56 protein-coding genes, 2 pseudogenes and 3 riboswitches (1 of these 61 running past the window's edge) are annotated in these 57,671 nt (G+C 35.7%); of the genes and pseudogenes, 16 read left to right on the forward strand and 42 right to left on the reverse strand.

The window, feature by feature from the left end; all coding sequences use genetic code 11:
• The first annotated feature begins 269 nt into the window (after nucleotides 1-269).
• The 3 genes from CAT7_RS01555 (at nucleotide 270) to CAT7_RS01565 (ending at nucleotide 2,529) form a co-directional block, all read left to right on the forward strand.
• Complete coding sequence (locus CAT7_RS01555; protein WP_007721246.1) at nucleotides 270-773, forward strand: divergent PAP2 family protein; 504 nt, start codon at nucleotides 270-272, stop codon at nucleotides 771-773.
• 153 nt (nucleotides 774-926) lie between these two features.
• Nucleotides 927-1,919 (forward strand): NAD(P)/FAD-dependent oxidoreductase, encoded by a 993-nt coding sequence (locus tag CAT7_RS01560; RefSeq protein WP_035019329.1) that lies wholly within the window; start codon nucleotides 927-929, stop codon nucleotides 1,917-1,919.
• Nucleotides 1,920-2,022: 103 nt separating this feature from the next.
• A complete protein-coding gene (locus CAT7_RS01565) occupies nucleotides 2,023-2,529 on the forward strand; it encodes a phosphatidylglycerophosphatase A family protein (protein WP_007721250.1) in 507 nt (168 codons plus the stop codon).
• A gap of 54 nt (nucleotides 2,530-2,583) precedes the next feature.
• On the opposite strand, the pseudogene CAT7_RS01570 reads toward CAT7_RS01565, so the two are convergent.
• The 4 genes and pseudogenes from CAT7_RS01570 to CAT7_RS01585 all read right to left on the reverse strand — a co-directional run bounded on the left by CAT7_RS01570 (nucleotide 2,584) and on the right by CAT7_RS01585 (nucleotide 6,249).
• A pseudogene (locus CAT7_RS01570) lies at nucleotides 2,584-3,167 on the reverse strand (TIGR01906 family membrane protein).
• A gap of 44 nt (nucleotides 3,168-3,211) precedes the next feature.
• Nucleotides 3,212-3,976: a TIGR01457 family HAD-type hydrolase gene (locus tag CAT7_RS01575; protein WP_007721254.1), complete on the reverse strand. Its 765-nt coding sequence runs from the start codon at nucleotides 3,974-3,976 to the stop codon at nucleotides 3,212-3,214.
• 30 nt (nucleotides 3,977-4,006) lie between these two features.
• Nucleotides 4,007-4,831, reverse strand: coding sequence for a YutD family protein (locus CAT7_RS01580; RefSeq protein WP_007721256.1), 825 nt, complete (start codon nucleotides 4,829-4,831; stop codon nucleotides 4,007-4,009).
• 26 nt (nucleotides 4,832-4,857) lie between these two features.
• Nucleotides 4,858-6,249, reverse strand: a complete 1,392-nt coding sequence (locus CAT7_RS01585; protein WP_007721258.1) for a bifunctional metallophosphatase/5'-nucleotidase — start codon at nucleotides 6,247-6,249, stop codon at nucleotides 4,858-4,860.
• Between the two features lie 653 nt (nucleotides 6,250-6,902).
• Between CAT7_RS01585 and CAT7_RS01590 the strand changes: the two genes are divergently transcribed.
• The 5 genes from CAT7_RS01590 (at nucleotide 6,903) to CAT7_RS01610 (ending at nucleotide 10,291) form a co-directional block, all read left to right on the forward strand.
• Nucleotides 6,903-7,631: an amino acid ABC transporter ATP-binding protein gene (locus CAT7_RS01590; RefSeq protein ID WP_007721260.1), complete on the forward strand. Its 729-nt coding sequence runs from the start codon at nucleotides 6,903-6,905 to the stop codon at nucleotides 7,629-7,631.
• A gap of 21 nt (nucleotides 7,632-7,652) precedes the next feature.
• Nucleotides 7,653-8,453 (forward strand): transporter substrate-binding domain-containing protein, encoded by an 801-nt coding sequence (locus CAT7_RS01595; protein ID WP_007721263.1) that lies wholly within the window; start codon nucleotides 7,653-7,655, stop codon nucleotides 8,451-8,453.
• 66 nt (nucleotides 8,454-8,519) lie between these two features.
• Nucleotides 8,520-9,167, forward strand: a complete 648-nt coding sequence (locus tag CAT7_RS01600) for an amino acid ABC transporter permease (protein WP_007721264.1) — start codon at nucleotides 8,520-8,522, stop codon at nucleotides 9,165-9,167.
• Between the two features lie 43 nt (nucleotides 9,168-9,210).
• A complete protein-coding gene (locus tag CAT7_RS01605) occupies nucleotides 9,211-9,834 on the forward strand; it encodes an amino acid ABC transporter permease (RefSeq protein ID WP_029277676.1) in 624 nt (207 codons plus the stop codon).
• A 124-nt stretch (nucleotides 9,835-9,958) separates the two neighbouring features.
• Nucleotides 9,959-10,291 (forward strand): MGMT family protein, encoded by a 333-nt coding sequence (locus CAT7_RS01610; protein WP_007721268.1) that lies wholly within the window; start codon nucleotides 9,959-9,961, stop codon nucleotides 10,289-10,291.
• Nucleotides 10,292-10,650: 359 nt separating this feature from the next.
• Here the strand turns inward: CAT7_RS01610 and CAT7_RS01615 are convergent, their stop codons facing one another.
• The 7 genes and pseudogenes from CAT7_RS01615 to CAT7_RS01645 form a co-directional block, all read right to left on the reverse strand.
• Nucleotides 10,651-11,091 (reverse strand): VOC family protein, encoded by a 441-nt coding sequence (locus CAT7_RS01615; RefSeq protein ID WP_007721270.1) that lies wholly within the window; start codon nucleotides 11,089-11,091, stop codon nucleotides 10,651-10,653.
• Nucleotides 11,092-11,105: 14 nt separating this feature from the next.
• Nucleotides 11,106-11,915, reverse strand: coding sequence for an aldo/keto reductase family protein (locus CAT7_RS01620; protein WP_007721272.1), 810 nt, complete (start codon nucleotides 11,913-11,915; stop codon nucleotides 11,106-11,108).
• Nucleotides 11,916-12,133: 218 nt separating this feature from the next.
• A complete protein-coding gene (locus CAT7_RS01625) occupies nucleotides 12,134-12,718 on the reverse strand; it encodes a hypothetical protein (RefSeq protein WP_007721274.1) in 585 nt (194 codons plus the stop codon).
• A 472-nt stretch (nucleotides 12,719-13,190) separates the two neighbouring features.
• Entirely contained in the window at nucleotides 13,191-14,132 is a 942-nt protein-coding gene (locus CAT7_RS01630) for an alpha/beta hydrolase (protein WP_007721276.1), read from the reverse strand.
• 138 nt (nucleotides 14,133-14,270) lie between these two features.
• A complete protein-coding gene (locus CAT7_RS01635) occupies nucleotides 14,271-14,813 on the reverse strand; it encodes a DUF1697 domain-containing protein (protein ID WP_007721278.1) in 543 nt (180 codons plus the stop codon).
• A 55-nt stretch (nucleotides 14,814-14,868) separates the two neighbouring features.
• Nucleotides 14,869-15,789 carry an alpha/beta fold hydrolase gene (locus CAT7_RS01640; RefSeq protein WP_007721280.1) on the reverse strand — a complete coding sequence of 307 codons (921 nt, stop codon included), beginning with the start codon at nucleotides 15,787-15,789 and terminating at the stop codon, nucleotides 14,869-14,871.
• A 221-nt stretch (nucleotides 15,790-16,010) separates the two neighbouring features.
• Nucleotides 16,011-16,262: pseudogene (locus CAT7_RS01645) on the reverse strand (ABC transporter ATP-binding protein); the annotation flags it as partial.
• A gap of 3 nt (nucleotides 16,263-16,265) precedes the next feature.
• Here CAT7_RS01645 and CAT7_RS01650 point away from each other — a divergent pair.
• Nucleotides 16,266-17,120, forward strand: a complete 855-nt coding sequence (locus CAT7_RS01650; protein WP_232208100.1) for an MFS transporter — start codon at nucleotides 16,266-16,268, stop codon at nucleotides 17,118-17,120.
• Nucleotides 17,121-17,246: 126 nt separating this feature from the next.
• Here the strand turns inward: CAT7_RS01650 and CAT7_RS01655 are convergent, their stop codons facing one another.
• From CAT7_RS01655 to CAT7_RS01685, 7 genes are all read right to left on the reverse strand, one after another.
• The gene (locus tag CAT7_RS01655) at nucleotides 17,247-17,627 is read right to left on the reverse strand and encodes a DUF956 family protein (RefSeq protein ID WP_007721285.1); all 381 of its coding nucleotides are present in this window, start codon (nucleotides 17,625-17,627) and stop codon (nucleotides 17,247-17,249) included.
• Between the two features lie 146 nt (nucleotides 17,628-17,773).
• Nucleotides 17,774-18,685: a PTS system mannose/fructose/sorbose family transporter subunit IID gene (locus tag CAT7_RS01660; protein WP_007721287.1), complete on the reverse strand. Its 912-nt coding sequence runs from the start codon at nucleotides 18,683-18,685 to the stop codon at nucleotides 17,774-17,776.
• Between the two features lie 21 nt (nucleotides 18,686-18,706).
• A complete protein-coding gene (locus CAT7_RS01665; RefSeq protein ID WP_007721289.1) occupies nucleotides 18,707-19,507 on the reverse strand; it encodes a PTS mannose/fructose/sorbose transporter subunit IIC in 801 nt (266 codons plus the stop codon).
• Between the two features lie 33 nt (nucleotides 19,508-19,540).
• Nucleotides 19,541-20,530, reverse strand: coding sequence for a mannose/fructose/sorbose PTS transporter subunit IIB (locus CAT7_RS01670; protein ID WP_007721291.1), 990 nt, complete (start codon nucleotides 20,528-20,530; stop codon nucleotides 19,541-19,543).
• A 386-nt stretch (nucleotides 20,531-20,916) separates the two neighbouring features.
• A complete protein-coding gene (locus tag CAT7_RS01675; protein WP_007721293.1) occupies nucleotides 20,917-22,521 on the reverse strand; it encodes an ABC transporter permease in 1,605 nt (534 codons plus the stop codon).
• Nucleotides 22,521-23,435: an ABC transporter ATP-binding protein gene (locus CAT7_RS01680; RefSeq protein ID WP_007721295.1), complete on the reverse strand. Its 915-nt coding sequence runs from the start codon at nucleotides 23,433-23,435 to the stop codon at nucleotides 22,521-22,523. Before CAT7_RS01680 ends, CAT7_RS01675 begins: the two co-directional genes overlap by 1 nt.
• Before the next feature lie 60 nt (nucleotides 23,436-23,495).
• Nucleotides 23,496-24,662: a CapA family protein gene (locus tag CAT7_RS01685; RefSeq protein WP_007721297.1), complete on the reverse strand. Its 1,167-nt coding sequence runs from the start codon at nucleotides 24,660-24,662 to the stop codon at nucleotides 23,496-23,498.
• 222 nt (nucleotides 24,663-24,884) lie between these two features.
• Between CAT7_RS01685 and CAT7_RS01690 the strand changes: the two genes are divergently transcribed.
• The 3 genes from CAT7_RS01690 to CAT7_RS01700 all read left to right on the forward strand — a co-directional run bounded on the left by CAT7_RS01690 (nucleotide 24,885) and on the right by CAT7_RS01700 (nucleotide 27,832).
• Complete coding sequence (locus tag CAT7_RS01690; protein WP_007721299.1) at nucleotides 24,885-25,289, forward strand: hypothetical protein; 405 nt, start codon at nucleotides 24,885-24,887, stop codon at nucleotides 25,287-25,289.
• A 234-nt stretch (nucleotides 25,290-25,523) separates the two neighbouring features.
• Nucleotides 25,524-27,176, forward strand: a complete 1,653-nt coding sequence (locus tag CAT7_RS01695) for a peptide ABC transporter substrate-binding protein (RefSeq protein WP_007721301.1) — start codon at nucleotides 25,524-25,526, stop codon at nucleotides 27,174-27,176.
• A gap of 329 nt (nucleotides 27,177-27,505) precedes the next feature.
• Entirely contained in the window at nucleotides 27,506-27,832 is a 327-nt protein-coding gene (locus tag CAT7_RS01700) for a hypothetical protein (protein WP_007721303.1), read from the forward strand.
• 76 nt (nucleotides 27,833-27,908) lie between these two features.
• Here CAT7_RS01700 and CAT7_RS01705 read toward each other — a convergent pair whose 3' ends face one another.
• The 6 genes from CAT7_RS01705 to CAT7_RS01730 all read right to left on the reverse strand — a co-directional run bounded on the left by CAT7_RS01705 (nucleotide 27,909) and on the right by CAT7_RS01730 (nucleotide 32,099).
• Nucleotides 27,909-28,334: an OsmC family protein gene (locus tag CAT7_RS01705; protein WP_007721305.1), complete on the reverse strand. Its 426-nt coding sequence runs from the start codon at nucleotides 28,332-28,334 to the stop codon at nucleotides 27,909-27,911.
• On the reverse strand, nucleotides 28,331-29,098 hold the full coding sequence (locus CAT7_RS01710) for an amino acid ABC transporter ATP-binding protein (protein WP_007721306.1): 768 nt from the start codon (nucleotides 29,096-29,098) through the stop codon (nucleotides 28,331-28,333). Before CAT7_RS01710 ends, CAT7_RS01705 begins: the two co-directional genes overlap by 4 nt.
• A gap of 13 nt (nucleotides 29,099-29,111) precedes the next feature.
• Entirely contained in the window at nucleotides 29,112-29,756 is a 645-nt protein-coding gene (locus CAT7_RS01715; protein ID WP_007721307.1) for an amino acid ABC transporter permease, read from the reverse strand.
• Nucleotides 29,757-29,795: 39 nt separating this feature from the next.
• Entirely contained in the window at nucleotides 29,796-30,620 is an 825-nt protein-coding gene (locus tag CAT7_RS01720; RefSeq protein WP_007721308.1) for a substrate-binding periplasmic protein, read from the reverse strand.
• A 174-nt stretch (nucleotides 30,621-30,794) separates the two neighbouring features.
• Nucleotides 30,795-31,565 carry a class I SAM-dependent methyltransferase gene (locus tag CAT7_RS01725; RefSeq protein ID WP_007721310.1) on the reverse strand — a complete coding sequence of 257 codons (771 nt, stop codon included), beginning with the start codon at nucleotides 31,563-31,565 and terminating at the stop codon, nucleotides 30,795-30,797.
• Nucleotides 31,566-32,099: an RDD family protein gene (locus CAT7_RS01730; protein ID WP_035019331.1), complete on the reverse strand. Its 534-nt coding sequence runs from the start codon at nucleotides 32,097-32,099 to the stop codon at nucleotides 31,566-31,568.
• 232 nt (nucleotides 32,100-32,331) lie between these two features.
• Between CAT7_RS01730 and CAT7_RS01735 the strand changes: the two genes are divergently transcribed.
• Complete coding sequence (locus CAT7_RS01735; RefSeq protein WP_007721316.1) at nucleotides 32,332-32,817, forward strand: DNA-deoxyinosine glycosylase; 486 nt, start codon at nucleotides 32,332-32,334, stop codon at nucleotides 32,815-32,817.
• 189 nt (nucleotides 32,818-33,006) lie between these two features.
• On the opposite strand, the gene CAT7_RS01740 is transcribed toward CAT7_RS01735, so the two are convergent.
• The 6 genes from CAT7_RS01740 to CAT7_RS01765 form a co-directional block, all read right to left on the reverse strand.
• Nucleotides 33,007-34,785: a DUF2207 domain-containing protein gene (locus CAT7_RS01740; RefSeq protein WP_007721317.1), complete on the reverse strand. Its 1,779-nt coding sequence runs from the start codon at nucleotides 34,783-34,785 to the stop codon at nucleotides 33,007-33,009.
• A 293-nt stretch (nucleotides 34,786-35,078) separates the two neighbouring features.
• Nucleotides 35,079-35,786, reverse strand: a complete 708-nt coding sequence (locus CAT7_RS01745; RefSeq protein ID WP_007721318.1) for a DsbA family oxidoreductase — start codon at nucleotides 35,784-35,786, stop codon at nucleotides 35,079-35,081.
• Between the two features lie 213 nt (nucleotides 35,787-35,999).
• Nucleotides 36,000-36,554 (reverse strand): nucleotidyltransferase family protein, encoded by a 555-nt coding sequence (locus CAT7_RS01750; protein WP_007721319.1) that lies wholly within the window; start codon nucleotides 36,552-36,554, stop codon nucleotides 36,000-36,002.
• 399 nt (nucleotides 36,555-36,953) lie between these two features.
• The gene (locus tag CAT7_RS01755) at nucleotides 36,954-38,165 is read right to left on the reverse strand and encodes an amidohydrolase (RefSeq protein WP_007721320.1); all 1,212 of its coding nucleotides are present in this window, start codon (nucleotides 38,163-38,165) and stop codon (nucleotides 36,954-36,956) included.
• Between the two features lie 79 nt (nucleotides 38,166-38,244).
• Complete coding sequence (locus CAT7_RS01760; RefSeq protein ID WP_007721321.1) at nucleotides 38,245-39,594, reverse strand: TrkH family potassium uptake protein; 1,350 nt, start codon at nucleotides 39,592-39,594, stop codon at nucleotides 38,245-38,247.
• A 4-nt stretch (nucleotides 39,595-39,598) separates the two neighbouring features.
• Nucleotides 39,599-40,255 carry a potassium channel family protein gene (locus tag CAT7_RS01765; protein WP_007721322.1) on the reverse strand — a complete coding sequence of 219 codons (657 nt, stop codon included), beginning with the start codon at nucleotides 40,253-40,255 and terminating at the stop codon, nucleotides 39,599-39,601.
• Nucleotides 40,256-40,657: 402 nt separating this feature from the next.
• Between CAT7_RS01765 and CAT7_RS01770 the strand changes: the two genes are divergently transcribed.
• The gene (locus tag CAT7_RS01770) at nucleotides 40,658-42,100 is read left to right on the forward strand and encodes a WD40/YVTN/BNR-like repeat-containing protein (RefSeq protein ID WP_232208098.1); all 1,443 of its coding nucleotides are present in this window, start codon (nucleotides 40,658-40,660) and stop codon (nucleotides 42,098-42,100) included.
• Between the two features lie 105 nt (nucleotides 42,101-42,205).
• Here the strand turns inward: CAT7_RS01770 and CAT7_RS01775 are convergent, their stop codons facing one another.
• The 6 genes from CAT7_RS01775 to CAT7_RS01800 form a co-directional block, all read right to left on the reverse strand.
• Nucleotides 42,206-42,871, reverse strand: coding sequence for an HAD family hydrolase (locus CAT7_RS01775; RefSeq protein ID WP_007721324.1), 666 nt, complete (start codon nucleotides 42,869-42,871; stop codon nucleotides 42,206-42,208).
• 9 nt (nucleotides 42,872-42,880) lie between these two features.
• Nucleotides 42,881-43,342 carry a 6,7-dimethyl-8-ribityllumazine synthase gene (gene ribH, locus CAT7_RS01780; RefSeq protein ID WP_007721326.1) on the reverse strand — a complete coding sequence of 154 codons (462 nt, stop codon included), beginning with the start codon at nucleotides 43,340-43,342 and terminating at the stop codon, nucleotides 42,881-42,883.
• Nucleotides 43,343-43,389: 47 nt separating this feature from the next.
• Nucleotides 43,390-44,583, reverse strand: a complete 1,194-nt coding sequence (locus CAT7_RS01785) for a bifunctional 3,4-dihydroxy-2-butanone-4-phosphate synthase/GTP cyclohydrolase II (protein WP_007721328.1) — start codon at nucleotides 44,581-44,583, stop codon at nucleotides 43,390-43,392.
• 18 nt (nucleotides 44,584-44,601) lie between these two features.
• Entirely contained in the window at nucleotides 44,602-45,255 is a 654-nt protein-coding gene (locus CAT7_RS01790) for a riboflavin synthase (protein ID WP_007721339.1), read from the reverse strand.
• Nucleotides 45,256-45,282: 27 nt separating this feature from the next.
• Nucleotides 45,283-46,356, reverse strand: coding sequence for a bifunctional diaminohydroxyphosphoribosylaminopyrimidine deaminase/5-amino-6-(5-phosphoribosylamino)uracil reductase RibD (gene ribD / locus CAT7_RS01795; protein WP_029277637.1), 1,074 nt, complete (start codon nucleotides 46,354-46,356; stop codon nucleotides 45,283-45,285).
• A 142-nt stretch (nucleotides 46,357-46,498) separates the two neighbouring features.
• A riboswitch (FMN riboswitch) is annotated at nucleotides 46,499-46,614 on the reverse strand.
• Nucleotides 46,615-46,767: 153 nt separating this feature from the next.
• Nucleotides 46,768-46,882, reverse strand: a riboswitch (FMN riboswitch).
• A 154-nt stretch (nucleotides 46,883-47,036) separates the two neighbouring features.
• Nucleotides 47,037-47,151: riboswitch (FMN riboswitch) on the reverse strand.
• A gap of 155 nt (nucleotides 47,152-47,306) precedes the next feature.
• The gene (locus CAT7_RS01800) at nucleotides 47,307-48,095 is read right to left on the reverse strand and encodes an enoyl-CoA hydratase/isomerase family protein (RefSeq protein WP_007721345.1); all 789 of its coding nucleotides are present in this window, start codon (nucleotides 48,093-48,095) and stop codon (nucleotides 47,307-47,309) included.
• A 528-nt stretch (nucleotides 48,096-48,623) separates the two neighbouring features.
• Between CAT7_RS01800 and CAT7_RS01805 the strand changes: the two genes are divergently transcribed.
• On the forward strand, nucleotides 48,624-49,022 hold the full coding sequence (locus CAT7_RS01805; RefSeq protein WP_007721352.1) for a VOC family protein: 399 nt from the start codon (nucleotides 48,624-48,626) through the stop codon (nucleotides 49,020-49,022).
• Nucleotides 49,023-49,094: 72 nt separating this feature from the next.
• On the opposite strand, the gene CAT7_RS01810 is transcribed toward CAT7_RS01805, so the two are convergent.
• The 3 genes from CAT7_RS01810 to CAT7_RS01820 are packed head-to-tail and all read right to left on the reverse strand — an operon-like array spanning nucleotide 49,095 to nucleotide 51,988.
• On the reverse strand, nucleotides 49,095-49,853 hold the full coding sequence (locus tag CAT7_RS01810; protein WP_007721355.1) for an ABC transporter ATP-binding protein: 759 nt from the start codon (nucleotides 49,851-49,853) through the stop codon (nucleotides 49,095-49,097).
• 2 nt (nucleotides 49,854-49,855) lie between these two features.
• Nucleotides 49,856-50,923, reverse strand: coding sequence for a FecCD family ABC transporter permease (locus tag CAT7_RS01815; RefSeq protein ID WP_007721358.1), 1,068 nt, complete (start codon nucleotides 50,921-50,923; stop codon nucleotides 49,856-49,858).
• 24 nt (nucleotides 50,924-50,947) lie between these two features.
• Nucleotides 50,948-51,988 (reverse strand): ABC transporter substrate-binding protein, encoded by a 1,041-nt coding sequence (locus CAT7_RS01820; protein ID WP_007721361.1) that lies wholly within the window; start codon nucleotides 51,986-51,988, stop codon nucleotides 50,948-50,950.
• A gap of 660 nt (nucleotides 51,989-52,648) precedes the next feature.
• Between CAT7_RS01820 and CAT7_RS01825 the strand changes: the two genes are divergently transcribed.
• The gene (locus CAT7_RS01825) at nucleotides 52,649-53,920 is read left to right on the forward strand and encodes a DEAD/DEAH box helicase (protein ID WP_007721364.1); all 1,272 of its coding nucleotides are present in this window, start codon (nucleotides 52,649-52,651) and stop codon (nucleotides 53,918-53,920) included.
• A 323-nt stretch (nucleotides 53,921-54,243) separates the two neighbouring features.
• On the opposite strand, the gene CAT7_RS12245 is transcribed toward CAT7_RS01825, so the two are convergent.
• The 3 genes from CAT7_RS12245 to CAT7_RS01830 all read right to left on the reverse strand — a co-directional run.
• Entirely contained in the window at nucleotides 54,244-54,405 is a 162-nt protein-coding gene (locus CAT7_RS12245) for a hypothetical protein (protein WP_007721373.1), read from the reverse strand.
• Nucleotides 54,406-54,667: 262 nt separating this feature from the next.
• Nucleotides 54,668-54,802: a hypothetical protein gene (locus tag CAT7_RS12590; RefSeq protein WP_269479104.1), complete on the reverse strand. Its 135-nt coding sequence runs from the start codon at nucleotides 54,800-54,802 to the stop codon at nucleotides 54,668-54,670.
• 668 nt (nucleotides 54,803-55,470) lie between these two features.
• Nucleotides 55,471-57,671 carry the 3' portion of an Eco57I restriction-modification methylase domain-containing protein gene (locus CAT7_RS01830; RefSeq protein WP_007721374.1) on the reverse strand. It continues 1,093 nt past the right edge of the window, so only the last 2,201 of its 3,294 coding nucleotides appear in the window; the start codon falls outside the window, past its right edge — the gene reads right to left on this strand; the stop codon is at nucleotides 55,471-55,473.

The following is a 57,671-nucleotide window of genomic DNA, read 5'->3' on the forward strand; positions in this document are numbered from 1 at the left end:
ATGGTAGCAACCGTTTCGTTGCTTGCTACTTCGTTAGATAATTGTGGAAATTCAGACATTTTATCGTCCTCCTATTTTATATTTACTTCTCTATCATACCGAATTCTTACTTGTATTGCTATTTTTTTTAGTCGTTTTTATCAAGGGAATTAAAAAACAATGGCTTAGCTCTTCTTTTTTAACTTTTCCAAACACTTTTTTATCAAAGAAAAGTTCGTTTCATGGTATGATAGAAAAAGAATAGTATTTTTTTAAAAGGATGGTACACGATGCTTATTTTAACAAACTTTCCGCTTATAGCGGCTTTTACAGCTATTATATTTGCACAATTCATTAAAATCCCAGTAGCCTTTCTACTCCAAAGAAAAACAACTTGGGCATTGGCTACTTCAACGGGTGGAATGCCTAGCTCACATTCGGCTGCTGTATCTGCCCTTATTACTGCTTTAGCTTTACAATATGGTGTTGCTTCTCCTTTTGTAGCTATCGCAAGTACTTTTGGCGTTATCGTTATGTTTGATTCTATGGGTGTACGCAGACAAAGTGGCGAACAAGGTATTTTATTGAATCAATTAATCATTGATTTTCAGCTATTACGTAAAAAAGTGGTCAAGCTTTCTCATGAATCCGCAGCTCTTGTTGACGGACAAAAAGAACGGCATTTAAAAGAATACCTTGGTCATAAGCCCATTGAAGTTTTTTTTGGTATTCTTACGGGTATTCTAATCGCTTTTGTAACAAAAGCTGTATTGACTCACTTTTCACTGCTTTAATTTTCAATGCCGCGTTTATTAGTCCTTTTAGCTGTCTTGAAAGAGACTAGCATTTAAAGGACTATTTTTATTTGCATCTAAAGTTAGGTGTTTCCAAGGTGAACGACGGCAAATTATTTCAAATGAAAAATTTTGTATCATGGGAGGAATTGAATTTTGACTACTAAAGACATTTTTGACATTACGATTATCGGTGGAGGTCCTGTTGGCATGTTTGCTGCCTTTTATGGTGGTATGCGAAATGCAAAAGTTAAAATAATTGAAAGCTTGCCTCAATTAGGCGGTCAGTTAAGTATGTTGTACCCTGAAAAAGATATCTATGATATAGCGGCGCTTCCTGTCGTTAAAGGACAAGAATTGATTGACAACCTTTCCGTTCAAATCTCACGCTTTGATCCGACGATTTGTTTAGAAGAAGAAGTAATCAATGTCGTTAAAAATGATAATGGCATCTTTGAACTGACGACTACAAATTCCGTCCATTATTCAAAATCGATTATCATCACAGCTGGAAATGGCGCTTTCCAACCACGCAGATTAGAGTTAGAGCATGCGGATGACTATGAAGGAAAAACACTGCATTACTATGTTAATAACATTGAACAATTCAAAAATCGAACTGTTGCCATTTGCGGCGGTGGTGATTCTGCCGTAGACTGGGCGTTAGCTCTTGAACCCATTGCTAAGAAAGTGTACCTCATTCATAGAAGAAATAAATTCAGAGCATTGGAGCACAGTGTTTCTTTGCTAAATCAATCGAGTGTTGAAGTTATCACTCCTTATATTCCAGTTGCTCTCAAAGGAAACCACCCTCATATTAAATCTATCCAATTAAAAGAAGTCAGAGGAGAAAGTGAAAAAGAACTTGAAATTGACAATTTTTTAATTAACTACGGGTTTACCTCTTCCATTGGACCAATGAAAAATTGGGGGTTTGAGGTTAAACGAAATGAAATTCCCGTAAATACTAAAATGGAAACGACTGTTCCTGGTATTTATGCGGCCGGTGATATCTGTACTTATGAAGGGAAAATCAAATTGATTGCTACCGGATTTGGAGAAGCGCCGACTGCAATCAATAATGCTATGAGTTACATTAATCCAGATGAACGAGTACAACCTATGCACAGTACAAGTCTTTTTTAATTCAGTTTGGCCAGACGTAACGGTTTACGTGTTAATGGTTATTAGAAGTCATTTAATCTACTTTCTAGTATAATGAAGCTATACTTAAAACGGAGGGATACAAATGGTAAAAGATACCAATGAATTACATCAAAAATCATTAGAATTATTAGAACAACGTGGCGTGCAGTTAGAAGATATTGCCGAACTAGTCATGTTTTTACAACAATCGTATATTGATGACTTAACACTTGAATTGTGTTTGGAAAACGTAAAAGCTGTAATTAGAAAAAGAGAAGTGCAAAATACCATTCTTACAGGTATTCAATTGGATATCTTGGCAGAAAACAAACAATTAATGAACCCTTTGCTTGATATTATTGTTGATGATGAGGGTCTTTATGGAATTGATGAAATCATGGCTCTTTCTATTGTGAATGTCTATGGTTCAATTGGTTTTACAAACTACGGATATATTGACAAAATCAAGCCAGGTATTTTAGGCAAATTAAATAGTCATGACGATGATGAAGTACACACTTTCTTAGATGATATCGTTGGCGCTATCGCTGCTGCCGCTGCTAGTCGACTAGCACACGCTCATCCATCAAAAAGTGACATTACCAAATAATTTTATGGTTATCAAAAAAGAACGCACTGACATTTTTTTGTCAGTGCGTTCTTTTTAATTAAAAGCCTTTTTTTTAGTGTAAAAGTAGCCAAATACGATTTGAATTTCAATCAATACAAACGCTAGAATAAAACAATGCATAAAGAACGTTTCTGGCAATGCTAAAATAATGGGATCCGTAGACGGATTGAATAGCCAAGCATCATTATTAAAAAACAATTTATGAAAGGCCACAAATAATTGATCAAAACTAACAGCGATCATAAACAATACAACAAACGGAACCCCAATCCCTACTTGGAATGGGCGGACCAATTTCCAAAAAAGTTGATTTTTCTTGATGTAACGAATATAGAAAAATGATCCAATAGCAGTAACAAATGCTATGACATAGTCCAGAGTAAATAAACGTCTAACTTCGTAAAAGTGAAACAAGCCGCTTTCAGAACTCGGGAAGTTTGGAAAATTCAATTCAGCTACCCATGGAAAATTAAGGTAGTTTAGTAACACACGATAATTCTCCATCAATGTAGCTTTAGACAACCCTACATTCTCAGAAATTCCTAAGTAATCAATATCGAAACTATATAAGGAGTTAAGTTGATTGTCAGTGCAATCGAAAACGATAAAATAAACAAAAACAGGCAACTCAAGCCTATAAAATGGAGCACTTTTTCTTTCACTAGAACACCCACTCATCCAAAGAGTTCAATAGATAAGTTGGTTGTTCTTCTACAAGTTCTAAATCTTTAAGAGATGTAAAACCGGTCAATACTAACAGCGTATCCACATCATTGTTAATTCCTGCTAAAATGTCGGTTTCATAATTATCGCCTACCATAATGACCTCTTCTTTTGTTAAGCCAATCGTTTTAATCGCTTCTTCCATGATGATAGCTTCCGGTTTGCCGATAAAAGTAGGTTGAACTCTAGTAGCAGCTATCAATAATGCCACTAATGACCCTGCACCAGGAACCATTCCTTTATCACTCGGCAAATTGGTATCTTTATTGGTTGCAATAAAGCGAGCGCCTTTATGAATAGCCAAGGTAGCAGTTTCAAAGTCTTGATAGGTAACTTGTCGGTCGATTCCCACAACTACATAATCTGGATTCTCTTCATCTTCAATGAAACCTGCATTTCTCAAAGCATCTCTGATACCTGTTTCTCCTATAATATAGACCTTTTTCCCGCCACCTAATGAAGTCAGATAATCGGCTGTTGCAAGTGAACTAGTGTACACTTCTTTTTCAGACGTCTGAACACCAAAATTTTGAATCAAATTATCGGCTACTTCTTTTTGTGTTTTAGACGAATTATTGGTAACAAATAAATAGGGAATCTTATTTTCTTGCAGTCTTTTTATGAACCGTGAAGCTGCTGGAATCGGTTCTTTTCCTCGATACATTGTACCGTCTAAATCAATTAAATATCCTTTGTACTTCATTTACCTGACACAACCTTTATTCTCATTAGTTTATTTCGGAACTACTTTACGACGGATGCTGTATTGACGTTTCCCTTTAGCATCTTTTACAGTTTCTACTGTTTCTTTTGAAACTGTTTTTTCAATCGATTTTTCAATTGGTGAAATTTCTTTTTTAACAAACTCTTTTTTCGCTCTCATTCTATCCGATGATTTTTTCGTATTAAAAGTATTGGTTTGTTTTGGAACAGTATTTTTTGATTGTTCTTTTTTGACTACTTTATCATTTGTAGGACTTTTACTTTTTTGTGTTCTGCGTCTTTTGGGTTTACTAGTTGCTGTGCGTTCTTTTTTTTCATCCATTCGTTGCAAAACAAAATAAGGACATCCAAAGTTACAGTACTCATATAAATAATCCTGTAAATTTGCAATGCGTTGATCTTGTGGCACTTTACGATTACGGTTATCGTAAAAACCTTTCAATCTCAGTTGTTCAAATCCCCAGTCCGCAACAATGTAATCATATTTATTTAAGATTTCACTGTAGCGTTCGCCCAGCCGCTCTGCATCGAATGCTTCTCGGTAGTCTTTGACAATTTCAAATTTCTTACCCTCAATAGTGATTGTCGTAGCATCAATTCGTTGAACAATGGGTTCTTCAATGGGTTTAATTAATTCATCTACTTCTTTGTCGATTTCATTTGCTGTCAAACCTTCTGTATCCCGCTTCTCTTCTGTTTCAGCCACAAACGGATGTGTTTCTTTCACTCGTTTTTTCGGTCTAGGTTTAGCCGGTCTTTTTTTTGCTTGGACCGCTTTTCTAGGCTGAGTTGTTTCTTCTTTTTGTTCTTTAGTAATTTCGTTCTCACTTGTCATTGCGTTCACCTGCTTTCTTTCTCTATTCATTCGGTTGATTTATCTGCTGGATAATGCTTTTTCAGATAGAGTTCTAAAACATTTCTAATAAAATATGGAAATAACACTTCATTTTTCCCTTTGATTTCAATAGTAGGAAAAAATGGAATAAACATAAAATGATCTACTGTAGCAAACGTATACTGCTTATCGGGTTCTATTGGTTTATCTAACCAACAGACTTCACCGGTCATTTTATCATAAGTTACTCCATTGTAACAGATTTCGCCAAAAATTTGACCTCTAAATCCAATTCCTTTGATTGGGAAATTTCTCAAAAACAAGCGATTTTTTTCCATTTCATAAATCATACGAATCAGATCTTCTCCATTTAAGGTACACCTCAAGATCCGCATCGGATGTGGCAAAATTTCGTGCAGTGCATCTTTCGTAACTGTACCTTCAATTAACGGCTGCATAAACAAACCTGCGTTTAAAATCGCTGCATCAGTATGCGCGTATTCTTTTAGAGCTTCTAATCCTAGCGTAACAAGTTCTGAACTGCCTTGCCAGCTCACAGAAAAAGTATCTGGAACAGTAGCGATAATCTGTTCCATTAACAATTGATGCCCTTTTTTCTCATAGCTTTCAATCACTAACCTTTCATTTTTAGGAGCTTGCATGGTTGCCGTTTCTTTAACTGTTGCCTTAGCTGTTTTAATTTTATTTCCGTCAATTTCTAATTCAATATGGCCAACATATTGCCCATACTTTCCAGCTGCAGCGAGCAGCGTATTTCTTATTATTTCTCCATTTGGTAATAAATGATGCGTATGCGATCCGATAATAATCGAAATCATCGGATACATCTCCGCTATGCGCTTATCTTCACCAATTCCTAGATGAGACAGTAATATAATGGAATCGACCAAAGGAGACAACAGTTCTAGCATATCTCCTATCACTTCATCTGGGTTTTTCACATTCCACCCAATCGGTTTATAACTAGTGGGAAAAGGAGCCGTCAATCCAAATAGACCGATTTTATGACCCGTTTTAGTTTGAACGATATGAAATAATTTTGCCCATTCTGGTGGGTACCCTGTCTTATCATCATATAAGTTTGAAATTACAACAGGGAAATTGGCTTCATCGTATAAATGGTTCAATTGTTTTTTTGAGCTTCCAATTCCTTCGTTGTTTCCAATCGTAACCGCATCATACTCTACTTCATTTAGTAAGAGGATGTTGGCTTTTCCATCAGTAGCTTCCGTCAAAGGATGGACTCGATCACAGGCGTCTCCAATATCAAATAAAAATACTGTTTCATTTTCTTGTTCCAATCGCTTAGACTCTTCACGCAAATAAGCAGAAATTCTCGGCCAATTTTCAAAGTGAGAATGAATATCGTTTGTATGATAAATGTGGACACGTTCCATTTGCTTCATCCTTTATTTCAGAAATTTAGACTACTTTTATTATACCAATCTTCAAAAAAAATATCTTGTGTATTGATGAAGAAACACTCACTGATTCAAATTAACTCCAAATAGTCACAGACAATTTCTTATTCAACTTGAAAAAAATCGAATTCATTTGCAAAGAACCTTCTTTAATGATAAAATTTTCGAGTTGCCACATGTTAAAAACTTTCGCATAAAAGATTGGCTATCTTCCTATCCGTTGATTTTATCAAGAAAGTAAAGTCATCTATCTTTACTTTTCCAAAGAAATTCTTCATAATTATGAAGACATCTATCATTCATTGCCATTTCCATAACCCTAGTGTCATTTGTTTCATTTTACAACTGGATATCTTTAGATATTGGCTAATTTATAGTGTGTTCATCCATTCTATCTAACTCAATTATCTAAAGAAAGAATACTGAATCTTTTCAAATAAGAACAGGTGCTTTACAAAAAATAGAATATTCTATCTACCTACTGTAAGTATTAGAAAATTCTTTATTTGTTCTAAGCTTTTTTTTATTGTTCAAAATTTTATTCCTATATAAAGAGCGTGTAAGAGGTCTACTCCTTTCATCGTTCTTAATCTACCAACTTAAACATAGAAAACAAGGAGTGTGTCTAAATGATTGAATTTAAAAATGTTGAAAAGTACTATGGTGAGTTTCATGCTTTAAAAAACATCAACCTTACCTTTGAACAAGGTAAAGTGGTGGTAGTAATCGGTCCTTCTGGTTCTGGTAAAAGTACCATGCTACGTTGTATCAATGGTTTAGAAGAAATCTCTGAAGGAGAACTATTGATCAAAGACCAAAATATTCATGATAAAAATACGAATATCAACGAAATTCGTAAAAACGTTGGAATGGTATTTCAACATTTTAATCTTTATCCGCATAAAACCGTTTTAGAAAATATTATGTTGGCACCGATGAAAGTATTGAAACAATCTAAAGAAGAAGCTCAGAAAAATGCTGAGAAATTTTTAGAAAAAGTGAACATGCTAGATAAGAAAGATGCTTTCCCTTCTAATTTATCAGGTGGACAACAGCAGCGTATCGCTATTGCTAGAGGCTTAGCTATGGATCCGAGCGTTTTACTGTTTGATGAGCCAACCAGTGCCCTAGATCCTGAAACAATTGAAGATGTACTAGATGTCATGAAAAAACTAGCTAAAGAAGGCATGACAATGATTGTTGTTACCCATGAAATGGGATTTGCACGTGAAGTTGCTGACCGGGTTATTTTTATGGCAGACGGAGAAGTCCTTGAAGACCGCGAAACCGTTTCGTTCTTTGAAAATCCCAAAGATGAACGAGCAAAACAATTCTTAAGCAAGATTATTAACCATTAATTTTATAGGAGGACTTTACAGATGAAAAAATCAAACAAGCCATCACTTTTTCTTCTCTTACTCCTACCGGTCTTTTTTCTTGCTGCCTGTGGTTCTCAAAGTGCAGCAACAGTAGACATAACCGAACGTATAGAAGAAAACCCGACCATTACGTGGGGTGTAAAAGTAGATACTAATCTTTTTGGTCTCTATGATATCAAATCTGGTGAGATTAGAGGTTTTGATATCGATATTGCTAAAGCTATCACTGAAGAAATAACTGGAGACGAAGCTAACGCTGAATTCGTTGAAGTAACGTCGAAAACTCGTATTCCACTATTAAAAAACGGAAATATTGACGCTATTATTGCGACTATGACGATTACTGAAGAAAGAAAAGAACAAGTAAACTTTTCTGATATCTATTTTGATGCAGGACAAGCTTTATTGGTTCCAAATGATAGTTCTATTCAGAGTCTAGAGGATTTATCGGCCGATACAACAGTTCTAGCGGTTAAGGGCTCCACTTCTGCACAAAATATTCGTGAGTTGTCCCCTGATACAAATGTATTAGAATTAGAGAATTATTCTGAAGCATTTACTGCCTTACAATCAGGTCAAGGTGATGCCGTTACGACTGATAATGCCATTTTATTAGGAATTATTGCAGATAACCCAGGCTACCGATTAGCCGGTGGAAATTTCACTCAAGAACCTTATGGTATTGCTATTAATAAAGGTCAAGATGACTTTTTAACCGAAGTTAACGAAGCTTTAACTACACTCAAATCCAATGGCGTATACGACGAAATCTACGCTAAGTGGATTCCTGAAATGAAGTAAGACGATTACAACTTCACCTATAAGCAGTGAGTTTACTGCTAAGAAATAAAGAAGCGAGGTGCACCTATGCTAACGATCTTAACAACCTATCCTGATGTATTAATTGATGGGTTTCTAAATACACTGTATTCAAGTATTATTGCCTTATTTTTCAGTTTAATCATTGGTACTTTGATGGCCATTTTACAATTATCTAAAAACAAATGGATTAGCGGTTTGGCAAATGCTTATGTCGAGTTCTTCAAAAACATTCCGCTTTTAATCATTGTAATGTTCTTTTACGTAGTCGTTCCGTTATACTGGTTCTCTATTAATGGCTTTACAGCTGGTACAATCGGATTAACCATTTACACTTCTGCTTTTATTGCAGAAACGGTTCGTGCTGGAATTATGGGCGTGCCTAAAGGACAAACAGAAGCTGGACTTTCAACTGGTCTAACACAAAATGAAACCATGCGTTATATTGTATTGCCTCAAGCCTTTAAAATTGTGATTCCACCGCTTGGAAACCAATTTATCAATTTAGTTAAAAACTCTTCCGTTCTAGCAATGGTTACCGGGCTTGATTTAATGTACCAAGGCGATTTAATTGCCAGTGAGACGTTTAATACATTTGATACGTATATCTTAATCGGGTTAATTTACCTCATCATTACATTACCTTTGACTTACTTGATGAGTTATATTGAACGCCGCTTAAATGTAACATCTTAAAAGGAGGAGAAATTATTTGACTATTATAGAAGCTTTTTCGTGGATGAATATCCGCTTCTTACTGGATGGACTTCTCGTAACAGTAGAAGTCGCTTTACTTTCAATCGTCTTTAGTTTCATTATTGGGGCCATTTTAGGTTTGCTTCGGTATATGAAAATTCCCGTTTTTTCAAAAATCATCGGGGCTATTGTTGATTTAATACGAAATTTACCTTTGCTGTTAATTATCTTTTTTACTTATTTCGCCTTACCACAGATTGGTATCCGATTTGACATCTTTTGGTCAGCAGTAGCTGCATTGACTATTTTTGAATCTGCTATGCTTTCAGAAATCATTCGTGCTGGCTTAAACTCTGTTCCTTCTGGTCAAATGGAAGCTGGACGTTCTACTGGATTGTCGTACCTTCAAACGCTTTGGTTTATTCTTATTCCACAAGCCTTTAAAGCTATGGTTCCTCCAATCGTCAGCCAACTGATTTCTTTGATAAAAGATACTTCATTGGCAACCATTATCTCTTTACCAGAGTTAACTCATAATGCTCGAATCATTTATGGGCAAAATACCACTTATGTGATTCCAATGTTTATTGCTTTAGCATTCTTCTACTTTATTATTTGTTACGCTTTATCAAAAGTTGCTAAACGCTTTGAAACAAAATTAGCTTAACTAACAGAATAAAAGAAAGCCGCTCACTAAGAATATTTTTAGTGAACGGCTATTTTTTTGTTTTCTTTTCAGTTACGATAGAATAAAGTTAACTAATTAAAATAAAAATTGAAAGGACTTTACTATGACTCCCTTTACTGAACGTACCATTCAAGTCATCCAATCAATTCCAAGCGGAAAAGTCATGACTTACGGACAAATTGCTGCACTTGCTGGAAATCCACGTGGAGCAAGACAAGTCGTCCGTACCTTGCATACCATGAGTGGGAATTATAACTTGCCTTGGCACCGTGTTATAAACACTAAAGGTGAAGTAGCCATCAAAGATGCTGAAGGTGCCTTTACTCAAAAAGACCGTTTATTATCAGAAGGCATTATCTTGACTACTTCCGGAAAAATTGATCTATCGGTCTATCGTTATCATCCAGTAGTAGATTGGATCGTTGAAGAACTTTAAAAATAATACTTTTACGAGCAGACTAAACTAGTTATGCACATTTTTAACTACTTTCTGTTGATAGTGTATCTAACTGTCCAATTCATCCACAATATCTTCAATTCAAGAGATAAATGTTCGTTTATCCACAAAAAAAGTTTAACTTATCCACAATTTTTTTATGAACTAGTGCTTTTCGGTGTATAAACTCGTATAAATAGTTTTAAATTCTCATTTTTGTCCGTTATTATTTCTAATATCAATAGTTATACATGGTTATCAACAGGTTGTCTCTCTCGTTTAATTTTAGCGTTTTTTAGTGATTCTTTGTCAATTCATAGGTATGTTGCAAAAGAAATTTCTTATGGAATAGGTAGATTTTAGGCTTCTTCCATAATCAGCATCTCATTATCATCAAATTTCCAACTAGAACTATACGCAACTTCCCAATAATAACCATCTATATCTTGGAAGTAACCGCTGTACCCACCCCAACTAACTCTCACCGGTTCTTTTACAATTTTCCCGCCATTTTGTCTTACAAGAGCAATTGTATCATCTACTTCTTTTTCTGATTTCAGATTACAAGCTAATGTGATTCCGTTAAATCCTCTTTCTTGAACCAGTGGTGGAGCCGATTCATTAATATCTTTAGCTAGTTCTTCAATTGGAAACAACTCAAGTTTACTGCCTTGATTATTGAAAAAAACAATAGCTGGCGCATTTGATTCCTCAAACGTTTCAAAGCCAATGCTTTTATAAAAATTTAACGCAGCTTTGATATCCTTTACTCCAAGACAAATTAAATTAATGCGATTCATTTTAAGGTCTCCTTTTATAATGATTCAATCATAAATTGATCTTCTTTTGTTAGCTCAAAATCAAATAATTCTAAATTGGAAATTTGATGATCTTTGTTGTGAGACTTGGGGATAACTACCACACCTCTTTGAATTTGATACCGCAATAAAACTTGTCCCCAATTTTTCCCATAATTTTCAGCAATTTTAGCTAATTTAGCTCTTTGTTCTGGAGTAACTTTACTTAAGGGACCCCAAGCTTCTGGCACAATATCATTTTTAAGCATATAATCAATCATTTCATGATTCCATGTATGTGGATTCGATTGAATTTGGTTGACTGCGGGTTTAATACGAGCAAAGTTATGCACAGCTTCCAACATTTCAATAGTAAAATTAGAAACACCTATCGACTTGATTTTACCATTATCCACAAAAGATTCTAGAACTTCCCAAGTATATTTTAACTTTTCTTCATCATCAATTGGCTGGTGAATCAAATACAAATCAATATAATCCGTTTTTAAATTTTCTAAACTTTTCAATACCGTTTGTTCAACGGCTTTTCTTGAACCAATATAAGCATCATCTGATGGAATTTTTGTAGTGATATAAAATTCTTCACGGGGAATACCACTTTCAAAAATGGTTTTGCCAACACCAGATTCATTTTGATAAGAAATTGCTGTATCAATGAGGCGGTAGCCTTCCTGTATCGCTGATTTTAACGCACTAAAGTCTCCGTTCAACTTTCCTCTATATTGATTGCCTTCTTTGCCATAAGTGTTCGTACCTGTTCCGAGAAGTGGTATTTTTAATCCATTTGCTAATAAGGTCGTTTGCATTGGCTTTATTCCTCCTTATGATGATTTAGTTAATGTAATAGTAAGGGTTCTCATTATTATCTGTCAACTAACGACTATTTTTGGAATTGCAAATATCGAATTTAACGACTAAAAGATAGCTGAATAAAGACAAAAAAAACGTTCAATGCAGCTTTACAATGAACGCTTTTTTGTTGCTGAAAAGTTATCTCAGCTTTATATTAAATGAATCTAGTTGATTATTTTGCTACAGTTGTTTCGCCAGTAACAGTACCAGCGTCTAATACTGCAGAATCCATTAATTCTTGAGAATCAAATGTTACATTTCCTTCAACTTTTGAATCAGCTAGTTGGAATCCTTCAGCTTTAACTACAACATCTCCAACAAATGTTCCATTTTGGATTTTGAAGTTAGGTGATTCAACAATCATTTTTGGTGCTTCTAAAGTGAATTCTGCTGTAACGTTGCGATCTTCATCTTGTGAATACAATGCTAATTTGCGGTAAATATCTCCGCTTTCGTCGTTTTTATCATAGAACGTTCCAGATACAATAATATCTTCTGGTACAACTACGTCATCTGTGATTGCATAGATCCAAGTACCATCTGCACTAAGTCCTGCTACTACGTCTGCTGGGTCATTGCTGATTGATGCTGTTGTAACTACTTCTGTACTTTCTGCAACTGAAGAAGCCACCTCTGAACTTGCTACAGATGAAGAAGCTTTATCTGCTGTATCTTCGTTATTGCCACAACCTGCTAAAATAATAAGTGATGCACAAACTCCTAAAAACAAACCTCTTTTTTTATTTAATTTAACCATTATATTCCTTACCTCCATTTTTTTAATACGTTTCCAAAGCTATCAATACAATTTTCTAATAAAAATTTACACGTATTAATAACTTATACATAGTGTACAACGTCTTTGTGAATTATTCAACTTGTTTCGCTTAAAAAAACAAGTTTTTTTTAATTTGTGACAATTTTTTGTATAATTCAGTATTTTTTCCATTATTCAAGTGTTCTGCTTGCCATAGTCTTACCGTTTTATGATAACAATGACCTTATCCTCTTATCTTGCTATCAAGTAATTCGGTTGCTTTAACTTTTCCATTTTCGAACTAATGGGTATGCATCCATCTTCAGTCCGTTATTTTAGTTGCTCATTCATATAATATCCTTCTATGCCACTCTTCCTTGTGAATTAGTTTCAATTTCTCCATCCTGTAGTTAACTCATCAAAAAAAAACTAAAGATAATAACTATTACTTTTAGGTTTTAATCTTATTTATCTATGAAATGTACTCCGACACAAAATCCTGAACTTTTTTCTTATAGTCTTCTTTATTCTGTTCATACGATTCTGCATGATCAGCATTCGGTGCGATATAGAGTTCTTTAGGCGATGGATTCGCTTCATACACATCGTATACCATCTCTGTTGGTACAAATGTGTCTTTTTCACCATGAATAAACAACATAGGAACATTGTTATTTTTAATTTGCTCTACTGTATCAGCTTCTCCAAACCAGTAATCCGAACGGATCTTTGTTACTAAACTGGTTACAGGAATTAGAGGAAATGCTGGCAAGTCGTACATATCTTTTAATTGATAGGCCAACTCTCCATTTAAAGAACTGTATCCACAATCTTCCACGATTACCTTAACATTAGCTGGCAATTCTTCTCCACTGACATTCATAACCGTAGCTCCGCCCATACTAATCCCAAATAAAGCCAATTCAGCATCTGTACCGACCTTATCAATCATCAATTGAATCCACTGTAAGTAATCATTCCGTTCATGCCAACCAAAGCCGATATAATTGCCTTCACTTGTTCCGTGTCCTCGGGCATCGGGTACAAGTACATTGAATCCCATATCATGATACATTTTAACATACTGTGCCATTTGCTCTAAGTTTCCTGCATAGCCATGGGCCAATATAGCTACCTTTTTAGCATCAGAATCGCCTTTGATATAAATTCCAGAAAGTTTTAATCCATCTTCAGATTCAATTGATACATCTTCACGCTCTATCTTATCGTACCATTTCTTTTCTTCCAGCCATGGATCTTTTGGATCATAAACTCCGTCTACATCAGCTGCTTCAATAAAATCCTTTTGGTTGATTGCCACAGCTACATCATAGAAATAATTTCCTGCGAAACCCAAACCAAACACAACTAAAATGACTAAAACTCCCAAACCTATCCATAATTTTCTTTTCATTTAATCACACTCCACTTTTTTGTTGATTGAATCTTAAACCATTCAGTTTATTTTACCCATTTCTTCTATCAAATTGTACATCAAAGACAAAAAATAAAAGGCATACATTATTCGAACTGTTATACTCAAAATTGCTTATTAATCTTCCAAATAACTAAGTAGTTTAATAGTTGTATTTCGATTCCTGATGGTTACCTTTTTATAGAATAATTGACGGGCCAACTTCGAATAATACGTCTTATTGTAATTATTTTTAAAAACAGAGGACCAAAAGATAGCATGTTTTCCTATATAGACTTTTTCATAATTAGTATCAATAGCCGATAATAGTTCGACAATTTCTTTCTTATTTGCTGAAGGCAACAAAAATAAGGCATTGTGTTTGTAATCTGCATCTTTTCCCCACCATGTTGGTATACCCGCTAATTCCATTTTGTATTTCTCACCAGAAATAACCATGACATCAATTTGAAAAGCAAAATAGTTCATTAAAATTTTTTGACATTTTACCAGAACATCTTGTTCCGTTCCTTCTGCACTATCAACAATCAAATTGCCACTGTTAATATAAGTTCTGACATTTGTAAAACCATCCTTAATCAAATAGTGCGTTAACTCACTCATTGAAACGCTATTTTTACCTCCTACATTGACCCCTCGCAATAAAATAATAAATTCCATACAAAAACTCCCTTATTGATTGAATGGTTATTGCTGTTAAAAAGAACTGTTTTATTTATGGCCTATCCCATAAAAAGCTCGCAACAAGCTCATCAACTTGAGTATTTTCATGTAGTTGACTATGAGAAGCTTGTGATCCAGTAACGATTTCCTCACTATAATTCATTTCATTTATTTGCATTAAGTGCCCTATGGATAATCCACTTCTAAGAGAAACAGTTCCATCTCCATCTGACCCATCTTGCACATCTCCAACGATATTCAACAATGGTGTCTCTTTGGGATACTGCTGGATGCCAGCAGCAAAATCACTATATCGTTGACTGATGATTAGTGGACCATCCTGCTTTAAGGCATCAAACGACTGCTCTTCATTACCGGTTACAAAATCATTGAATGGCGCACCGATTGCAACAAATCGATTCACTATCGGCAGTGAATCTTCCTCTCCATATGTGACTAGATAGCGAAAACTGCTCACTCCACCCATTGAATGACCGACTAGATTCACCTCTTCAATCTGATACGTTTGTTTTAAGTAGACTAAAGTAGCCTTAATCCAATCTGCTTGATTCCATTCGTTATTTTTGTTGTCTGAAAATAGTACCTGAACCAATGGATTAGTTGATTGGTCATCCCAAGTACCGGTATCTGAAACACTCCCATTCGGCTGAACCGTTACGGTTAAAATCTTTTTCCCCCAACCATTTGTTTCAAAACGAGACAGCATTCCACTAAAACTTCCTTCCGTTCCACCATAACCATGGATAAAGAGTGTTGGAATGGCCGTTTGATTTGTCGTTAATGGATCCGTTACGCCACTGCTGGAAGTACTAGGTTCACTAGAACTATTTGACTTCAATTCACTAGTTGGATCACTTTCTTTAACCGTTCTAGCTGTCTTTTCATTTCCACATCCTACACTTACTAAACTAAGCACTAGGAATAGGAAAGAAAAAAAGAACATCTTTTTCATACCACTTTACTCCTCACTATTTTTTACTATACTACCAAAAAACTCTAATTTCCTTGAATTGTTCCTATTTTATTATTTCTATAATGTATCAAGATTAAAATCTTTCTTCATTATAATTCTTATCGTTTCCTTTTACTATTACCAATCATTGCAAAAAAAATAAACCCCTACTATTTCCATAGAACAGTAGGGGTTTATTTTTCACTCTCTTAGAAAGTCAATTAGTTATCCAGCTCAACCTGATATTTTTCAATTTCCGGTTGGTTTGCCCATACGAAATGTCCCTCTTTTATTTCTACAAAAGAAGGCTTTTCTACAGAATAATCGTGGGTGGATTCATCATAAACAATCAACACTTTTTCTTTTTCTATTTGAGGATCTGGTATAGGTACTGCAGACAACAGAGATTGAGTATAAGGATGTATCGGATTGGTAAATAACTCTTCTGCTTCTGCCAATTCCACAATTACTCCATAATCGTTAGTGTCACTCTTTCAACTCTCGGTTTTGGATTTGTATTATTTGGATTTAGCAGTGCGGGTAGTCGTGGTTGGGATGATACACTAGTTTTAGCAACGATTGTTATAGGTATTGTATCACTCGTATTATTCTCAGTGCGTCAATTACGTTCAAGTGATCCATTTTTAAATCTACGCGTTTTTAACAATAAAATCTTTACCATGACATCTTTTATCAACATTATTGTAACGATGATGTTATATGCTGATATGATTTTGTTGCCTATGTATTTACAAACAGGACGCGGATTTTCTGCAGTTGATTCAGGATTGCTATTACTGCCTGGAGCACTTGTTAATGCTGTTTTATCTCCAATTGTCGGAAAATTATATGACCGCTACGGCGCGAAACCCTTATTCATTATTGGTTTGATTTTTGTTATTCCTTCTATGTGGGTCGTTACTAGTTTAACAGCCGCAACAACCTTTACTTTCTTGATGATTCGTACAATTTTCTTGCGTATCGGTTTAAGTTTTATCACAATGCCATTGAGCACTGCTGGTTTAAACGCCTTACCAATTGATCTTATTAATCACGGTACAGCTGTTAACAACACTGTTCGTCAAATTGCAGGAGCAGTTGGAACGGCTGTTGTTATAACTATCTACTCTTCAAAAGCAGCCCTTTATGCAGGTGATTTAGCAGCTCAAGGTATCACAGAAAACATCAAGTCTTTAACGTCCATTTTTGCTGCAAGTAAAGCCTATTACTTCATGACGATTCTAGCTATTCTTGCAATGGTATTGACATTCTTAACACCATTAAAGAAACCTACACCAGTCATTGAACAAATTGAAGAATTTGAGCAGTAATAAACTTTCAGATTTATAAGTGTAATCAATAAAAAAGTGCTTCTAGTTGAATACACTAGAAGCACTTTTTTACTGTATTAATTTTGATAACCCTAATCAGAATTTAAAAAATAATGACCATAAAAGTTATTTTCTTTTCTTTCTACCCATCGATTTGAAAGCACGTTTCATAACATCCATAAAACTTAGGGATTGAACCATATGACTTGGATCTACGTATTCTCTTATAGCTCTAAGAACTTTCTTAGGATTCTTAGAAGAAAAAGTAAACGTACCAGATTTCTTCGTTTCAATCGCGTACCGTGGAATCCATTTTCCTTTGAACATGACAGAAGCAATCACATTTTCTACTTCTTCCCAAGGAATTTGAATGTATTTACGAGCATCACGTGCATTGAAAAACTCAAATCCATTATCACCAATCATAATTTTCCCGTAATCTGTTAGGCCCGTAAAAGCGGTAGCGTCAATTACCAGGTCCACCTTTGTATTAATTGATTCAACCATTTTATCCGCTCCATCTCTTTATCTTGTTATGATTTCATTATACGTTGTTTCAAACATTTAAGGAAACAAAAAAAGTGACTGAGAGATTCCCAGCCACTTTTTTTGTATACGAACTAGTGTTGATTCAGAAAACTTAAAAGACTTTATTATAGAAGTCCGATTAAGTGTCCACCAATTCCGACTACGAATAAACCAAGAATGATAACGATTGGGCTAACTTTTTTCTTAAGCAAGAACATACATAACATTGTTAAAGCCAATGCTGCCAATCCTGGAATCAATTGATCCAAGTTGTTTTGTAAAGTAGTTACTTTTGTTCCTGAAAGCGCCATACCTGAGTTTACTTGTTCAAAAGCTTGACGGATACCTTCTCCACCATTAGGAAGTTCATCCCATTTAATGAATGCTCCATCATCTAATTGAACTCTAGAAACAACTGGTTTGAAACTAATTGATACCCATCTCTGTACTAGTGCTGCCAGTACGAACATACCTAAAATTGAAGCACCTTTTGTAATGTCTTGTAATAAACCACCTGAAAGGTCTTCTGTGATTTTAGAACCGGCTTTATAACCGAATTCTTGTGTATACCACATGAATCCCCAACGAATAAGGTTCCAAGCTACGAAGAAGATGATTGGTCCAAGGATATTTCCACCCATTGCTAAAGATGCTCCTAGAGCACCTAACATCGGACGTACAGTAAACCAGAACACAGGGTCACCAACACCGGCCAAAGGACCCATCATACCAACTTTAACCCCTTGAATAGCTACATCATCAACAGGAGCTCCATTTGCACGTTCTTCTTCAAGAGCTAAAGTAACTCCAAGAATTGGTGAAGCAATATATGGGTGAGTGTTAAAGAATTCTAAGTGGCGTTTTAACGCTGCTTTTTGATCCTCTTTATTTGTATATAATTTTTTGATTGCTGGAATCATTGAGTAAGCCCAACCACCATTTTGCATACGTTCATAGTTCCAAGAACCTTGAATGAACGTTGAACGCCATGCTACGGCTAAGCGATCTTTTTTAGTTAAAGTAATTTTTTCTGCCATGTCTCTTCTCCTCCTTCAGGATTAATAATCGTTTAAGATATCGCCAAGCGGGTCACCAGAGTTACTTCCGCCACCATTTGAAGAACCACCCATTTTAGAAAGGTTCAAGTAAATAAGAGCTAAAGCTACTCCTAATGCTCCAAGAGCAATAAGTGTTAATTGAGAAATTGCTGCTACTACGAAACCAATAATGAAGAAAGGCCATACTTCTTTTGTTGCCATCATGTTGATTACTAATGCATAACCAACCGCAACAACCATTCCTCCACCAATTGCCATACCTTCAGTTAACCAAGCTGGCATTGATTCTAAGAAAGATTGTACTGTTGCTGCTGGGATAAATAATAGTGCTCCTGCAGGAATTGCAATACGAACCCCTTGCATAGCTACTGCTGATAAGTGTAACCATTCAATTTTCTTGAAGTTACCTTCTTCAGCTGCACTGTCCATTAAGTGTACGATAGGTACAGCTAATGTACGAACAACCATTGTTAAGAAAAGTCCTGCTACTGCAAGTGGAACCGCAATTGCGATCGCTGCTGGAACTCCGGCAACGCCTTGTCCACCTAATACTAAAATAATTGCTGATGCAACTGATGCTAATGCAGCATCTGGTGCTACGGCTGCTCCAATATTTGCCCAACCAAGAGCGATCATTTGAAGAGTTCCGCCAAGAACGATACCTGCTGTTAAATTACCTGTTACTAAACCGATTAATGTACATGCTACTAACGGTTGGTGGAATTGAAATTCATCTAAGATTCCTTCCATACCAGCTAGAAATGCAACAAGAATTACTAGAACAATTGATATTATAGACATAATAGGCCTCCTATTTAATTTAATGTTGTTACTTTATTTTGCGCGTGCTAACTCATTTTTTGCTTTTTTAATAATTTCTTGCATGTTGGCACTAGAATCGTTTGGTACTTTACGTACATCAAATTTAACGCCTTTTTCTTTCATTTCTTCAAATGCTTTCACATCTTCATGTCCCATTGAAAGAACTTTACTTACAACAACTTTACCAACAGAGTGAGCCATTGAACCAACGTTAACTTCTTTAATGTCTACGCCGCCGTCCATAACTCTTAAAACATCTTGTGGATTTTCAAACAACAATAATGCTTTTGTGCCGCCAAAACGAGGGTCTTTATAAATTTCAATCATTTTACTGATTGGAACAACATTCGCTTTAACTCCTGGTGGTGCTGCTTGCTCGATTAATTTCTTACGAAGTTCATCTTTAGCAACTTCATCAGAAACGATGATGATACGGTTTGGTCCCATAGCTTTTGTCCAAGCAGTTGCTACTTGACCATGCAATAAACGAGAATCCACACGTGTTAATACCAATTTAATTTTTCCGTCACCAACTACTGTACCTGGTGGGATTGAACCTTGTACTGGTCCAGCAGCTGCAACAGCAGTTGTAGATACAGGTTCTAATTCTTCTGGTCTAATTCTCACGCCTTCTTTTGCTGTTCCAATGATTTGTGCTGCAATTTCTTGAGCCGAAGTCATTGACAAACGAGATGCATAAGCTTCAATTACCATTGGTAAATTCAATCCAGAAACGATTGCCCATTTATCTTTGCGTTCTTCAAACAATGTATTAGCTTGATTAAACGGAGTACCACCCCATAAATCAACTAAGAATAATACTTCATCTTGATCGTCAAACGATGCAATTGCAGTTTTCATTTTTGCTTTAACATCTTCTGGACCTTCGCTTGGCATTAAAGTAATAGCTTTAACATTTTCTTGTTCTCCAAAAATCATTGCGCCAGATTGCAAGATGCCTTCAGCAAATTCGCCATGGCTTGCTAGTATAATTCCTACCATATTTCTACCTCCTAAATATTTTATTCCTAACTTTTCTAGTTAGACACAACTAACAGCTTTGAGTTGTTACTATACATTAGTTTTGTCTGTTTTAAAAAATAACCTCCAGTGCTAACAACACCGCCACCTTTCAAAACTTTCTTCTAAACTTTTTTAGTGTTTAGATTTTTTTATTGCCTTTATTAATTTGTCCATCACTTAATAAAATGCAACTATCGTGCCAACTTTAGTGTATCACCAAAAAAATCGATAGAATCGACATTCGCAACTAGAAATTCACGACACAAACGATACACTAAATAGTGTATCGTTTGTGTCGTGAAGCACTTTCATCTTTTGAATTTTTAGTGTATTATATTCAATTTTAAAAAAATGACTATAATACACTAAATATCTCTTTTGTTATAGCCTAAAAATCCACTAACAGAAAGAACAGTACCTACTATACTCAAGAGGCTTAGAGTGAGCCAATTGACCTCTTCATTTGGAAGCAACGGCACGTGGTAAAAAGCAGAGAACCGGTTTAGCCATTCTGGAAATCCAAGTAAACTGCCCAAATAAATGACTAACATTGCAAAGAACATATAGACCCAAACAAAACCCGCCCATTTAGGAAAAACGCCTACTAACAAAGTGGTTAAACCTATCACCACCCAGATAGCTGGAACATAGGCTAGCACAGATGCTAAAACGGATCCTAATCCAATAGTCTTTTCTATTACTTGACTTGCCGAAACATATAGTCCTATTCCAATTAGGATTTGCGTCAATATACCCGTTAGAAAGGCAACGATGTAATAACTCCCCATAATTTCACTGCGAGAGACCGCTCGACTATAAAAGTTCTCCGTTCGTCCCATTCTTTCTTCTTTTTTCAATTTCAACAAAATAGAAACGCTGGGAATAGCCGCAAAAACGGACATAATCCAAATCAATAATGTAATAAACTGTTCTGTCATGGAAGCAGTCGAATTAGCAGGTAAGACCTTTTTAACCAATTCAAGATCAGAAAAATAAGTTTCTAAATCTCCTAGTATCGCTCCAAAAGCTACACTCATTAAAAATATGCCGATGCCCCATGAAAAGATAGTTCCTTTTTCTAACTGCCAAGTTAAACCAAACCGGCTTTTTAAAAAGCGAGAAGCATAACGTTTTCCTTTTTGATCTGGTAGCAGGCCGGCATTGATATCTCTTTTATGATTCAGATAAAACGTGCTCATTAGAAGTGTCGTGCCTCCACAAACCAATGCCAAAATGGGCCACCACTGCTGATTTTCAACAAATACGCTTGTACGAACAGTCCACCCTAATGGAGAGAACAACGACATCAAATCATTGCCAACGTCTCCAATCGCTCTTACGATATAAGCTGTTATCAACATGCCAAAAGAAATTCCCAAAGTTCCTCTTGTCGTTGCTGTTAGTTGAGCAGCAACCGCTGAGACTCCTGCAAAGAACAAACCCGTACTTGCAAGAATACCGCTGTACAGCACAACAGACTCTAAATTAAACGCTTCATGCATGAACAATCCTAACCCTATTGACAAAAAAATAAACAATACACTATTTACGATGACCATCAGGATTATTCCTGCTAATAAATATGCTAATCTCCCTACCGGTAAAGCTCGAATCAATTCCAACCGACCTTCTTCTTCATCCATTCTCGTACTAGAGGTTACCAATAAGATATTCATAACACTCACTGCAACAGCCGATAACAGCAACATTTCACTCGCAAAAACTGCACCTAGGTTAAAGGTTTCAATCTGATAAGCTTTGCCTAACATCGCTACCATAGCAGGATTCTGCATCGTTAAGCCAAATTCAAAAATTTCTTTTTCACCTGTATAAATGGTTGTATAAGCCGATACAGTCGCTAAAGATACACCAATCAAACCGAATAACCATAAACTAATTTTCAACCTATTCTGTTTAAAAATCAGCCAGATTATCCTGTTGGTTCCTTTGAATAACTGAGCAACCATCATTAGACACCTCCTTTAACACTACTTTGTTGCTCACTATCTTCTTTGTAGTGTCGGATAAACAAATCTTCTAACGTTGGCGGAGCACTATCAATTTTTAAAACACCGAATTGACTAATGTAATGGATCACTCTTTCCATTTCTTCACTGTCTACTTGAAATTCCCATCCACCATTTTTATAAACAGCGTCATGGACTCCTTTTAACTCAGAAAATCCAACCATTGCCTTTCGTGTTTCAACGATTAACTTTGTGCGTGTCAAATGAATCATCTGGGATAACGTTCCTGTTTCAATTATTTCCCCTTCGCGAATAATGGCTACACGATCACATAATTTTTCAACTTCAGAAAGAATATGGCTTGATAGTAAGACCGTTTTACCTTGTTGTTTCACTTCCAAAATACACTCCTGGAAAATTCGTTCCATTAAAGGATCTAATCCAGCAGTGGGTTCATCAAGGATATACAGATCTGCTTCAGAAGCAAAAGCTGCGATCAAGGCTATTTTTTGTCGATTCCCTTTTGAGTAGGTGCGGCATTTTTTTGACGGATCTAGCTTAAAACGTTGAATCAATTCATCGCGTCTATTTTCATTGCCCTTACCGCGCATGGTTAAAAACAAATCAATAACTTCTCCACCAGTTAGATTAGGCCATAAATTAGCATCTCCTGAAACATAGGCAACTCTTTTATGGATTGCTACAGCGTCCTTCCAAGCATCTTTGCCAAAAATTGTCACTTGTCCTTCACTTGGTTTTAACATCCCTAGTAAAACGCGGATAGTAGTGGATTTCCCGGCTCCATTCGGACCAATAAACCCATATATCTCGCCTTCATTTACGGATAGATCGACCTTTTTTAAAGCAGTAAATTTTCCAAATCGTTTAGTTAATCCTTTTACTTCTACTAAACTCATTTTTACTCCTCCTAATAAAAACAATTTTCCAACCGGCGTACTGATTAATTTGCTGCTAGTCTATTTTAAAAATTCAGCGTCAATGACCGCTTCGGTCGTCCGCTGCAAAGACTCTTTAGAAAGTTGGTTTTCTTGAGAACGATTAAGCGCATGCTGACTGCCAAGTTCCTTGGTATACTCATCCAGCTGATAGATTCTAAACTTATTTCTTGAATCTTCGGTATCGTTCTTATTGCCTGTGTACTGCATAACTGTCGCATCCCATTTGACATTTTCAATAGTTTTTTCTTCTTCTGTCAGAACAAAATCAAATGAAATCATTCCGCCTAACATATTGTTTTCAGTTCCCGTGGACATTGCAGAGAGAAAGTTCCCCAATGAGTAAACGACCAATGTTTGATTGCCATTTTTCCCTTCTACCCACTCGACCGGTTGAATCACGTGCGGATGAGTCCCAATCACTGCATCTACTTCTAGATCCGCAAACAATTGAGCATATTTCTTTTGAAACTCATTCGGTTCAAGCATATGTTCGTCGCCCCAATGAGCAGATACAATCACAAAATCACTGACTTTCTTTGCCCGTTCAATATCTTGAGTGATCAACGCTTCATCAAAATAATTCAACCGGTAAGAAACATCCGGCTCAATGCCATTGGTACCGTATGTATAGGCTAGAAATGAAAAGGTTACACCGTCACGTTCAATGACCGGAATTGCATCACGCTCTTCTTGAGAATCAAAGACCCCTGTAAATACCATATCTTCTTGTTTATCCCATATGTCTAAAGTGTTGACTACACCTTGTCTGCCTTTGTCCAGTGAATGATTAGATGCGCCATTCACTAAATCGAACCCTAATTCATTTAAATCAGCTGACATATCGCTAGGTGTATTAAATGCTGGATAGCCGGAAAATCCAAAATCATCTCCACCAATCAATGTTTCTTGATTAATAAACGCTAAATCAGCCGTTTCAATCTCCTCTGCTACGTTTTCAAACATGGGTTTAAAATCAAATGTGCCATCTTCTAACTGTGCTTCTTCAAAAATCACATTATGAATCAGGTTATCTCCTACTCCCATAAATGAGACTCTTTTTTCTTCACTAGTTTGTTCAACAGATGATTCACTTGATGAAGTGATTTCTGATGAGTGATTTTCACCAACTTTATTTATGCATCCACTTAAGAGTAATGCGGCTACAAAACACCCTATTTTTTTCATTTTGTTTCTCCCTCGTATTTTCCATTTAGTTCGTTTCTCATTCAAAATAATGGTAAGCGTTTTATATTGGAATGTAAAGCTTTATAAGCCTTTCTTCATCTTTCTTCACGGCAGCAAATTTATCTTAAAGTCAGACTAAAGACGGTCGCTGAATTTTTTTCAACATGTTACACTATTGATTAGTTTATTTATGGAATACAGAGAAAGAGGCGACAGCATCAAATGGAAAAATTAAGAATTCAATTTCAACGATTTATGGTGGGCAGATATGGCGTAGATAAATTTTCAACCTACTTGCTTTACGGAGGATTGGCTATTGTTTTATTCTTTAACTTGCTAAATTGGTCGATTGGTGGCTTACTTGGATGGGCAGCGATCATTTTAGGCTACTATCGAACTTTTTCCCGCAATCGGACAAAACGGTATCAAGAAAATCAGAAATTCCTAACTTTTAAACGCCGTATCGATAACCAATGGAAGAAACAACGCAAAAAATTTCAAGAGCGAAAAGTATATAAATATTATGCTTGTCCCAACTGTCATAAAAAATTACGTGTGCCCCGAAATAAAGGCAAAATCACTATTACATGCCCGCACTGTCGCGAAAAATTCATTAAGAAAACTTAAATTGCTAGGTATTCATCAAGCAATCATTTAAAACCAAAACCTTGCTACAAGTTACTTAAGAAATCCAGTAACTTGTAGCAGGTTTTTTTAATTCATTATTAACGCTTAAAATACAGTATTTCGACTGTTTTATTCATATTTTTGTGAATTTCCGACTTATATTGCACATTTTTTGTATAGATGTGTTATTATATTAAAATACGATTAGTTAAATTAAATTAAGGAGTGTTTATAGTGAGGAAAACATATAAATTAGCAGCATCTTTGAGTACAGTATTCTTATTAAGCGCATGTAGTAGCAATGGTGATACTTCTAGTACTTCTAGTAGTAGTTCAACAAATGACGGCTCAGGGGACCAAGTCGTTCATTATACTGCACCCACAGAATTATCAACGATGGATACAGCTTTAATTACCGATATCAATAGTTCCAATTATTTAGGACATGTCATCGAAGGGTTATTGCGCATCGATGAAGAAGGAAACCCAGTACCTGCTATTGCAGCTGATGAGGGAGTCATCTCGGAAGATGGTCTTACGTATACTTATAAACTTCGCGAAGATGCGGTATGGTCTAATGGCGATCCTGTTACAGCCAATGATTTCGTATATGCTATGCAAAAATTAGTTGATCCTGATACTGGTGCTTCTTATAGTTACTTAGCTGAAACGATTAAAAATGCTCCCGAAATTATGGCTGGTGAAACAGAGGTTAGTGAATTGGGCGTTACGGCAAATGGAGATCATGAAATTACGTTTACCCTAACCCAGCCCACTCCTTACTTTAAATTTTTATTAGCTTTCACAGCTTTCTTCCCACAAAACCAAGCATTTGTTGAAGAACAAGGTGATGAGTATGGAACATCTAGTGATGCGCTACTTGCAAACGGACCATTTACATTGGAAAATTGGGATGGAACTGGATTAACTTGGGACTTAGAAAAAAATGACGATTATTATGCAGCAGATGAAGTGTCTTTAGACGCCGTTAATGTTCAAGTTGTAAAAGAACCAAGTACTGCAGTTAATTTATTTGAAGGCGGTCAAACGGATAACGCTCATCTAACAGGAGAAATCGTTAAACAATACGCTGATAATGAAAATGTTGTCGTTCAAAAGAAAGCAAGAACCTCTTATTTGGAATTCAACTGGGATAATGATTACTTACAAAACGAGAAATTAAGAGAAGCTTTAGGTTTAGTAATTAATACAGATGATTTAGTCAACACTGTCTTAGGCGACGGTTCGACTGAAATTGGCGGCTTTTTACCAGCTGATTTTGTTACTAACCCCACTACTGGAGATGACTTCACTGAAGAAACAGAATCTTTCCTTTCTTACGACGTAAAACGTGCACAAGAATTATGGGAAGAAGCAAAAACTGAATTAGGCGTAGAGAGTATCGCCCTTTCTTTCGTTGGAGACGATGATGAGAAAAGCAAGCAACTCAGTCAATACATCCAAGGGCAAATTCAAAATAACTTACCAGGCATTTCCATCGAACTACGTAATGTTCCTAAAAAGAATCGTCTTGCACTAGCAGATTCTCGTGACTTTGATGTTCTGTTGACTGGTTGGGGAGCTGATTTCGCTGATGCAATCAACTTTATGGACTTATTATACAGTGACTCACCGTACAACGAAGGTGGCTATGCAAATGCCGAATATGATGCTCTTATCGATCAAGCTAAAACAACGAATGCAAATGATGATGAAAAACGTTGGGCCGATCTTCAAGAAGCTCATACAATCTTGACGGACGATTTTGCTTTCATTCCATTGTACCAAGAAGCCGAAACACAGCTTCGCAATCCAGCTGTTGAAGGAATCATCCTCAACTCTGTTGGTGTCGAATTTGACTTAAGTCGCGCAAGTGTTAAAAATTAATTAACTCGAATGAAAAGGTCGAAGAAAACTCCCTTATTGGGAACTTTTCTTCGACCTTTTTAGCGCTCTGATTTAGAAAGTTGTTTCGTCAAGTAATAGGTGTTTAGTTTGGATATGAAACTAGTCAGTTCATTTCCGGTTAGAACTGGCTGAAATAATTCTGGTTTAAACATATAGACAATTTATGTCAACTCAAATGAAAAACGATTTTGAGTTAGTTGCACAATAAAAAAGGATTGATAGGTTAGTCTTGAATCCTTTTTTTATTATGCTATACTGAAATCTTCAAGTTTTATAAAAGGATCATAGATGAAATGGGAGGGATTTCTATGGATGAAACCACGTTTAGTGAATTAGTTGAACGCTCTAAAAAAATACGAGCACGTTACCATGAGTTGGAGATAAAGCACCATGAAGATATTTGGACAGTTGAAGAAGATGCATTAGCATTTCTGACCGATGCTGGTTTAGTTGGGCGTTTAACTATGGCACAACAAGAACGTTGGCCTAGTAGCTCAACAAACGAAACCGATTTAGAACTAAAAATTGGTGAAACCATGTGGTGGTTGATTGTTCTAGCTGAAAGAATGAACATTAATAGCACTGAAGCTTTAGAAAATTTTTTATCCACTACTGAAAAAAGATTAGAAAAATAATACACTAATGAACGATTTATTAGTCACAAAAAAATACCCGCTCCCTTTTTAATACTAAAGGAACGAGTATTTTTTCTTACATTTCTCTTGCTAATTTTTCGCCATTCAATACTACATCATAAGTGATTTCAGCTTTTAATGAATTAGAAACGGTGCAATATTTTTCTTCACTTAAACGAACGGCACGCCAAATTTTGCTGCTATCTACTGTTCCGTCTACTACAAAAGTTATGTTCATAGCCGTAAAGTCTTTAGGCGCTTCTTCTCGGCGGGTTCCGTCAGTGATAATTTCAAGTTTTTCAATTTTTTCTAGATGAGGTTTTAAAATCATCGTTGCATCAATTCCGATGCATCCAGCTAATGATGCTAAAAGCATTTCAGTCGGAGTAGCACCTTCCCCTTGTCCGCCATAAGCTGGTGTAGCATCCATCTTAAGTTCATAACCTGAATCACCTTTAGCGGTAAACTTACGACCTTTATTCCATGTTGTTGTTACAATCATCGTTTTACCCCTTCTCTATGTTCTAATTCTTCCATTTTTAAAAATCGTCTAGCACGTTCCGTTTTTGGTTGTGTAAAAAAGGCTTCGGGCTCATTTTGTTCAACGATAACGCCGTCTGCCATAAAAATCACACGATCTGCCACTTCACGTGCAAATTGCATTTCATGTGTCACGATAACCATTGTTCGACCTTCTTTAGCTAATTCTTTGATGACTGTCAAAACTTCATCGACTAATTCAGGATCCAATGAAGATGTTGGCTCATCGAATAACATTACGGTTGGATCCATAGCTAACGCACGTGAAATGGCTACACGCTGTTGTTGTCCACCCGATAATCTAGAAGGAAATTCATCTTTTTTATCTGATAATCCTACTTGTTCCAACATTTTTTCGCCAAGTTGGTTTGCTTTAGTTTTATCCATTTTCTTAACAGTAATCAACGCTTCCGTTACATTTCCCAATGCCGTTTTATGGGGATACAAGTTAAATTGTTGAAAAACCATTCCTGTATGCAAACGTGCTTCACGAACTTTTTTGGTGCGCTCTTTTTTAGACTGCTCAGCGTTCATAACAACGCCGTTTACTTCAATGCTTCCAGCTGTTAGTTCTTCAAGACCATTCATGCAACGCAGCAAGGTGCTTTTTCCAGATCCACTAGGTCCCAAAATAACCACAACTTCACCTGAACTAATTTGCAAATCAATCGACCTTAAGACTTCTAATGCTCCAAACGATTTTACTAATCCATTTATTTTAATCATGTTAATCCCTCAACTATTCATAGATTGACATACGTGCTTCCAACTTGTTCAGTAGGAAAGAAAAAACCGTGCTCATGATCCAATAAATGACCGCGATTCCCAAGTAAAACGGCATGTAACTATAATATTGAGCAATCAGCAATTGAGCTGAACGCAATAATTCCGTTACACTGATGACCGATACTAAGGACGTTTCTTTCAACATACCAATAAAGGTATTCCCTACTGGCGGAATAGCAATGCGAATGGCTTGCGGAAGAATGATTCGACGCATCGCTTGCCAAGGTGTCATCCCTGTTGCATAAGCAGCTTCCATTTGACCTTTTGGAATCGACTGTAAAGCTCCACGAATCGATTCAGATAAATACGCTCCATTATTAACACTCAATGCAATAAAAGCAGCTGGCAAAGGATCTAAACTAATTCCAAAATCAACTAAACCATAATAAATAATGATGATTTGAACCAATGTCGGTGTGCCTCGGATAATTGATACATACCCTCGTGCAACAGCTTGGATCGCTTTATTGCCTTTCAAACGGGCTATTGCGACGATGATCCCGATAAGAGAACCGAAAAACATCGAAACCAACGTGATCAATAACGTATAATACGCTCCTTGCAACAAGAACGGGATATTCTGTATTAAAACTTCCATAAAAGAAGTACCTCTCTTCTACTTATTCTTGCTTCATGTTTAGTCTTTTGGTGGTGCTTCGCCGAACCATTTCATAAAGATTTCATCATACGTACCATCTGCTTTAATATCAGCTAAAATAGTATTTACTTCTTCAATAAATGCTTCATTGCCTAATTGAACAGCAATTCCTGCTTGGTCTGATTTGATTGGTTCACCAACTGCTTTAATCTTCAACCCATTTGCTTCAATGATTGGTTTTAAAGCATACATGTTGTTGATAGTAGCATCGATTCGACCAGAATCCAAGTCTTTCAAAGAAGTGATCACATCATCATACGTACGAATGTTAAATTCGCCGACTTCAGGCATCAATTCGTTACGCAAGTATGTTTCATCATTTGTTCCTAGACCTACTCCAATGTCTTTACCCACAAAATCCTCAACAGAAGTAATCTCTGTATTGTCGTCTTTAACAATAACTTTTACTTGATTGGTGATATATGGATCTGAGAATAACATTTCTTTTTTACGGTCATCCGTGATCGTCATTTGACTAGCAACCATATCAAATTTACCCGTTTGCAATCCAGCGATCATTCCTGAAAATTCTTGAGAGACAAATTCAATGTCCACATCTAATCCTTTGGCAATTTCTTTAGCAATATCTGCATCAAAACCATCCATATCTTTATCTTCATTGATAAAGTTGTACGGTTGATACGTTCCCATTACGCCGACTTTTAATACCCCAGCGTCTTGAACTGACTTCAATAAATCTCCATCAGCAGTTGAAGTTGCATCCTCTTTTGTTGATGTTCCACATGCACTAACAAATAACGCTACTACCGCAATTCCAGCCAGCATCCATTTCTTCTTTTTCACTATTTATCTCATCCTTTTCTGTTGACGTTCTTAATTTTTAATTTTATCACTTTACAAAAAGTAAGTAAAGAGATTAGTTTATCATTTAAAAAAGTCTACATTAGCTTTATATTAACTATACAACTTGTATTTAGTTTATAACAATAGAGACTGCAAAAGCTAAAAGATGATTCTTTAATCTATCTTTTTTGGCTTAGTTGCCTTAAACACCATAAAATCAGCACATCTTAAATCTTCTTCGAATGACGGATATTTTTCCAACATTGTTTCTGATGGCTTCGGTTCGACTATACTTTCTATAGTAAAACCAGTTTTTATTAACTTGTCAACATAACTGGTTAATGTCCTGTGGAAAAACATTACTTTATCTTTATCCCCTAATCGTTGTTCATGAGCACCTTCATAAAAATAACGATCCACGTTCCAATGCAATTTTTCTCCACTATCATTTTTCTCCCAACCACTTCCAGGAGTAACAAAACAAGGATGCAAAATAGAAAAGATAAAACTGCCTCCTTCTACTAATAAACGAAACATCTCTTGAAAGGCTTTTTCGTAGTTTGGCAAGTCTTGCATAACCATGTTAGATACTATCAAATCAAAATTAGTGTCTTTGAGCGTATTCAAATCCTCACAGTTGCCTTTTATATACTTAATCTGTAAGTCATTTGGTGTTCTCTCTTGTGCAATTTCAATCATCCTCAAAGAGTAATCAACCGCTGTCACATTCGATCCACCTTTGGACAACAATCGGCTTAAATAGCCTTCACCACATCCGGCATCCAAAACTTGTTTATTTTTAAATTCTCCCATAAGAGAAAATATAGTTGGATTTAAAAACACTTCTTTATGAATATCCCCTTGTTCGTTATGAGTTTTTGAATACGTATCGGCAAACGCATCCCATCTTCTAATGGCTTCTTCAGCATTAACAGTTTGGTCCATTTATGATTCCCTCCTAATTGGAACGACTTGAGTTCCGGCTATTAAATCACCTAAATGACGTTTATCTTTTCTAAAAAATCCCATAACCAATAAGATAACAGCTAACAGAATTCCGGCATTTGTAAAAACAATCGAGCTCCAAGTTGTAAATTCAGAATAAATACCATCGATGACCCCAATATGAGCAAGCTGCCACGGTAAAAATTTAATGCTATTTCTAACCAAACTTCTAAAAAACGAAGGCGTTTTATACTGTACTTTTAAACCCACTCTTCTCTTACCATATGTCCCAAAGGGTTTTTTGTAATCAAGTAACGAGAAAATAAGCACTATCGGAACAACCGATTCAAACGTTGCTATCAGTTGAGATTGAATGATTGTAAATCCAGGTATTCCATCTAACACTAAAAAATAAAAGACTAAGTTAGCCAGAAGAAGAAACACAAGATAAAGCAAAATCACACCGTAATCAATTGCCAGTTCTTTGATTCTTACTTGCACTCGAATCGGATTATTCTCCCTCACTAGCTTCACCCTTTCAAACTAAAATTTGAACTTATGCGTCAATTATACTACATATTTTTACTTAACAGGTTTAAGTAAAAGTTCAACATGCGTTTAGGAAAAACAAAAATATACAAAAACTATTGTAGCAGCAATAACCCTATAGGAATTCCTAATTTTTTACTATACAATTGAAAGATACCAATCAATTTTTTCATACAGTGGGTGTTTAAAATAAATTTACTATTAAGGAGTCCAACTTATGAAGAGTGGTTTAGAACCAATCTATGATGAAAATACTAAAATTTTGATACTCGGCAGTGCTCCAAGTGAGAAGTCGTTAGAATTGCAACAATACTATGCCAATAAAGGCAATCAATTTTGGAAAATCATTTCTGAATCTTTAAATACTACTGATCCAATCGACTATGAAAAACGGTTGGAATTATTGTCACAAAACCAAATTGGCCTATGGGATATTTATAGTCATTTTGATAGAATTGGGAGTTTAGATAGTAACTTTAAACAAACAAAATTAAATAATTTTGATGCATTATTTTCAACAGCATCTATCAAACTTATCATTGCAAATGGAGACAAATCTTATCAAGAAGTTTTAAAATCAACTATTTTTGAGCACTATACTGTCATAAAATGTTTATCCACCAGTGGTGCAAATAATGGCAAAGCACAAGAACGAAAAATGGAATGGAATGAGGCTCTCCAACTTCCCTTTCTTAGAGAGTAATTCATTCAAATCTTACAGTAGCCATGGAGTACCCTCTAGTATTCAAAGTGAAAGGGTATACGTGGGATTTGATTAAAATATAATGAACTAAATTTATCCTAACAAAAAGACAAAATATCTTTATACGATATTTTGTCTTTTTCATATCTAAATCTAATTAATATATATTACATTATAAAGGAACTCTCTCTATCGAGCTCCTCCGCCGCCTCCACCACCGGCACCTCCACCTCCACCAAAGGAAGTTGAACCACCCGTTCCAGATACTGCTGATGAAGCACTTGAATGGAATCCACCATTTGCTAATCCACTAGACCAGTTATTTCTAAACCCTGTCACACCATTCCAATACCAGTAATGATAGATAAATTGATTGTCGTCATAGCTATTATCCGGATTCGGAATCATTTCCTTGAACTCTTTAGTTATTTCTTCACTTCTATAGTATAAAGTATTCCAAAATAGAAATTCTTCAAAAGAGAATGGGTTAGTACCATCTGAAAAACCTTCCAAGTCAATTTCTTCTAAATAATTATCAAATTGAACCAAGCGATCAAATAATCTATCCCCTTCAGGGCTGGCAACAGCTACTTCATGTTTTGCACCCCATACGTCAACTTTTCCAAAAGAAATAAGACCTTCTCTTTCTAAATACTCTTTTGAATAATCAATCAAATGATCTGCAAATTTCCCTACTTCTTTAGCATGTTTTCTAGCCCATTGCTTCATTTCGTCATCTTTAATAATCTCATTACTGTCAGAAGCATCCATTAGCATGGTCCACAAACCACTTTCATAGGTTTCCTCGTGATTAGTCTCAAGGTTATCCACAAATTCTTTAAAAGACTGTGGATAACGTAAACGTTCTTCCTCAAAATGGAGTATTTCAATTTCCGTATCAAATCCATCACTAAATAATGATTTTTTCTCAGCTGTATGGATAATGATTCGTTCCTCATAAGACCATTTCAGCAAATACGCTGAGAAGTAATCTTCGAAATACCCTTTATGGATGTCTTGCAATAAATAGGCAATGCCGGCAAAATCTTCTCCAGTAAATGGAATCTCTTCTAATACAACATCTTTATGCTCTTTGATTCTTTGTGCTCCTGTGCGCATTTGCCCTGCTTCTTTTCTGGCCTTTTTTAATTTCTTTGTATAATTGATAATAAAAGCTGTGATTCCTCCACCAGCAACTGCAACAAGAGAGATGATAACGATAGGAATCGTATTAGAAATAGCCTCGTCATTATACGCTGAGCCATTCATAGCCATTTCGCGTTGTTCCTCCGCCGTCATACCTGCACTAGCTTGTGTAGCGAACATACCTTGCGGAAACTGCAGCAAGACCGTTACATCTTTGCTATCATCAACTTCTTCATCTGCTTTCCAGACAATTGTATGTCCTTCTAATTCGATATCTCCTTCAAAACCAAATCCCCAGAAACGAACATTCTCTTTAGTAAAGGGTTCAAATCCAGTAATTTCAACTGTTAAATTCTCTGCTGGAATGTCAGAAAATGTATCAAAATTCCATAGTAAACCTTGTCCATCTTCCAATTCACGAACTAAGTTTGATAAAGTATACGTTACTTCATAGTCATTTTCTCCATACTCACCAATACCCCATATGAGTTCTAATCCATCATCTGTCTCAACAGTACCATAATGTCCAGCCTTCTCTTTTAATGAAGCATCTAGATTCCATGGTTCCATCAATTGATAACCAGCTACTGAAAAATCAATCAGTTTAGAATCTTGCAAGCCCTCCAATGCAATGTATAACTCAGTGCCATCATCCATAGTCATTTTTCGATGTTCTGTAACAACTCCAGAACCGTCTTCTTGTAAGTCAATTTGAATTTTCATATCTGATAATTTATTTTCCGCAAAAACAGTTTCACCAAATGCCATACTAAACAGAAAAGCTATGCCTATACCAACTAACCCTTTGATCCTTTTATTCATCTAACTGTCCCCACTTTCTGTTTTATGTAACTCATTTCTTTTAGATAACTTATTTTTGTTTAATTCTTCTATCTATTTCTAGTATACACAATATCACTATACTCTAGGAAACGTTTTCCTATATAGCTGCTATAAATGTTCTTTTGCTTAACTAAGTACTCCTTTAAAAAATTGGAAGTGAAAAAGAGAGCTTTAGTATTAGTCTCTAAAAATCAGTGTGAAAACTAATTTTAGAGGCAACTAAAGCTCTCATCTATTATCTAAATGTCTATTAAAAATTATTAGCGTGGTTTTTAGTCACAAACCCATTTGCCGTCAATCATGTTGCAAGCGGCCGCATTTGATCCCATTAATGTTAGTCCTTTTAATTGAAATCCTTCTTCTTTAGCGATTTTTTCAATCGTTTGTTCGATAACTTCTTGTGGCTGTGCTCCACTGATTAAGTATTTTTGGTTCACTACCAGTGCAGGAGCTCCTTGAATACCATAATCTTGTACGCGTTGTAAGTCTTCCAAAACGGCTTGTTCCGTTTCTGGGTTCTCGAATTGCACTTTCCAATCATCAAAATCAATTGAAGTTTTCTTTACTACATCTTCAATCACTGTCAAATCTGAGATATCTCTGTTTTCTACAAACAAAGCTTGTTGCAAACCATCGAAAACAGCCCAATACGTGTCTTGATCCGCAATCATTCCAGCAGCTTTCGCAGCTTTCAATCCATTTTTAGATGTTGGAAATAAGAAATCCTGTTCTTTCATTCCTTCTATATTAAAACGGTGTTCGTCATCATTTTGATTAGCATTTTCCCAATGATGAATTACTTCAGGTTTTACTGCTTCATGCGAACCAAATTGCTGAATAAACTGTTCTTTCTCCCATCCTAAAGCAAATGAACGATGGATGATTTCTAATTTTGGATACTTTTCAGCCACTTTTCTCATGCGATAAGACATCGGAAAACAAAAACTACAGATCACATCGTGGAAAAATTCTACTTGCATGTTATCACTCCTACTAGTTGACTTCTACTTACTTATTGTAACTTGAATAGATTGCATTATCAACTTTGTCCCCTCATTTGATATTCTCGTTACATTCGCTTATTTTGATGTGTGATCATTGATTGAATAAACCAGATTACACTTTTACTCTCCCAATTAGGTTGATTATTTTATTTTTTTGGGGACTGTTAACATAATAGCATTGCCTCATTTTTAAAGTTCTATAGATACCATCCGCCATATTTTATGCCATTCTTTATTTTTCATACGTTCAACATATATTGGATAAAAATCACTCGGCTTTTGGTAAAAAGGTGTAGGCTTCACTTTCATTTCAAACAGATCTTGTATTCCATAGGGTGCCATGATTTCAAATTCATTATTAGAAATCCTTATTGCTAGTGCAGTTGGTATTTCTGGAAAGTGAGCAACTCCATCATACGTTGAAGTAAAAGGATCAAAGCCACTTTTTAAATGCATACGGGCTTGGTTTTTCACGGACCAAGGCTGATTTGGAAGTAAAATCCCTAACTCTTTTTCCAATTGTTTTTCTATTTCCCAGGAAATATTTGAAGGGTCGTAATAAATAACATCAATATCATTTATAGGTGTCGCAATATGATGAAACTTATCCCAAACTTTATTTCGAATAAGACCTGCACATACCCAAGCATCTTTTATCTCTAATTTCTCTACAGTTTTCAAAATTGATACTATGTAAGTGTCTTGTTTAATCATTTCTGTCAACTGTTTTTCGAAGTTAGCCATTTTGACCTCCTTAAATATGGCTATTTCTTTCGTATGATTTTATATGTAGCATTTTCATGACTAAGAACACCGTATCTTTTAATCAAAAATCACGAAGAATTTTGATTTATAAAAATGTGATTTTAAGATAGCTTCCTTCTCATTATTGTAAAAGACAAAATATTCAGGTCAATCAGTTAAAGAATCATCTTTCCTATGAAACAGTTGATACTTTACTTTTTAACTATATTGCTTTATATCCTTTTTAACTATATTGCTTTATATCCTTTTTAACTATATTGCTTTATATCCTTTTTATCAGTAATTTTAAATAAAGGGTATATCCTTACTCTTACTATAGGCTCATTCAAAAAAAAAACACGAAACTATTCAACTTCGTGTTTTAAAAACCTCTACAAATTAATGAAATTTCCCAGAAACAAGTTCTCCATTAAACATAACAACTCTTTCTGGACAAACTCGTGCAATTAGGTGTGCAGAACTTTCTGCTTTTGCAAATAATATCTGCGCTTGGTCTCCAATTTTTGGCCATCGTTGATTGCCTTTTGAATCTAAAGGAGTTAATCCATTCGAAACCAAAGAATATGCTTGAGCTAATGACCTTTCATCTTTCATCGAAAACACTTCTGCGGCCCGGCTAGCTCGTTCAATTAAATCCCCAGAACCAAATGGGCTCCAATGGTCATTGATATTATCATTTACCACTCGTACTTTTACTCCCTCTTCTTGAAGTAATAGAACTGGTAGAACAGTTGTATCAATCGGAATAGTTGTGTTAATTCCAATACCCGCTTCAGCTAATTTTTTTGCAATCGTTTGAATCATTTCTTCATCTCCATCAGCCAAAGCAAGTGCATGGCTAATTTGAACTTTTCCTTCTAATTGGTATTTTTTTGTGTAGTCAATTATTCGATTAATTTCAAATAATCCTAATGTTCCTCGATCATGCAGATGGTAGTCAATTCCTCTATTGTATTGACGAGCTAATGTAAAAGTTGTAAGGAGCGATTTTTCTATATCTCCATCAATCGTTGCTGGATCCAATCCCCCTAAAATAAACGTATCATCACTAGCCAAAGCCCTACTTAATAAGCCTTGTTCTTCAGTTATCAACGTGCCATGTTGTGGAAAAACAACAATTTCGTAATCTAAACGATGTTTATTTTTTTCTAACACTTGTTTTACACACAGTAAATTATCTAATTCTATGACCGAATCAACATTTGTTTGAACTCTTAAAAAGGTAGCTCCTTTGCTACAAATTAAATCAATCAATGCTTGTGCTTTTTGGGGTGTTTCAGAAAGAAAATCTCTTAAAAATTCTTTCTCTTCTTGAATCCGTTCTGCTACTCCTGAAGCAGGGATAACCGCTTGCCATTTTCCGCCAAAATGACCCTTGTCTAAATGGACATGATTATCTTGCAGAGCAGGTAAAGCTAAGTAACCTTTTGCATCAATTGTCTTTAGACTAGTTTCTGGAGCTTTCTCAGTAATCGTCTTGATTTTGCCATTCTCAACTTCTAAAGCAAACTCAGCTGTAGTCGTTACAAATTTATTCGATCTGACTTCCTCGTAACCTGTCTCTAAATAAACATTTTTTATCCAAACCATATCAATTATCTCCTTCTTTGAATTATGTCACTCTAGTTCATTATTCACTACTTATTAACTGTTTCAATTCTACTTCTTCCTACCCTATAAAGACATCTTCTTGAGGATAGCGCAACAAAGAATTTTCTTTTTTAGCAATCAATATAGAAGCAACCGTAACGGGACCGAGACGTCCGACAAACATGACAAACATAATAACAAATTTACCTATTGTCGTTAGTTCCGATGTTAACCCAGCTGAAAGTCCAACGGTTCCGAATGCTGAAACAACTTCAAAAATAATAGCAATAAATGATCCGTTTTCAGTTATCGTTAAAATAAAGATAGCCACAAAAACTAATAAAAAGCTTAACATGGTTAGAGTAAAAGCTCTCAAAATAGCATTGCTTTTTATTCTTCGCCCAAACAAAGACACTTCTTCTCCACCTTTTAAGATGGTAATTGTTGTTAAAAGTAAAATAATAAATGTGCTTAGCTTGATTCCACTACCAGTTGAAGCACTTCCTGCCCCAACAAACATTAATAGCACAGTTAACAATGTGGTGGGTACTGTCAGCGCAGTTATATCAATAGAATTAAAACCAGCTGTTCTAGGAGTCAGACCTTGAAAATAAGCACTCCATACTTTATCCCCAAATGATAAATTTCCTAACGTTTGAGGATTGGAATATTCTAAAAGAAAAATTGAAATTATTGCAATCACATTTATAACTATTGTACCCATAATCATAACTTTCGAGTGAAGAGTCAAGGTCTTAAATTTCTTCTTATTCCACACATCTAAAAGAACTGTAAATCCTATTCCCCCTAAAATAAACATACTGGTAATGGCCAAGTTAACTAATGGATCTCCTACATAATTAGTTAGATTATCCGGCCATAGAGAAAATCCAGCATTATTAAATGCTGCGATAGTATGGAATAAGCTATAAAAGGTACCCTTAGAAAATCCAAATTCTGGAATCCATTTGATAGACAAAATGATAAAACCAACTAGTTCAATACTAAAAGAGAAGACTAACAAGTACCGAACCAATCGAATAATTCCTCCTGAAGAGTCTTGGTTTAATGATGCTTTAATAAGATTTCTTTGTTGCATGCCAATTTTCCGTTTGAATATGAAAAAAATAAAAACTGCAGACGTCATTAGACCTAAGCCACCAAGTTGCATAAGGAACATAATAACTGTTTGTCCAAATAACGTAAAAGCTGTACCAGTATCAACTACAATTAAACCTGTAACAGTAACTGCAGAAGTTGCAGTAAATAAAGTGTCTAACCATGAAATTGTTTGTGTAGTCGCAATAGGTAATTTTAATAACATTGTACCCATTAAAATAAGAATAAAAAAACTTGTTACAACTGTCATTGATGGATTTAAACGACTAGTAGATTGTTTTAAATATCCTTTTAGAGTAATCTTATTCATCAATCTACAATCCTTTCTCTTCCAAACGTTTTATATCATTATTTTTTCCTATAACGACGATCATATCTCCTTCGTATAATTTATCTTCTGCTGAAGGTGATATATTTACCTTATCTCCATTTTTTATAGCTAAAATAGTACAGCCATATTTTGCTCTGATATTTAACTCATTAAGCGTTTTATTAGCTAGTCTTTTAGAAATGTCTAGTTCTGATATGCTATACTCTTCAGAAAGTTCTATATACTCTTGAAGCTTTCCAGATTGTATTTGATTAGCAACTCTAATTCCCATATCGTATTCTGGTTGGATGACTCTATCTGCTCCAATCTTAGCAAGAACTTTCTTATGATTAGCATTTTGAGCCTTTACCCATACATTTTCTACACCCATTTCTTTTAATAATAGGGTACACATAATACTTGCCTGCATATTATCTCCTATCGCAACCACAGCATAATCAAAGTTTCCAACACCCAGCAACTTCAAAACTTCTTCACGGGAGGCATCTGCTATAACTGCTTTTGTACTATCGTTTAAAACCGCATTAACTTTTTCTTCCTTTATATCAATCGCTAAAACTTGATGACCCAAACGATACAACTCTTTACAGACACTTCCTCCAAATCTGCCTAATCCAATAACTACAAATTCTTTTTTCATAATTCAACTCCTGCCTACTCTCCCTAGATCATAGGGATCAATAGTTTTTTTTATGATAGTTGAAAATTTTATAACATTGTACAATGAGAAATATAGTAATCCATTATGTATGTTTGTAAATTTCATTATACTAATATATGCGACTGTAGTATTGTTCTTTATACATCATAATAGTGTCCACTTTATTATAATTCAAGCGATTTCTATCCGTTCATTATTTACTAAGGTTAATTTTTTCTTTATATTTACTTACAGGCTGTGGTCCTATTTTATTTTATTGTATACTATTCTATAGATGAATAATTTATTAGTATTGTTCTTTTAACCGTTTACTACCATTATTTGGTCATCTATTACTTATTACCACAAAAATTAAACGATACAACTGGAGATGAAATTGACTTGAAGAAAAAAAATTACATATTGAGAGCTTTTCTTTTTAACCCTGTAACCGTAGCGATTTACGGGATAGGGGCTTATTACGTATGTTCACTTGCTCAATACGGCGGAGTTGCTCAGAAAGCTCCCATTATTTTGACTATTTTTATTAGTTTGATTGTCTGGATGGGTTGGGGTCTTTATTGGTACATCTGGAAAGTTGATAAAAAACAAACACCTTCACCACATACCATAAAACGCAGCAAATTTCTCTTTCTACTTAGTATCAATTTTTCCCTTTTGATCACTGTTGCATCAGGAATCAGCCTTTACCATAGCGGTACTAATTATCAAGGGAAATTAGCTTATGTCATTCAAGATTATTTAACTTCTAGTGATGTCACATTTGATCACAATAATGTCTATCAAGATGGTTTAAATGGCTTATTAGAAGATCTTGAAACGAAGTATGATTTGCCAGAAGAATTGTATGTCAGTAATCAAGTTGAATTGACCTTTAATAAAAAGGGTGACATTACTACTTTATACAGCTTTTTGTACGGTTTAAACGATGATGGTGAGACGGAAAGTTTTTTAATCGATTATGACCGTTCAAAAAGTGATATTCTCAGTGTGACTTTGAACGGAAACGTCAATCCAACCTTTGAGAAAACGATGAGACTTCAACCGCTGTTAGATGCAATGGAAAATCTTCCAATAAAAGAAACGGTCAAAGAATGGGATGAAGAAACCCTTGGCATCTATTATGCTGGTTCCCGCAGTTGGGGATACAATACTGAAGGCATTCTTTATTTTGATGAAAAGGGAGATACCTTTCCAATCGAAACAGCTTTCAATGAAATTATTGGCTATACTATTTCTGTTTATACCCCAAATAACAACACGATTACACCGGTACGTTTTGTTGACTATTCACCAACCGTATCTCCTGCACAAATTGGAGACGTTCCAACCGATCAAAACATGAATGACAATGAAACGTACTTTTTGACTGAAAATACTGGTTACCAATTATTCGTAGTAGATGCCGCGTTAGGTTCACGTTTCTATACCTTGAACAAAACCACAGATGGTGGAAATACTTGGGACGTTATTAATTCTGATCCATTTGTAGGACAATTAGGCGTTTCATCTGGAATAACATTTATGGATGAAAACCTTGGCTTCATTGGATTGTCCCGCAGTGGAGGCAGTTATGCAGATCTCTATCGAACAACAGATGGTGGTGTCACTTTTGAAGAAGTCGAACTGCCAATGATTGAAGTTCCTTTAACCGATACAGAGAAATATGCTCCTTTTGACTTTCCTGAAATGCCTTATAAAGAAAGCGACAGTCTGTTTATTCAAGTAAATCAAGGACAAGACGGCGATTATAACGGCGGCAGTAAAGCCTTGTATCAATCCAAAGACAATGGCGAAACTTGGGCGTTTGTTGGAGAAGTTTAATAATATTCACCTTATAAAAAAGATAACCTTCAGTTTGTTTTAAACAAACTGAAGGTTATCTTTTTTTTACTTGAGTAAAAAACCAACTTATTCAAGTTTTCCTATCTAAAGAATGTCTTGCAATTCTTGGATAGCATTTATCCTTATATCTGATTGTTGCAATTCTTCTTCTGACCCAAATCCATAATTACATCCTATGTTAACTAGATTGTGGTAGTGACTAATTTCAAAATCCTGTATGCGATCTCCGACAATAAGAAAATTTTCTTTATACTGTTTTTCAATTAATTCAAAAATCTTGTATTTGGCACTATACTCAAATGTTTCTGTGCAATACATCTCTTCAAAATACTGATTTAACTGAAAAGCTTGCCGATGTGCATTCATATATTTTTCACTACAATTACTTAAAAAGATAAGTTGGTATCCTTTATGTCTTAAGTAACCTAATGTTTCCAAAGCTCCAGTATAAAGAGTTGCTTCTTTTGCGAGAACTTTTTTCAGCAACGTTTCTCCTATGATTTTTGAAGCAGTAGCTTGGTGTTCAGCATCTAAATTAGGCATGAAATTTTCCCACATGTCTTTACTGCTATACCCTAACCATTTAGTGATTTCTTTATCTTTCCACTCTCTTGGGTCAGCTTTTTTATTCTCGATCAAATAGTTATAAGCCATTTTGAAAGCAGCAATATAGTTTGCCGTACTGTCATGCAGTGTCCCATCGTAATCAAAAATATTGGTTTGAATGTTCTTTAGTCTTGTTTTATCCATGATCCGACCTTACATGCCTTTCAATAGATTGGCCATTTCAATCGCTGAAACTGCAGATTCATAACCTTTGTTTCCAGCTTTCGTACCGGCACGTTCAATGGCTTGTTCAATGTTATCTGTCGTTAAGACCCCAAACATTACGGGTACACCTGTATTCATTGCAGCTGCAGCTACTCCTTTTGAAACTTCAGAACAGACATAATCGTAGTGCGAGGTAGACCCTTTAATGACTGCCCCTAAAGTAATAATAGCATCATACTTTCCTGAAGCTGCCATTTTTTGTGCAACTAATGGAATTTCATAAGCTCCTGGAACCCACGCAACTGTGATTTCTTCCTCTAGCATGCCATGTCTTCTTAAACCGTCAACAGCTCCACTTAATAATTTTGATCCTATAAATTCATTAAACCGTGCAATCACGATACCCACTTTTAAGTTTTTTGCAATTAATTGTCCTTCGAATACGTTCATTTTAATTCCTCCATGTATGATATTTTTTTGTAGTACGCTGTCCATTTTTAGTAGTTCAAATGATGATGCATTTTTTCTTGCTTGATCTTTAAATAGTCTTTATCTTCCGCAAAAGCTTCCATTTGAAGTGAAATTCTTTCTACAATATCCAAACCGTATTTATCCATACTCTCTACTTTCAGTGGATTATTAGTCATCAGGCGTAGATGAGAAACACCCAAGTCATCAAAAATTTGTTTGCATTCATAGTACTCTCGTAGATCAACTGGAAAACCAAGCAATAAGTTAGCTTCAATGGTATCGTGTCCTTGATCTTGCAACGCATAAGCTCTTATTTTATTGACTAAGCCAATTCCACGCCCCTCTTGACGCATGTAAACTAAAATCCCACGTCCTTCATCTGCAATTCGTTTCATTGCTGCATCCAATTGTTGACCACAATCACATTTTTTAGAACCAAATACATCACCTGTCAAACATTCCGAATGGATACGACAAAGTACCGGCTCTCCATCACTGACTTCACCCATAACCAAGGCGACATGGTGTTCACCAGTTACCGTATGTTCATAGGCATAGATGTCAAAATCTCCATATTTGGTAGGTAACAGTGCTTTAGATTCGCGGAAAATAACTTGTTCTTGGGTTTTTCGATACTCAATTAAATCGGCAATTGTACCGATTTTCAAATCATAATCATCAGCTAAAGCCAATAAATCGTCTCTTCTTGCCATCGATCCATCTTCATTCATGATTTCACAACACAGACCCACTGGTTGCAAACCTGCTAAACGCATCAAGTCAACCGTTGCTTCTGTATGTCCATTTCGAACCAATACACCCCCGTCAACAGCTTCTAACGGGAACATATGCCCTGGTCTTCTAAAGTCTTCCGCTTTTGCATCATCGCTCACCAATTTCATAGCGGTCAATGACCGTTCCCCAGCTGAAATACCCGTTGTCGTTTCCACATGATCCACTGAAATGGTAAAAGCTGTCCCATGATTATCTGTACTGTTTAGACTCATTTGTGGCAATGCGAACTTCTTTGTATAGCTTTTAGGCATAGGCATACAAATTAGACCTTTGGCATAACTAGCCATAAAGTTCACATTTTCTGTAGTAGCAAATTCAGCCGCACAAATAATGTCTCCTTCATTTTCTCTGTCTTCATCATCTACCAATAAAATGTTTTTCCCAGCTCTTAAATCAGCAAGTAACTCTTCAATTGTATTAAACATATGTCTCTCCATTCTGTTCTAAAAGAACCCGTTATCTTTCAAAAATTCTGTCGTTACTTGACTCTCTTGAACTGGCAATTTCGAATCCAAACCTAATAATTTTTCAACATATTTTCCGATCATATCGCATTCAAGATTTACAGCATCTCCAAGTTGCTTCCGCAATAGAACGGTCTCTTCACCGGTATGAGGAATGACAGAAACCTTGAACGATTGATTATCAACCGTCACAACTGTCAAACTAACGCCATCAATCGCTATAGAACCTTTCTCAATAATGTAACGCAATAATTTAGGACTTGTTTCAACCGTGATCCAAACGGCATTATCCTCACGCTTCATTTCTCTTATCTTTCCCGTTCCATCGATATGGCCACTCACCATATGGCCACCAAGACGCGTTTCCAAACTTAGTGCTCGTTCCAAGTTAACGTAACTTCCAGGCGCTAATTCCCCTATGTTCGTCCGTTTTAACGATTCGGACATGACATCCGCATCAAAGGAATCATTTTCTATTTTCGTCACGGTCAAACAAATCCCATTTGTCGAGATACTATCTCCGATACGAGTCCCTTGCAATACTTTTTGTCCCTTTATTTTGAGTATTGAAGAATTTTCACCTCGCCTGATTGCTTGAATCGTTCCCATCTCCTCGATAATTCCTGTAAACATGCTTTTCCTCCAATCGATTGCTTCTCTTTATTTAATAATATAGCCTTCCACAAACAGATCTTCTCCGACCATTACAGGCGTCATCCGATCAATTTGAAATGCATTTTTTAATGAGTGAACTCCTGCCCCTTCTACAGCTGTTTTAGCCTCTTTTCCTCCAATGATTTTTGGCGCAATATAGGACTGTATTTTGTCCACGATTCCTTCTTCCAAAGCCGAGAAATTCAAATTTGCACCGCCTTCCAGTAAGATACTATCAATTCCTTTAGCTCCTAGTAGCTTCATTAATTCTTTTAAATCAACTCTTCCACCTTTTTCTTTAGTTACAAGCACTTCAATGTCCATCTGCTTTAACGTATCTAATTTTTCCTTATTGGCTCTTCTTGTGGTGGCCACAATTGTCTTCGCTTTATCCTGTTGAGTTAATACCTTTGAAGCGATTGGGATTCTTAGCTGACTATCGACAACAATTCTAATAGGATTACGACTGTTTAGTGTTCTAGAAGTTAGTTGTGGGTCATCCTTGATAATCGTTTCTATACCGACCATAATTCCAGCTAATTCATGGCGCAGGGAATGGACTTGTTTCCTAGAGGACTCACCAGAAATCCATTGAGATTCACCAGTCACTGTAGCGATTTTTCCATCTAGAGACATTGCATTTTTCATAACCACAAATGGTTCTTTCGTAACAATGTATTTTATGAAGATCTCATTCAATTTTTGACTCTCTTCTTCTAGTACACCTGTAACTACTTCAATTCCATTGCTACGAAGCCTTTCAATTCCTTTTCCAGCAACTAGTGGGTTTGGATCGAGTGTGCCCACGACTACTCGTTTAATGTTCTTGTCTATCAGTAAGTCTGAACAAGGTGGTGTTTTCCCAAAATGAGAACACGGTTCTAACGTGACATACAACGTTGCCCCAGTCACATCTTCTTTGGCTGATGCAATCGCATTTACTTCCGCATGGGGCTGTCCGTATTTTTGATGATACCCTTGCCCAATAACTCTTCCACCTTTTACAATGATCGCTCCAACTAAAGGATTAGGAGTTGTCCATCCTTTTCCCTTTCTTGCCAAGTCCAGTGCCATCCTCATGTACACTTCATCCAATCCTCTCACTCCATTCAAATTAAAAAAGCCCCAAGAATGTACTCTCAGGGCTTTCGTCATTTTTTTTACAAGGCTCAACAAATAACTCCGAATACTTTGTACTCGGTTACTTTTTGATTTTTGTAAACTTTGTCTTCGCTTTATCCAGACTATAACTGTCGGCTTCGGAATCTAACCGAATCTGCCTTACGGCTCGTGGGCTTTACCACCGGTAGGGACTTGCACCCTGCCCTGAAGACTATTTAATTTTTACTTTTCCACACAAAAAAGCCCCAGATTTTTATATCCAGGGCTTCGACTTATAGCTAAATAAGACTAGTTAATAGTTGCTTCACAAATTCATGATTGCTATCTATCCAAAAAAAGACTCTAGCTATCTTAATTTCTCTGCAATTACTTTGTCTTCGCTTTATCCAGACTATACTGTCGGCTTCGGAATCTGACCGAATCTGCCTTGCGGCTCGTGGGCTTTACCACCGGTAGGGACTTGCACCCTGCCCTGAAGACTATTTAATTTTTACTTTTCTACACAAAAAAGCCCTCAGAATTTTATATCCAGGGCTTCGACTTATAGCTAAATAAGACTAGTTAATAGTTGCTTCACAAATTCATGATTGCTATCTGTCCAAAAAAAGACTCTAGCTATCTTAATTTCTCTGCAATTACTTTGTCTTCGCTTTATCCAGACTATACTGTCGGCTTCGGAATCTAACCGAATCTGCCTTACGGCTCGTGGGCTTTACCACCGGTAGGGACTTGCACCCTGCCCTGAAGACTAATTTACTTTTGTAATGTAAGAATATATTTAAATACAAGAGATGTCAATATTTTTTATATGAACTGTCCGATTACCTTAATACTAAGTGTACTAAAAGTACTAGTAAAGGCTATTCTTCAGTAGTCTATTAATCACCTTTTTACATGAGCAACTTAATTCAGTGTCCTCTGAAGTGAGGTGCTCTTTTTTCAAGAAACGCCATGACAGCCTCTTTATGATCATCTGTTAAAGAAGACAGATGCATCAGTTGTGCCTCTCTATAATTGAATTTTTCTAAATCACTATAAAAAAACTCATTGGAAAGTTGCTTTTGATAGGAAACCGTTTGTGTTGGTAATGAAGCTACTTTTTTTACAAATGCCCATGTTTCTTCTTTTAAGGTTCCATCTTCAACCACTTTATTTGCTAAACCCAATTCAAATGCACGCTCTCCTTTGATAGGTTTAGAAAACATTAACAATTCTGTTGCCATTGAGATTCCTACCATCTTTTGCAAGAAATATAGTACACCTGTGTCTCCTGGTAATCCCATGCCTACAAAGGCTGTAACAAGAGAGCTGCGTTTCTCCATGATACGAAAATCAGCTGCTAGTGCTACCCCCATGCCCGCACCCGCTGCCGCTCCATTGATAGAAGCAATAACCGGTTTGCTGCAGTTTCGAATGGCACGACCCATTGCCCCTGTAGCTTCGACCAAATGTTCTGGAATCCCTCCATCATCTTTTTCTATCATCTCTTTAAACTGGTTAATGTCCCCTCCTCCACAGAACAACTTTCCTTTACCTGTCAAAACAACTGCACGAATATTCCCATCTTCTGACGCCTTCGTTAAAGCTTCTGGAATCTCTCGAAATGAAACTTCTGAGAAGGCATTTCCGACTTCAGGTCTATTAAAAGTGATGTACGCAATATTCTCTTTTTCTTCATACAGGATTGTTTGATACATTTCTACTTACCCCTCTTTTCTGACAATAATACGGACGACTTAGCAGCAATGGCTTTCTTACGAAATCAGTAGGAAATTCATTTATGCTAATAATTTTTGATCATTAAGACAACGCTTTCTTTTATATACTTAGTATATTCCTATAGCTCATTCGATACAAATTACCATTAGTCATACAGGGTATTAGCAAAGCTAATGACCTGTATGACTTTCTTAATTAAATTAATTTTTAGTTATTTCGTTTAAAACCATTTTACTGACTTATAAAGAAGATCCTGAATTTTTTTTTGCCACTTCATCAATGATATATTCTTCATAGCCATCCCCATCAATCTCATAATTCTTTTTCTGCTAAACCATCCAACATAACTGTATAAGATCCTTCAGGTTTTATACTTACTCGTCTAGACTTGCCATAAACCTTATAATGACTAGCGCAATTTAATCTACTATTTTTGACAAAAAAGCTCCCTCGTGAGATGCTTTATTTGTAATAAAATCAGAATATGAAGAGAATGGAGGATTTTTATGTCAACTATGGTTTTTGTGAATTTCCCTGTATCTGATGTCAATCGCTCTGCTGCATTTTATGAAAAATTAGGGTTTACTAAAAATAATGAATTCTCAAACGATGAAGCTGTCGCAATGGTTTGGGATGATAATTTTTGGATTATGCTACTGAATCACGAATTTTATAGCCGTTTTCTTAAAGATAAAACAATTGCAGATACTCAAACCACTAGCAGTGCTCTAATTTCATTCAGCCTGGAAAGCGCTGATGCCGTCAAAAAGTTTGCTGAAACGGCAAAAACCAATGGTGGTGATTTCTACAAAGTAGACATGGGAATGTCTGAAGATCAAATGTTTGGACTTGAAGTACAAGATCTAGACGGAAATACCTTAGAGCCCAGTTGGATGGCAATGTAATAAGGATTTTTAAACTACTGTAAATTAATAGATTGACGCAAAACACCTCTGTCGAATTCGACAGAGGTGTTTTTATAAAAATTCAATGGCTTTTTTGCCTGAAATAGGATTAATATAGGTGCGACATTCCACTTCATACAATTCTTGAATGACCGCTTCCGTTAACACTTCTTCCGGTCTACCCTCTTTAATAATTCGTCCATCTTTCATCGCATACAAATAATCCGTAAAGCGTGCAGCTAGATTCAAATCATGTAAAGCTGCTAATACACCTATCGGTAAGGAAGCGACTGTTCTTAAAATACTCAATTGATGTTTAATATCCAAATGATTGGTGGGCTCATCCAAAACTAAAAATTTAGGTTGTTGGACCAACGTTCTACCTAATATAACTCGCTGTTTTTCTCCACCTGACAGAGATAAGAAACTCCTATCCGCCATTTTTTCCAAGTCCATTTGGAGAAGAACCTTTTCGACAATTTCATAATCTAACGCATTGTCTCTCTCCATTAAACCTTTGTACGGTGATCGTCCGAGCAATAGCATATCACGGATAGAAAAATCAAAATTGACTTCATGAAACTGTCCCACGACACCCAATATTTTTGCGAGCTGTTTATGTGAAAGGTCTTGAACATTCTCGTCACCCAGCGTAATAACTCCCGTTTTGGGTTCAAGTAGTTTAGAAACACTTTTCAATAAAGTTGATTTCCCACAGCCATTCGGTCCGATCAGACCTACAAACTGATTTTGACGGACATGCAATGAAACATCTTGTACAATTTGCTGGGAGCCAATAGATACCGATACGTTATCAATCGTTAAATTCATACTTACCCTCCAAACTCGTAGCCTTTTTTAACAAAAATGTAAATGAATAGCGGTGCGCCAATTAAAGAGGTCAAAATACCAATAGGCAACTCAACTGTTGGCAGGATAATACGAGATAAAATATCGCACCATACCATAAATAAAGATCCCGAAAAAACTGATAACGGTAAGAAGTACCGATGATTTGATCCGACTATTCCACGGACAATATGAGGAATAATCAATCCTACAAATCCAATCATTCCAGTATTTGCCACGATAACTCCGGTTAGAATTGATGTAATAACGAGATACAATTTGCGGTAAAATTTCAAATTTACTCCAAGCGTAACGGCTGATTCATCGCCTAATAGCATAATATTTAAAATCCGTATTTGTGTTAAGAAAAAGAGCAAACAAACTAGAACAACGGTTGCCAACAAAGGAAGCTTGGACCAACTTGCTCCTGCCAAACTTCCCATCATCCAGAATGTTACTGAACGAATCCCTTCCGCATCATTGGCTATGTATATGATGAAATTGGAAAAGGCTGTAAAAAGGGCATTTAATACCATCCCGGATAAAATCAATTTGATTGAATTCATTTGTCCATGAATATTCGACAATAGTAAAACTAGAAGAGCCGCTGTCACCGCTCCTAAAAATGCCCAAAATGATAACCCAAATTGAGCCAAGATACTAGTTCCACCAAAGCCAATTAGAATAGCAAACGTTGCACCTAGAGAGGCGCCAGAAGAAATACCTAAGATATAAGGATCTGCGAGTGGATTTTGGACCGTTGTCTGCATAACCGCACCGGCTAAGGATAATCCCATACCCGTCAGCATTGCTAAAAGGACTCTTGGAAAACGAATCTGCCAGATGATACTTTCGTAAGAGTTAGAAGAAATGCCAGATAAGTCATTAACTATTCCTCCTGACAAATTTTCAAGCAGTATCTGAAACGATTCTTTCAGAGGTATTGCGACTTGTCCGACCGCAACACCGATTCCAATCGAAAAGATAATCAATACAGTAAAAAGGAGTAAACATATATAAAATAATTTGCGTTGCTTATCAATACGGTTCATCAGTTTACTCCTTCCTGCTGTGAATTAATTTTTTGACTGCATTTCAGTATTGAGTTGTTCCATACCGGTTAAAATTTGGTACCCATAACTCCAGAATTGATTGTAATCAATCGTATAGATGCGGTCTTCTTTGATTGCTGTCAGACTTGAAAGTGCGTCATTTGCTTTCAAATCAGCTAAGCTCTCTTTTGGATCGCGTCCACCCGTATAGTTAACCAATAATAATACATCTGGATCAGCTTCCAATAAAGCTTCGACACTGATTTCTCCCGTTACATCTGCAAATGTATTTTCTAAATCCATATAGCTTAAGGCATCGTTTAAGTAAGTGTCTGCTGCACCACTATAAATATTCACGTCCGTACCTTCTGCCCCAAAAATATAAGCATAATCAAGAGTTGCCTGTTTATCAGGAATGGCTGCAACGATTGCGTCCATTCGTGTTTTTATATCCGTTGAAAATTGTTGTGCCTTCTCTTCAACCGTAAATAATTTTCCTAAATGATCAATATCAGTATAGATATCCTCAAAAGTTGCGCCTGTCGTTGATGTCGCTTGAATATACGTCTGAATATCTAAATCATTCAATTCTTCCACTGTTCCCGTTCCCCATTCGGCATTGGCAAACAGTTGCCCACGTCCCACAACGATATCCGGATCAGTACCTACAACTAATTCTTTTCCAACATATCCTTCTGACAAAACGGGAATGCTAGAGAATTCCTCAGTTACCGTTTCATCGCCTTCACCGTATAAGGCGGCTACGCCTACAATGTCTTCAGCTAATCCAAGTTGGATTAGCAACTCCGCTGTTCCCTGGTTATTGGCAACAATCGATTTCGGGCTAGATTCGTACGTTATTTCTTTTTCTGAAAATACTGAACCTTCTGACGATGCGGTGTAATTATCCAACGTTAATGGAAAAGTTGTTTTTTCACTCTGTTCCGTTGACTGTTCACTCATAGATGCCTGTTCTTCTGCAACATTTTTTTGTCCACATGCGCCTAGCACAAAAGTCGCAACTGTAACAAGTCCTAAATATTTCACTGTTTTTAGTATAGTCATTTTTTCATCTCCAATTATTTTATATTTTTTCTATTCGTTCAGTTTTATACTTTAATTTCTTATTTATCAATTAGCTGAAATCAGTTAATTAGATAAAATGAATCAAGCTTTTTAATTAAGAAGTATCTTCATTTTCAATTATATAATTGAATTTTGTTAAAGTAAACATAAATGTTAAAACATTCACAAATAATCATAATGATACTTACTATTTCGATGTTATTTTATTAGTTAATTCAAAAAAACCATTTAGACGAACTAAATCCATTGGAATTCCAGACCATAATCTAATTTGGTTAACTTATTATTATTTTCACTTGCGAACACTATTGTCTCTTTTTATTAAACAATGACTGTGGGATAAAACGAATTTTAAATTTTCATTCAATAAAGTAGAGATTATCATAAGATAACTAGTTATTTTGGTAATCCTCTTTATATAAGAATAAAAACGCTAAAACCCCAAAAACAGAATAATGTGACTCTCACTTCCATTTCTGATACAATAGGCCAGTCATGCTATTTCTCAGAGAAACTATCTACTTGTTCGGATCAGGTCGATTTTTGAAAGATAGTCAGACTCTTGTATGCTAAACCAACCTAATCCGAAACACATTTACAAAAATCAAATGCATGTATACCATGCCGAAGGAGAACCATTTGTTATTTAATGAATTAGAATTGAACCAACACCTATTGCACGCACTGAAAGAAGCAGGCTATACGAAAGCAACGCCTATCCAAGAGGATGCCATTCCGCATCTGCTGAACAACAAGGACTTGTTAGGTTGTGCCCAGACTGGTACTGGTAAGACAGCTGCCTTTGCCTTACCCATCCTTCAAAATATTATGGAAGAAAAAACTGTTGGAAAAGGAGCTATCAAAGCCTTAATCCTTGCTCCTACCCGTGAACTTGCTATACAAATCGGTGAAAGTTTCCAAACATACGCTAAATACCTTCCCTTGAATATCCAAGTGATTTTTGGTGGCGTTTCTCAGAATCCTCAAACAGCCACACTGAAACGCGGAACGGATATCCTAATCGCAACGCCAGGCAGACTGTTAGACCTTATTAGACAAGGATTTGTCAAACTGAATCAGGTTGAGTTCTTTGTCTTGGATGAAGCCGATATGATGTTGGACATGGGGATGTTGCGTGATGTACGCCATATTATCCGCGAATTGCCTAAGAAACGTCAAAGTATGTTCTTTTCAGCAACGATGCCGACTGAAATCGAAAAACTTGCAGGAACCATTTTATCAAATCCGGTAAAAGTGGTGGTCAATCCAGTTTCATCAACTGTTGAAGTCATCCTACAAAGCGTTTATCGCGTAGCCAAGACCGACAAAACTAACCTACTTATCCATCTTTTGAAGAATAAGCAGGTTGAGCGTTCCCTAGTCTTCTCCAGAACCAAGCATGGCGCCAACAAAATCGTCAAAAAACTTCTGCAAGCGGGTTTCACAGCCGAAGCGATTCACGGCAACAAGTCCCAGAATGCGCGTCAGCAAGCTTTAGAAAACTTCAAGACCATGAAAACTAGCGTTCTCGTAGCGACAGATATCGCAGCCCGTGGTATCGATGTGCCTGAGCTTTCGCAAGTTATCCAATTTGACTTGCCTGAAGTTCCAGAAACCTACGTTCACCGTATCGGCCGTACAGGACGCGCAGGGCTAAGTGGAAAAGCTATCTCTTTCTGTGATGAAACAGAATCAGACTTGTTGCGCGACATTGAAAAACTTAGTAAGAGGAAAGTTCCAGTTATAAAAGACCATCCTTATCTTTTGAAAGAAGGCACTCAAGCACCAGCACAGCAGGCGAGAAAAGCTGTTGCCACGCGCAATAGTGGAACACGCGCTAAAAGTAAACAAGTTCGAAGAGGCGGTCAAAAAGCCGCACAAAGACCTCGTGTACAAACGAAAAACGCGTAAAGTAACCGATTGACAAAGTCTCCCGCTTTTACACCGGTAATGACATAGGTGAAGTAGATGATGATCAAGTATGCTTCCTAGAAATACTCAATGCAGAATTTATGAAACAATGCTTAACAACTATCATAATGACAAAAAAAGCTGGAAATCTGAGGTTTCTAGCTTTTTTATTTAGTTCTTGAATTAAGCAAACATCGATTAACAGTTTTGATAGTCATTATAAAATAAGTCTGTCATGGAACTAATTTCTTCTTTCTCTAGACGTTCAAAATCTAGAATAAATAACTATGGTAGCTACCTAATTTAGATACTAAGATGGAAATTTATTTTACTAATGCAGCTTTATTATTTTTATTTTCATCAACAAAGTTTATTTCAATTTGTTTGCCTAGAGAATGAGCTATATCTTTCAATATAGAAAGTGAAGGTTCCATTTGGGCACTTTCAGACAGACGTTTTTTGATTGCTTTACTATTCTTGCTCATCTTTATTCCTCCCTTTACCGTTCAAGTAACTTTTCCGATTATTTATCTTTATCGCCTTATTTATCTCTCGAATAGGCGTCTTTTTGTTTTTTACTAAAACCATTTGTGATATAACAGTTTATATTCTTAATTTGAAAATAGCATCCTCTGAGCCAATGTTCATCCGTTAATTTCTTTACCCGTTCTTTTCGAATAGAATCTTGTAATTCCGTGTTCTCTACTTGGTCTATCCACGCACGAAATTTTGCTTCAACTTTAACACTTAAATAATTAGGATAATCATCGAATTCGTTTCCTTATTCAATTGAAGATTTTCGCCATCTACCATATTCATCACATATGATTTCATAGTTAATTGTAACGTATACGCTACATTCTGTAATTTATTGAATATCATTTTTCTATTAATTTCACTTGGGATTTTATCTATTTTAATTTAAGAGAGAATTATTACCAAAATATATGTTCATAACTATTACCAAATACTATTATAAATAAGGCAGACTTTTTATCCCAGAAGTAATTATATAAAAAGACTGTCTTTAATTTATTTAACCGTTATTTATATTATCTTAAGAGATAAAAATAAAAAAATTTTAATTTAATAATCTCAATATCTCCTTTATCTAAAGGAATGTATCGTTTTTCTTTATTATTTGTTCCACTGGTAAATTATCTGGCATTCTGTGTTAATACCGGTGTCAGTAGGTGGTAATAACTATATAACTGCTGGTAATTTCTTGTGGCGGATAGCATTAAAAATAAATATGGTGCCGGCGAATCATTTCAATTCACCAACACCTTTTATTATAGAGCCTTAAAGCAGTCCACGTTCTTTTTAACATTTTACCCCATTGGCCCTTCCAATGAAAATTTGGAATACATTTAGCTGAGAAATGCAATAATATCAGCAATATATAATTGGAAAATGTTAATACTATTACTTCACGATATTTCTTGATAATCATCAAATTGCAACCAAAACCGTACCCAACTTTGCAGGTAAATAAATTATTTGAATAAATTTATTAAATACTGAGATAAAATTTAATGAGAAAAAAGCAACTAAATCAGTGAGCTCCAATCAGGAATTGATGTCTCAATTCTCTCTACTTCTTCATTGTTTAATCCATATAGTAAATATATTTCTTTACCCAATTCTTTCTCAAGATAAAATGTAGATTCTTGATTATTTTTTTTCTCTAATATTTTATTAACAAGATTTTCAATTTCATTACTTTGTGGGACTCGTAAAGGGATTTTTAATAACGGTTCTTTGTCTAATTGATAATTATTTCCCTGCATTTTACCTTTTTCTTTCAACCAAAATGCTATTAACTTTGAATTAATAATCCCAGTCAAGACTTTTGTTGATATTTTTTTTGGTTTAATAATATTACATGACTGTGAAACATAGCAATCAAAGTCTGAATAAGAAAATATAGGTCTGCCAACTGATTTTCTAACTGCTACTACCTTTTCTCCTTCAAATAAATCTTGGACACGCATTCTATGAAGTCCATATGGCTTATTTGATGACGTTAATATTGATAAAAAAGGCTCTAAATGTTCTTTTAGATGTGGGAAATTATCCAAACTATCATTAAATTTATATTCTTTTCCGGTATAAATTAGCCAATTCTTATTCCTTGGATCTGTATAATAGGGTTTTAACTGTTCTGGCATATAGTACGGTTTTATTAAAGACTCTTCATTTTCAGTTAAATGCAACTGATCTTTCTCTTCACTTGTAAATGCAAATATACCATGTCCAATGGTGAAATCATCTCCTAATTTTTTCTGATTAGCCTTATTCAGAAAATCTTGTGGAAAAACAATACCTTGAGATACCTCTTCTTTCGTTAAATAAAATGATGGTAAACTGTTGATCTTATTTAACAAATCTTCTGAAGCGCTAAAAGTCAGATAACAATCTATAAACTCCATTCTATTTATTTTTGGATTTAAATATTCAACTTCGGGAGAAGACTTTTCCAATACTTTTGAAACATCTAAAAGTTCTAGTTGATCTTTATGAGCCGTTACTTTAGAATAATCGAATTGATAATTATCAGCATCATTATTCTTGGAAAATAGCATAATCATTGTCTGTTGGTCAGCACTTTCAAACACCATTAATTCACCAAAATCAATTAGTTGGATAATTTGAGTTTCTTTGATAACTTTATTTCTTAATTTACTAGCTCCACTATTAGTAACCCAATTATTTTTTGCAATATAGGCAAGATGTCCGTTTTTATTCAGCATATCTATTCCTAAACATGCAAAACTGTACCATAAATCCATTTTACCTTGATAATAAGGTATTCCCACAAATTTATCCTTTGAAGATTTTCCTTCAAGAAGATATGGTGGGTTCCCAATTACTGCATCAAAGCCTTCAGTGATTCCAAACATTACATGTGGATCAAAAAATTTTGCAGCTGTTCTATTTTTAAATGGATCAAATGACTTCAATTGCATAGTTCTTTCATCATCAAAAACATTGCCTTGACCCAGTGTCAGTTTATAATATTTTTCTTGATATTCTTTTTTCTTATTGGGAGATTTAGCATTAAAGTATTTATTCCTTAATTCGTGAAGTTTAACATCCAACTCTGTATCTGCAAATAAATCCGTTTGACCGTCTTCTAATTTAATAAGAGAATTTGCTGCAATAAATTTAAAATCTAAATTTGGTAATGGTTTGATATTAGAAATATCCTTCTCATCTACAATAACTGATAGCCATGCACGTAGCCTCGAAATTTCTATAGCCATTGGTTGAATATCAACACCAAAAATGTTGTTTTCAATAATTGACAATTTTAGCTTGTAGGAGTCAAATCGTTTTTCAATTCTTTCATAAGTTTTAAGTAGTTGCTGAAGCATTCCCATAGGAAATGCTCCTGACCCTGCAGCAGGATCAATAGCCTTGAAGTTATCAAGAGCAATCTTTATTTCAGAAATAACTTTTTTACTGTTAACTCCCCAAACATCTGCACTAGATGTGCTTTTTCTATTCAACCATTGCGAATCAGATAAATCTAGTAATTCATCAATTCCTTTATGAGATGCTTCATCCAGTCTAGAATATAAATACTGTCTTAGGGTTTCCTTCACCATGTATGCGACAATTTCACGTGGGGTATAAAATGAACCTGTATTATTACGTTCATTGTTATCCTCATTATTTGTTTGTGATGCTAGTAGTGACTCAAATACTTGCCCCAACATTTCAGGATCTACCGCGATTAATTCAAAAT

Source organism: Carnobacterium sp. AT7 (genome assembly GCF_000171855.1).
GTDB lineage: Bacteria > Bacillota > Bacilli > Lactobacillales > Carnobacteriaceae > Carnobacterium_B > Carnobacterium_B jeotgali.

Coding starts and splice junctions, on each gene's coding strand:
- CAT7_RS01600 (WP_007721264.1), top strand. CDS start 8,520: ATGCTAACGATCTTAACAACCTATCCTGATGTATTAATTGATGGGTTT.
- CAT7_RS12590 (WP_269479104.1), bottom strand. CDS start 54,802: ATGATATTCAATAAATTACAGAATGTAGCGTATACGTTACAATTAACT.
- CAT7_RS01605 (WP_029277676.1), top strand. CDS start 9,211: ATGAATATCCGCTTCTTACTGGATGGACTTCTCGTAACAGTAGAAGTC.
- CAT7_RS01640 (WP_007721280.1), bottom strand. CDS start 15,789: ATGAAAAAGATGTTCTTTTTTTCTTTCCTATTCCTAGTGCTTAGTTTA.
- CAT7_RS01580 (WP_007721256.1), bottom strand. CDS start 4,831: ATGACAAGTGAGAACGAAATTACTAAAGAACAAAAAGAAGAAACAACT.
- CAT7_RS01760 (WP_007721321.1), bottom strand. CDS start 39,594: ATGAATAAGATTACTCTAAAAGGATATTTAAAACAATCTACTAGTCGT.
- CAT7_RS01665 (WP_007721289.1), bottom strand. CDS start 19,507: ATGTCTATAATATCAATTGTTCTAGTAATTCTTGTTGCATTTCTAGCT.
- CAT7_RS01685 (WP_007721297.1), bottom strand. CDS start 24,662: ATGAAAAAAATAGGGTGTTTTGTAGCCGCATTACTCTTAAGTGGATGC.
- CAT7_RS01590 (WP_007721260.1), top strand. CDS start 6,903: ATGATTGAATTTAAAAATGTTGAAAAGTACTATGGTGAGTTTCATGCT.
- CAT7_RS01690 (WP_007721299.1), top strand. CDS start 24,885: ATGGAAAAATTAAGAATTCAATTTCAACGATTTATGGTGGGCAGATAT.
- CAT7_RS01820 (WP_007721361.1), bottom strand. CDS start 51,988: ATGACTATACTAAAAACAGTGAAATATTTAGGACTTGTTACAGTTGCG.
- ribH (WP_007721326.1), bottom strand. CDS start 43,342: ATGAACGTATTCGAAGGACAATTAATTGCAAAAAACTTAAAAGTGGGT.
- CAT7_RS01735 (WP_007721316.1), top strand. CDS start 32,332: ATGAAGAGTGGTTTAGAACCAATCTATGATGAAAATACTAAAATTTTG.
- CAT7_RS12245 (WP_007721373.1), bottom strand. CDS start 54,405: ATGAGCAAGAATAGTAAAGCAATCAAAAAACGTCTGTCTGAAAGTGCC.
- CAT7_RS01740 (WP_007721317.1), bottom strand. CDS start 34,785: ATGAATAAAAGGATCAAAGGGTTAGTTGGTATAGGCATAGCTTTTCTG.
- CAT7_RS01625 (WP_007721274.1), bottom strand. CDS start 12,718: ATGGTTAAATTAAATAAAAAAAGAGGTTTGTTTTTAGGAGTTTGTGCA.
- CAT7_RS01670 (WP_007721291.1), bottom strand. CDS start 20,530: ATGGTAGGAATTATACTAGCAAGCCATGGCGAATTTGCTGAAGGCATC.
- CAT7_RS01610 (WP_007721268.1), top strand. CDS start 9,959: ATGACTCCCTTTACTGAACGTACCATTCAAGTCATCCAATCAATTCCA.
- CAT7_RS01755 (WP_007721320.1), bottom strand. CDS start 38,165: ATGGTTTGGATAAAAAATGTTTATTTAGAGACAGGTTACGAGGAAGTC.
- CAT7_RS01775 (WP_007721324.1), bottom strand. CDS start 42,871: ATGGATAAAACAAGACTAAAGAACATTCAAACCAATATTTTTGATTAC.
- CAT7_RS01635 (WP_007721278.1), bottom strand. CDS start 14,813: ATGGAATTTATTATTTTATTGCGAGGGGTCAATGTAGGAGGTAAAAAT.
- CAT7_RS01705 (WP_007721305.1), bottom strand. CDS start 28,334: ATGATTGTAACAACAACATGGAATAAAGGTCGTAAGTTTACCGCTAAA.
- CAT7_RS01750 (WP_007721319.1), bottom strand. CDS start 36,554: ATGGCTAACTTCGAAAAACAGTTGACAGAAATGATTAAACAAGACACT.
- ribD (WP_029277637.1), bottom strand. CDS start 46,356: ATGAGGATGGCACTGGACTTGGCAAGAAAGGGAAAAGGATGGACAACT.
- CAT7_RS01810 (WP_007721355.1), bottom strand. CDS start 49,853: ATGAATTTAACGATTGATAACGTATCGGTATCTATTGGCTCCCAGCAA.
- CAT7_RS01675 (WP_007721293.1), bottom strand. CDS start 22,521: ATGATGGTTGCTCAGTTATTCAAAGGAACCAACAGGATAATCTGGCTG.
- CAT7_RS01615 (WP_007721270.1), bottom strand. CDS start 11,091: ATGAATCGCATTAATTTAATTTGTCTTGGAGTAAAGGATATCAAAGCT.
- CAT7_RS01575 (WP_007721254.1), bottom strand. CDS start 3,976: ATGAAGTACAAAGGATATTTAATTGATTTAGACGGTACAATGTATCGA.
- CAT7_RS01700 (WP_007721303.1), top strand. CDS start 27,506: ATGGATGAAACCACGTTTAGTGAATTAGTTGAACGCTCTAAAAAAATA.
- CAT7_RS01815 (WP_007721358.1), bottom strand. CDS start 50,923: ATGAACCGTATTGATAAGCAACGCAAATTATTTTATATATGTTTACTC.
- CAT7_RS01680 (WP_007721295.1), bottom strand. CDS start 23,435: ATGAGTTTAGTAGAAGTAAAAGGATTAACTAAACGATTTGGAAAATTT.
- CAT7_RS01805 (WP_007721352.1), top strand. CDS start 48,624: ATGTCAACTATGGTTTTTGTGAATTTCCCTGTATCTGATGTCAATCGC.
- CAT7_RS01595 (WP_007721263.1), top strand. CDS start 7,653: ATGAAAAAATCAAACAAGCCATCACTTTTTCTTCTCTTACTCCTACCG.
- CAT7_RS01630 (WP_007721276.1), bottom strand. CDS start 14,132: ATGAAAAGAAAATTATGGATAGGTTTGGGAGTTTTAGTCATTTTAGTT.
- CAT7_RS01565 (WP_007721250.1), top strand. CDS start 2,023: ATGGTAAAAGATACCAATGAATTACATCAAAAATCATTAGAATTATTA.
- CAT7_RS01620 (WP_007721272.1), bottom strand. CDS start 11,915: ATGCAAACGACCTTATTAGCAAATGGATTAAAAATACCACTTCTCGGA.
- CAT7_RS01785 (WP_007721328.1), bottom strand. CDS start 44,583: ATGTTTAATACAATTGAAGAGTTACTTGCTGATTTAAGAGCTGGGAAA.
- CAT7_RS01765 (WP_007721322.1), bottom strand. CDS start 40,255: ATGAAAAAAGAATTTGTAGTTATTGGATTAGGCAGATTTGGAGGAAGT.
- CAT7_RS01790 (WP_007721339.1), bottom strand. CDS start 45,255: ATGTTTACAGGAATTATCGAGGAGATGGGAACGATTCAAGCAATCAGG.
- CAT7_RS01715 (WP_007721307.1), bottom strand. CDS start 29,756: ATGGAAGTTTTAATACAGAATATCCCGTTCTTGTTGCAAGGAGCGTAT.
- CAT7_RS01660 (WP_007721287.1), bottom strand. CDS start 18,685: ATGGCAGAAAAAATTACTTTAACTAAAAAAGATCGCTTAGCCGTAGCA.
- CAT7_RS01800 (WP_007721345.1), bottom strand. CDS start 48,095: ATGTATCAAACAATCCTGTATGAAGAAAAAGAGAATATTGCGTACATC.
- CAT7_RS01555 (WP_007721246.1), top strand. CDS start 270: ATGCTTATTTTAACAAACTTTCCGCTTATAGCGGCTTTTACAGCTATT.
- CAT7_RS01710 (WP_007721306.1), bottom strand. CDS start 29,098: ATGATTAAAATAAATGGATTAGTAAAATCGTTTGGAGCATTAGAAGTC.
- CAT7_RS01725 (WP_007721310.1), bottom strand. CDS start 31,565: ATGGACCAAACTGTTAATGCTGAAGAAGCCATTAGAAGATGGGATGCG.
- CAT7_RS01745 (WP_007721318.1), bottom strand. CDS start 35,786: ATGCAAGTAGAATTTTTCCACGATGTGATCTGTAGTTTTTGTTTTCCG.
- CAT7_RS01585 (WP_007721258.1), bottom strand. CDS start 6,249: ATGGAACGTGTCCACATTTATCATACAAACGATATTCATTCTCACTTT.
- CAT7_RS01655 (WP_007721285.1), bottom strand. CDS start 17,627: ATGGTTGAATCAATTAATACAAAGGTGGACCTGGTAATTGACGCTACC.